Origin of the sequence: Enterococcus sp. AZ035 (assembly GCF_050548325.1) — a bacterium.
Taxonomy (GTDB): domain Bacteria; phylum Bacillota; class Bacilli; order Lactobacillales; family Enterococcaceae; genus Enterococcus; species Enterococcus faecalis.
Map to the genome: position 1 here is coordinate 220,001 of NZ_CP172958.1, position 57,127 is coordinate 277,127.

The following is a 57,127-nucleotide window of genomic DNA, read 5'->3' on the forward strand; positions in this document are numbered from 1 at the left end:
AAAGTATGGTTTGGTAGTTCAGCTGGTTAGAATGCCTGCCTGTCACGCAGGAGGTCGCGGGTTCGAGTCCCGTCCAGACCGCCATGCGGGTGTAGTTTAGTGGTAAAACCACAGCCTTCCAAGCTGTTGTCGCGAGTTCGATTCTCGTCACCCGCTTTTCTTTTTGGGCCTATAGCTCAGCTGGTTAGAGCGCACGCCTGATAAGCGTGAGGTCGATGGTTCGAGTCCATTTAGGCCCATAATTTTATAAAATGGCCCGTTGGTCAAGCGGTTAAGACACCGCCCTTTCACGGCGGTAACACGGGTTCGAGTCCCGTACGGGTCATAGTTTTGTTACGGAGGATTACCCAAGTCCGGCTGAAGGGAACGGTCTTGAAAACCGTCAGGCGGGTAAAACCGTGCAAGGGTTCGAATCCCTTATCCTCCTTTCTTAGGAATTAAGTTTCCTTGGTCTAATTATCGCGGGGTGGAGCAGTCAGGTAGCTCGTCGGGCTCATAACCCGAAGGTCGTAGGTTCAAATCCTGCCCCCGCAATTGCTTTTATTTTTTAAAGCATACATTTGCATAAAGCAAAAACGAATTGGTTTGGTAGTTCAGCTGGTTAGAATGCCTGCCTGTCACGCAGGAGGTCGCGGGTTCGAGTCCCGTCCAGACCGTTTTTGGCTCGGTAGCTCAGTTGGTAGAGCAATGGATTGAAGCTCCATGTGTCGGCAGTTCGATTCTGTCCCGCGCCATCCAAGAAAAATTTGCGGGTGTAGTTTAGTGGTAAAACCACAGCCTTCCAAGCTGTTGTCGCGAGTTCGATTCTCGTCACCCGCTTTTTTCTTATTTGGGGCCTATAGCTCAGCTGGTTAGAGCGCACGCCTGATAAGCGTGAGGTCGATGGTTCGAGTCCATTTAGGCCCATTTATTTCTTGGGGAAGTACTCAAGTGGCTGAAGAGGCGCCCCTGCTAAGGGTGTAGGTCGGGAAACCGGCGCGAGGGTTCAAATCCCTCCTTCTCCGTTTTTTCTTTTTAATGGCCCGTTGGTCAAGCGGTTAAGACACCGCCCTTTCACGGCGGTAACACGGGTTCGAGTCCCGTACGGGTCATAGTGAAGCATACAAACAATGTTTGTATGCTTTTTTTATTTTTATTACAAAAAAATGTCGTTGAAAGCGTTGACATTTGTTGTAAATATGTTATTCTTTGGATGTAGGGATAAGTAAATAGATGGATAGTGATTGTTTAAAGACAAGCTAAACCTAATTTTTTCATGAAGCGACAGGTGTGTCGTTCTTTTTGAAGAAATTGGGTTTTTCTTTTTTCAACGAAACACAAAGGAGGTGGGGCATTGATTATTCACAAAATTTTAAACAATAATGTGGTTATTACATTAGATGATGATAAACGAGAGCAAATTGTTATGGGCAAAGGAATTGCTTTTAAGAAACGCATTGGGGATTGGGTTCCTGATGAAAGTATCGATCAAGTTTTTTATTTAGCCAATCAAGAAACATCACTTAAGTTTCAAGAATTGTTAGGAAATATTCCTTTAGAGATGATGAAACTCTCGGATGACATTATTGTTTATGCAAAATCAACGTTGAAAAAGAGTTTGAATGATACCATTTATATTTCTCTGACGGATCATTTGTACACAGCTTTAGAAAGAAAAAAACAAGGAATTGCAATTAAGAATTTATTATTATGGGATATTAAACGTTTTTTTCCTGAAGAGTACGAAGTAGGAGTAAATGCTTTAAAAATGGTACAAAAGCGCGTAGGAATGGAATTGTCAACGGATGAGGCAGGTTTTATCGCATTGCACTTGGTAAATGCGGAGATGGAGGAAGAAGTCGGTAATATTTACGAATTGACAAAGTTGATGCAAGAGATTACAAATATCGTCAAATACTATTTTAAGGTAAGTTTTGATGAAGACTCTGTCTACTTTTATCGATTTAGCACACATTTAAAATTTTTCTGTTATCGCTTATTACACCAACGTGAAGTTGTCGAAAATGATGATGAAGAACTGTATGCGGTAATCAAAAAGAAATATCTCAACGCCTATCGTTGCGTGGAAAAGATCAGCTTGTATTTAAATGAGAACTATGACTATCAAGTTTCAAATGAAGAACGCTTGTACCTAACGATTCACATTGCACGAATTGTACAAACAACGGAACAATAAACGCACCACTTTGGATAGTGACATTCAGTTGGCTAAACCTTCAAATGAAAATAAATTTTTGGAGGAAAAAAAGATGGGAAAATATCATGAACTAGCAGAAAAAATTGTAAAAAATGTCGGTGGGCAAGAGAATATTAATAGTTTGACACATTGTATCACACGTCTTCGCTTCAAATTAAAAGATGAGAGTCAAGCGAATGATGATGTCTTAAAAAATATGGACGGTGTGGTAACTGTTATGAAAAGCGGTGGACAATACCAAGTCGTTATTGGGAACCATGTTCCAGCCGTTTACGAAGAAGTAGTTAGTATTGCAGGCTTGTCAGGAGAACGTGAAGAAGAAGCTTCCAGTGGGAATTTATTTGATCGCTTAATAGATATTTTAAGTGGTTGTTTCCAACCCTTTTTAGGGGCGTTAGCAGCGGCTGGGATGGTCAAAGGGTTAAATGCCTTATTGGTTTTCTTAAAGCTCTATACGGCTACGTCAGGGACTTATACCATGTTAAATGGGATTGGCGATGCAATTTTCTACTTTATGCCAGTTATTTTAGGTTATACAGCAGCTAAAAAATTCCGGTTGCATCCAATGGTAGGGATCGTGATTGGCGCAGCTTTATGTTACCCAACGATTCAAGGAAGTGCATTACAAACGGCCTTTGAAACAACAGCGGGTGCCGGAGCCGCAGCACCGTATAATTTATTCGGTTTACCTGCCTATAATACATTTATGGGGATTCCTTGGGTCGGTGCGAACTATACAAGTAGTGTCGTACCAATCATCTTCATTATTGCTTTTGCGGCACAAGTTCAAAAAGTGTTTAAACGTATTATTCCAGAAGTTGTTCAAACGTTCTTAGTACCGTTTTTCGTCTTGTTGATTGCCTTACCAATTGGTTTCTTAGTAATTGGGCCAATCGTTAGCATGCTAACAGATTTATTAAGCGCTGGCTTTACAGCATTAATGAGTTTCTCACCAGCTTTGTATGGTTTGATTCTTGGTTTCTTCTGGCAAGTCTTAGTTATTTTTGGTTTACATTGGAGCGTTGTGCCATTAGCTATTATGCAAGTGACACAAGAAGGTTCAAGCCAAGTATTAACGGGATCATTTGCAGCTAGTTTTGCGCAAACAGCGGTTGTTTTAGCGATGTTCTTCAAATTGAAAGATAAAAAGTTAAAAGCTTTGTGTCCGCCAGCAATTATCTCTGGTATTTTTGGTGTAACAGAGCCAGCAATTTATGGAATCACTTTACCAAAAAAATGGCCATTTATTTATTCAATGATTGGTGGCGCTGTCGGTGGTTTATATTTGATGATCAACAATGTGACAGCTTATACAATGGGTGGTTTAGGAATTTTTGGTGTGCTAAACTTTATCAATGGTGATGATGCAAGTGGGATGATCCAGTCCTTTATTGCAATTGCCATTGCAGCGGTCGTTGGTTTTGGTCTAACATTCTTCTTCTGGAAAGACAATACAGTTGAGGAAGAAGAAGTGATTATTGATAAAACAACGATTAAAAAAGAAAATATTACAAGTCCAGTCAAAGGACGAGTGTTATCTTTAAAAAATGCAGAGGATCCTGCTTTTGCAAATGGAGCATTAGGAAATGGGGTCGTGATTGAACCAACGGAAGGTAAAGTGGTTGCACCCTTTGATGGAACGATTGTCACACTATTCCCAACAAAACATGCATTAGGTTTGATTTCAGATAACGGCACAGAATTATTGATTCATATTGGGATTGATACAGTTCAATTAGAAGGCGAAGGCTTTGAAGCTTTTGTAAAACAAGGTGACCGCGTGAAAAAAGGTCAAACATTAGTAACCTTTGATTTAGAAGGAATTAAAAAAGCTGGGTTTAGTACACAAATTCCAATCGTTGTGACGAATACAGCGGATTATTTAGATATTTTGGAAGTCGGCAGTAATGAAGTTTCAACAAGTGATGATTTGCTGACCGCTTTAATATAAAAAGATGTGGAGGAAGAGAATTTATGGCATTTAGAAAAGACTTTTTATGGGGTGGCGCAACAGCAGCCAATCAATGTGAAGGTGGCTATAACGAAGGCGGACGTGGTTTGGCAAACGTCGATTTAGCGCCAACTGGTCCAGATCGTTTTCCAGTAATCACTGGTGAAAAGAAAATGTTTAACTTTGATGAGGAACATTTCTATCCTGCACAAGAGGCGATTGATATGTATCATCGCTATAAAGAAGATATCGCCTTGTTTGGTGAAATGGGTTTTAAAACATACCGTTTATCCATTGCTTGGAGTCGAATTTTTCCAATGGGAGATGAAACAGAGCCGAATGAAGAAGGCTTGAAGTTCTATGAAGACTTATTCAAAGAATGTCATAAATATGGGATTGAGCCACTAGTAACGATTACACACTTTGACTGCCCAATGCACTTAGTGGAAGAATATGGCGCTTGGCGTAGTCGTAAGTTAGTAGGTTTCTATGAAAATCTTTGCCGTGTAATTTTCAACCGATATAAAGGATTAGTCAAATATTGGTTAACATTTAACGAAATTAATATGATTTTACATGCACCATTTATGGGAGCAGGTCTATACTTTGAAGAAGGCGAAAACAAAGAACAAGTGAAATACCAAGCGGCCCATCATGAACTACTAGCAAGTGCAATTGCGACAAAAATTGCTCATGAGGTAGATCCTGAAAACCAAGTAGGTTGTATGTTAGCGGCTGGTTCCAACTACGCTTATACTTGTAAACCAGAAGATGTTTTCGCTGCTCGACAAGCAGATCGTGAAAATTATTTCTTTATTGATGTCCAATCACGTGGGGAATACCCTGCGTATGCTTTAAAAGAAATGGCCCGTAAAGGTATTCAAATTGAAATGGAAGAAGGCGACGAAGAACTTTTAAAAGAACATACGGTGGACTTCATTTCGTTCTCTTATTATTCTTCTCGGGTCACATCAACAGATCCAGAAATTAATGAACAAACAGCTGGTAACATCTTTGCCTCTGTGAAAAATCCTTATTTAAAAGCCAGTGAATGGGGTTGGCAAATTGATCCGCTTGGTTTGAGAATTACGATGAATGACTTATATGATCGTTATCAAAAACCACTATTCATTGTTGAAAATGGCTTAGGAGCGGTAGACACACCAGACGAAAATGGTGATGTAGTCGATGATTATCGTATCGATTATTTGGCGGCGCATATTCAAGCGATGAAAGATGCTGTTGAACAAGATGGTGTCGACTTGTTAGGCTATACGACTTGGGGCTGTATTGATTTAGTATCAGCTGGAACAGGTGAAATGAAAAAACGCTATGGCTTTATCTATGTGGATCGCGATAACGAAGGAAATGGTACGTTAAAACGAAGCAAGAAGAAATCGTTTGATTGGTACAAAAAAGTAATCGCAACAAATGGTGAAGATTTAAGTAATTAATAAAATTAGCAACTATTAAAGGGCGTTTGACGTTGGTAGAAAAAACAAGGACTCTTCTGCCAGCGTCAATTCCCTTGATGGTTTCTTTGTGATGCCTAAAAACAGAGGGAAAGAGGGATTTTATGGGATTTCCAGAAAATTTTTTATGGGGCGGCGCAACAGCTGCTAACCAATATGAAGGTGGCTACCTTTCAGGAGGCAAAGGTCTGAGTACATTAGATGCAATTACTGGTGGTAGTCAAACAGAACCGCGACGGATTACGTATTTAACTAAAGAAGGCCAAAAAGCTTCGTGTACGCGCGATCAAGCATTACCCGAAGGAGCGATTGGCTATATCGATGAAGAATTATACTACCCTAGTCATGTAGCGACGGACTTTTACCATCATTACGAAGAAGATATCGCCTTATTTGCAGAAATGGGTTTCAAATGTTTTCGGCTGTCTATCGCCTGGAGCCGGATTTGCCCAAATGGAACAAAAGAGATTAATGAAGAAGGCTTAGCCTTTTATGATAAAGTTTTTGATGCTTTGCTGCGCCATGGAATTGAGCCCGTTGTGACGATTAACCATTTTGATATTCCGATGTATTTGGCCGATGAATATGATGGTTGGAAAAATCGTGAAGTGATTGATTTCTTTGTTTTCTTTTGCGAAACCATTTTTACGCGTTATCAGGATAAAGTGAAGTATTGGATGACTTTTAATGAAATTAATTTTTTAAGAAGTTGGACGCAAATTGGGATTCACAATAATGATAAACAAAGTAAATATCAAGCAGCGCATCATCTATTTGTAGCAAGTGCGAAAGCAGTTGAATTAGGACATTCCATCAATCCAGATTTCCAAATTGGTATGATGGTGGCTTATATTCCAAGTTATCCTTTGTCCTGCAAACCTGAGGACGTGATGGCAGCTGTTCAATTTAACCGAGAGCAAGAATTTTATATGGATGTCCAGGCTAAGGGCTATTATCCAGCGCATAAGCTCAAAGAATTTGAGCGTGAAGGAATGACAATTCAAATGGAGTCAGAGGATTTAGCGATTATTCAAAAAGGAACAGTTGATTATATCGGGTTTAGTTATTATATGTCGACCGTTTCGACTGCTTATCCCGAAGAAGTAAAATATGTCGGAGGCAACCAAATGCCTGCGGTTAAAAATCCTTATTTGCAAGAATCTGAATGGGGCTGGGCTGTCGATCCTTTAGGGTTAAGAATTTCATTGTGTCAGTTGTCAGATCGTTACAATATGCCATTGTTTGTGGTTGAAAACGGGTTTGGTGCGGTGGATACATTGCAAGAGGATGGCTCGATTGTCGACGATTACCGCATTGATTATTTTAAACAACATATTGAAGCCATGAGAACCGCAGTAGAAGAAGACGGGGTTAACTTAATTGGTTATACGCCATGGGGTTGTATTGACTTAGTTTCAGCAGGGACTGGCGAAATGAAAAAACGTTACGGCTTTATCTATGTAGACATGGATGACCAAGGTCAGGGAACCTTGAAACGAACTAAGAAAAAATCATTTAATTGGTACAAACAAGTTATCGCTAGTAATGGTGAAAACTTAACAACTGAGTAGAAAATGAGGGGAAATAAAAAATGAAAAAACGATTGACGATTGTGGGGATGCTTTTTCTGGCCATTTTAGTAATGGTTGGTTGTGGTAAAAATCAGCAAGCAACGACAAAAGAAAAAGAGACAAAACCTGAAGAACTAACTCTTTACATTGTGCGCCATGGAAAAACCATGTTAAATACGACGGACCGCGTACAAGGATGGTCAGATGCGGTCTTAACACCAGAAGGTGAAAAAGTTGTGACAGCAACTGGGATTGGCCTGAAAGATGTTGCCTTTCAAAATGCATATAGTAGTGATAGTGGCCGCGCCTTGCAAACTGCTCAACTTATTTTAGATCAAAATAAAGCAGGCAAAGACCTTGAAGTCGTGCGTGACCCAGATTTACGTGAATTTAATTTTGGTAGCTATGAAGGGGATTTAAACAAGACAATGTGGCAGGATATTGCTGATGATCAAGGTGTTTCCTTAGAAGAATTTATGAAAAACATGACTCCTGAATCCTTTGCCAACAGCGTAGCTAAACTGGATCAACAGCGCGAGGAAAGCAAGAATAACTGGCCTGCAGAAGACTATGCTACAATTACTAAACGTTTGAAAAAAGGCTTAGATAAAATTGTTGCTACAGAATCAGCCAATCCCGGGAATGGCAATGTTTTAGTGGTCTCTCATGGCTTGAGTATTTCAGCGTTGTTAGCAACTTTATTTGATGATTTTAAAGTCCCAGAAGGCGGTTTGAAGAATGCTAGTGTTACAACGATTCATTACAAAAATGGCGAGTATACTTTGGATAAAGTCAATGATGTCAGCTACTTAGAAGCAGGCGAAAAAGAATCAAAATAATCTAAGGCATCGAGAAACGGTCTAGTTAGGAGTTGGTGGAGCAACAGAAGGGTTGCTTCACCAACTCCTATTGTTGTGTTCTTTTTTTATTAAAGGTAGAATCAGAAAGAAGAATTTTTTCATTGGGAGGAAATGAGATGAAAAATAGAACAAAATCACGCTGGAAAAAAATTGTCCTAGGAATCGGGCTTTTTTTAGCGGTATTAGTCATCGGTCTGACTATTTTTATTAAAAATAGTACGTATCAAGCAACCGATTCAGCCTTAAAAATAAGTCAAAGTGCCACGCAAGAAAAAAACTATGATTATTATACAAACGGGCAAAAAAATGATACAGCACTGATTTTTTATCCAGGTGCATTGGTTGCGCCCGCTAGTTATAGTGAATGGGCGCAAGAAGTTGCTACGAAAGGTTATGATGTCTATGTTGTTCATTTTCCTTTGAATTTAGCGGTTCTTGCACCAAATGCTGCAGAACAAATTATAAAGGATCATCCACAACAAAACTTCGTTTTGGCTGGACATTCTCTGGGTGGTGTGATGGCTAGCCGTTTTGTAGCGGAAAATGAGCAACGAATCAAAGGCATGATTTATTTAGCCAGCTATCCTGACGAAAAAGGTGCACTAAACAAGCAAAATCTGCCGGTTCTGTCAATAACAGCCACAAACGATGGTGTTTTAAATTGGACTAGCTATCAAAAAGCCAAACAGTTTTTGCCAAAAGATACGCAGTATGTATCTATCGAAGGTGGGAATCATGCAGGGTTTGGTAATTACGGTGTCCAAAAAGGAGACAACAAAGCGACAATTTCTAATGAGCAACAGCAAACAGAAATCAGTCAATTGATTGTAGCATGGCTACAATCACGCCCCAATAAATAATCCGATGAGCCGAAATGTTATTTTTTCGGCTCATTTTTACTGCGATAAACAGAGGGGGTTACGCCTGTTTCTTTTTTAAAAGTGGTGGCAAAATATGCTGCGGTTTGGAAGCCAACTTTTTTCGCGATTTGTTGAATCGTAAGGGGTGAATGGAGAAGCAATTCTTGGGCTTGCCTAATTCGGATACTTGTTAAATAAGCTAATGGGGTTTGTTTTGTCTGTTCCTTAAAGGTTCGCTGCAAATGAAAGGGACTACCGTGGCAGGCTTGCGCTAAATAGTCTAAACTTAATGGTTCCGCTGAATGCCGATCAATAAATTGCTTAATTTGAGCAACCCATTCCTCGTTAGGAACGACTTGCCCGGTTGGTTGACATCTTTTACATGGACGAAAACCAAGTGTTAAAGCTTCCTGAGCCGTTTTGAAGATCAGAACGTGGTTCTTGTTGGGCACACGGGAAGGGCACGAAGGACGACAAAAAATTTTAGTTGTGGTCACACCATAAAAAAAATCACCATCAAATTGCGTATTATTATTTTGAATGGCTTCCCAACGTTTCTGAGTAAGTCGATACGTTGTTTTCATTGTAAGCACACCTCCCGTTTTCTTCATTGTAAAAGAATCCCTAATAAAAACAAGTAAAAAGTGATAGGAGCGCAAGATTTTGAAAGCCAAAAGAATTATAATGAAGATAAGAAAAACACGAGAAAGAAGTGTAGAAATATGGCAAAAAAAATTTATTATGCGCAACAAGAATGGCAGAACGATCACTATTATCTTGGTGTGACAGACGCTGGACTAGCTTTTGTAGGTTCAGCCAATCAATCGATAGAAGAGCTGAAAAACTGGTACCCTCAAGCACAATTAGAAGCTTCTGAAAAGAAAACTGCGCCTTATAAAGAAGCATTAATAAGTTATCTTAACCAACATTCGACAACGTTTGCTTGCCCCATAGACATAGAAGGAACGCCCTTTCAAAAAGAAGTTTGGCAGGCGTTGCAAGAAATCCCTTATGGTGAGACAATGACCTATCAAGAAATTTCAGAAAAAATTGGGCGTCCACGTGCGGTTCGAGCAGTTGGCACAGCGATTGGGAAAAATCCTTTATTAATGGTCATTCCTTGCCATCGAGTCATCGGCAGCAAGGGACAATTAACCGGTTACCGTGGTGGTTTAGCAATGAAACAAGCATTATTAACATTTGAACAGTCTTAAAAGGAGGCGGCGATGAACAACTATCAATGGTATACAGAACAATGGGGAAAACCTACAAGAGAGGATGATTTGCTGTTTTTATTGTTGACGGTGGGTGTTTTTCAAGTTGGTTTAAGTTGGAAAGCAGCCGCAGGGAAAAAAGTAGCATTCATGAAAAATTTTTGCCAAATGAAGCCGGAAAAAGTTGCCGCGCTGTTGCCTGACGAAGTCGATCGAATAGTAGCTGATCCAGATATGATTCGCAATCGGCGCAAAATTGAAGCAACCATTAAAAATGCGCAAGCAATTTTAAAAGTACAAGAAGAATTTGGCAGTTTTGCCAATTATCTATGGCAATTTGTAAAAAACGTCCCCGTTTTATCTATTTATGAAGAAGCATACCAAGTCCCGCGCACACAGCTTTTGTCAGATAACGTAGCAAAAGACTTAAAAAAAAGAGGATTTTCTTTTGTAGGTCCGATTGTCACCAATATGTTTCTGAAAGCTAGCGGGATTATCCAGGTGGAAATTTTAAATCCAGAATAAAGGAGTGTTAGGATGTTTGAAAATGAATCTCTTAGTTTTGAAGAACAAACAATTATTCAAGCAGCAGAGCGTTATGTTCAACAAGAATTAGCCAACGAAGCAAGTGGCCATGACTGGTGGCATATTTATCGGGTGACACAATTAGCAAAAACAATTGCAGAGAAAGAACAAGCAAATTTATTTTTATGTATATTAACAGCATTGTTACATGATATTGGCGATGAAAAATTTAACGAAAGTGAAGAGGCTGGCTTGCTAAAGGTGCAACAATGGTTGGAAGCAAATAACGTATCAACAGAGCAAACGAATCACATCCTTTCCATTATTGCTAATATGTCCTTTAAAGGAGGAAATACTGGGAAAACAGTCACTACATTAGAAGGAAAAGTGGTCCAGGATGCGGATCGATTAGATGCCATCGGTGCGATTGGAATTGCACGGGTGATGGCTTATTCGGGAAATAAAGGCCGTTTAATTCACGATCCTCACAAACAACCTCGTGAACAGTTAACCCAAGAAGAATACCGGAATGGGGAAGATACTGCTATTATGCATTTTTATGAGAAACTTTTAAAGTTAAAGGAACAAATGAATACAAATTATGGTCGCTTATTGGCGGAAAAGCGTCATCAATTTATGGAACTTTATCTGGAGGAATTTTATCAAGAGTGGGATGGACACCGATAAATGAGGGCCAACTAAAACAGTCAGTACATTTCTTTTTGAATTTTAAGAGAACTCTTTTTTACAAATACCTCAGAAGTGGTAAAATGATGGATGAATAAACGGGTAGTTTATCTTAGTTTTACGTTACATATAGGAGGTAATTATGGAGACAAAAAAATCGAGTGGCATGTTTGCAGTTATTGCCGCACTGATTGCGAATATTTTAGTAGCGATTAGTAAATTTGTTGGTTTTGCTTTAAGTGGTAGTACCGCTATGATGAATGAAAGTATCCACAGTGTCGTGGACTGTAGTAATCAGGTGTTATTACTTTTTGGGAATAAGCGCGCTTCTCGTGGACAAAGTGCGTTACATCAATTTGGAGAAGGCCGTGCAAAATACTTTTTTAGTACAATTGTTGCAACGATGCTCTTTTTTGGTGGGGGCGCGTTAGGCGTAATGGAGGCTATTCAGAAGTTACTGCATCCCTCTCATGAAGTAGAAAATGTGGCTATTGTCATTGGTATTTTAATTTTTGGTTTGCTTGTGGAAGGTAGCTCGTTGCGTGTAGCGATGAAAGAAATCAAAGAATTGAATACAGAGAAGTTATCGCTCTTAAAATTTTTGCGAGAAAGTCGTCACAGTGAAATTTTAATTATTTTTACGGAAGACTTTTGTGCGGTTATTGGTTTGTGTTTAGCTTTGGTGGGAACCCTTTTAACAATGGTAACTGGGATTGCTGCATTTGATGCTATCAGTGGTTTACTGATTGGTTTACTATTAATGTGTGCAGCCATTTTCTTAGCGAAAGAATTTTATAGTTTGATTATAGGAGAAAGTGTGACCGCTACAGATTTAGCAAAAATTAAAACTGCATTTGATCGGGCGGATGTTGAAAAACTAATTGATGTAAAGACCGTTCATTTAGGTCCAACTGAAATTTTAGTAGCGGCAAAAATTGATGTGGTAGAACCAATGGAAGAAGATGCACCTGATGTTGTGAATGCGATTGAACGAGACATTCGCAGTAAAATGCCTGATAAAAAAATCTATATCTATATTGAAGTTGACGATTATGATGTGAATTACGTTCGTAAATAACAAATGAAAGAATAACTTTAAAAAACAATATGGGGGAAGAAACGATGCAAGAGGCAATTATAACAAGTACAGTAGATTTAACCAGTGGTGGTTGCAACGCCTGTGGTTTAGTGGAAGATACCGTCTACACATTAGCAATGAATGGAGTGGACATTCCGTTAGATGGCTTGACAGTTGCTCATCTAGTTTCTGCTGTTGTTGCCAGAAATGGATTTAAACAGGAGCTACAAATGGATATGCTAGATGACGAATATATCCTTTATCGAAAAGAAGACACAGCAGTAACCTTTAAAGAAGCGTACAATCATTTAAGCTACGATAACGGTTCTGAAAAAATCCAATCTAAAAATAAACTGGAAGATTTACCAGAACTTTTTGAACAAGTCAATCAAATTCTAACAACTGTTTTTGGAATTGAAACTGTCAATTTTATTATAGAATAAAGTAAAAAATAGAACAGAAATTGGACAATCAATGAGTGAAAGAGATTGTCCAATCTCTGTTTTTTAATGTATAAATAGAAAATAAAGACAAAAAATGATTAAGTTAAGTGAACGCCTTTATCGACATAAATGATGTCACCGACCACACCACTAGCTAGTTCACTGACTAAAAAGGCACAAGTGTTTCCGACTTCTTCAATGGTTACACCTGTTTTATCTGGTGTCCGCTCATTAGAAATACTAATCAATTGATCGTAGTCTTTTACACCAGTCACAGCCAATGTTTTAATCGCTCCTGCGGAGATTCCGTTGACACGAATTTTATCTGCAGCTAATTCAAAAGCTAAATATTTCACGGCAGTTTCTAAAGAAGCTTTAGCAATCCCCATCATATTGTAGTTAGGAATCGCACGTTCGGAACCTAAATACGTCAATGTGACAATTCCTGAACCAGGATTTAACAAAGGTTTCGCATAATGAGTGACTGCTAAAAGAGAGTAGCTACTAATATCTTGTGCTAATAGGAAACCATCACGAGTGATGTCACTAACGTTTCCAGACAATTCTTCTTTTTTGGCAAAAGCAATCGCATGGACTAGTCCATCGATCGTGCCCACTTCATTTTTAATTGTTTCAAAGGCTGCTTGAATGGACGCATCAGAAGCAACATCGCACTCCACCAACAAATCATTTTCATCTGCTAATTTAACCACTTGCTTTTTCATGCGTTCGTTTTGATACGTATAAATAACATTGGCCCCTTGATCTTTTAATGCTTTTGCACAGCCCCAAGCAATACTTTTTTTGTTGGCAACACCCATTACGACGACATTCTTATTTTGTAAAAACATATAAAATCTCCTTTAATAAAAAATTTTTGTTGATAGAATAGGCTTTTCTTCATCAAAATGTAAAAGTTACATTTATTGAGTTGACGAATAAAATTTCAACTGGTATTATCTGTGTGAGAATGATAACAAAATCTTCTCAATTTTCTAATCTTGAAAAAAACAGACATTTTTCCTGATGTCTGAATTATTAACCAAAATACTTTGAAAGTCAAACTATTTTTCTTATTTTTTGAGAAAAAGTGCTGGAAACCGCATGAAATAATAGTTTGATAATCAAAATAAACTCGGAGGTACAGTATGAAAAGAGTGGTCATAACCGGCATGGGTGCCGTAACACCATTAGGCAATACCGTAAAAGAATTTTGGCATAATCTAGTGGATGGCAAGCTAGGAATTGGCAAAATTACTAAATTTGATTCTGAAGATAGTGGGGTGGCTTTGGCTGGTGAAGTGAAAGAGTTTGACCCAAGTGCTGTTTTAGAACGCAAAGAGCAAAAAAGAATGGACTTATTTTCTCAATATGGCTTGGTCGCTGCTTTAGAAGCGTGGGAAATGAGTGGTTTAACAGAAGCAACGATTGACCCGACTCGTTTAGGTGTGATTGTCGGTAGTGGGATTGGCGGGATGACTACCTTACAAGACCAAGTACGGGTAATGGATAAAAAAGGCGCAAAACGCGTAACACCATTTTTCGTGCCCATGGTAATTGCTAATATGGCAGCGGGAAATATTTCGATTCGTTTAGGTGCAAAAGGACCTTCTCAAACTATCGTGACTGCTTGTGCTTCTGCGACGAATGCGATTGGTGAAGCTTTTCGCACGATTAAATATGGTTTAGCGGACATGATGGTAACTGGGGGGACAGAAGCCACAGTATGTGAAATTGGGATTGCAGGCTTTGCAGCATTGAATGCTTTAAATACAACAGAAGATGCGACTCGGGCTTCGATTCCTTTTGATAAAGAACGAAAAGGTTTTGTGATGGGTGAAGGCGCAGGAATGCTGGTTTTAGAAGAACTCGAGCATGCACAGAAACGTGGCGCAACTATCTACGGCGAAATTGTTGGATATGGCAGCAACTGTGATGCTAGCCACATGACCGCTCCTTTAAAAGACGGTAGTGGCGCGGCGGCTGCGATGGAAATGGCGATTGCAGAAGCAGGGATTACGCCGGAACAAATTGGGTATATCAATGCTCATGGTACGTCAACCCCAGCGAATGACGCTGCGGAAACAACGGCCATCAAACGTGTCTTTGGTGAGCGAGCATCGCAAATTCCAATTTCAAGTACAAAGAGTATGACTGGACATTTATTGGGCGCGGCTGGCGGTATCGAAGCGATTGCTTGTGTACAAACATTGCAAGAAGGAAAAGCTCATCCGACAGTAGGCTACCAAGTTGCTGATCCAGATTGTGATTTAGATTATGTCACAGAAGGTGCACGTGACATTACAGCGGACTATACAATTAGTAATTCGTTTGGCTTTGGTGGCCATAATGGTGTAATTTGCTTGAAGAAATGGGAGGAAAACTAGTATGAAAAAAGTAATGACTGCAACAGAAATTATGGAAATGATTCCTAATCGCTATCCGATTTGTTATATTGATTATGTGGATGAAATTATTCCAAATGAAAAGATTATTGCAACAAAAAATGTGACAATTAACGAAGAATTTTTCCAAGGACATTTCCCTGGAAATCCAACAATGCCAGGCGTTTTGATTATTGAAGCATTGGCACAAGTAGGTTCGATTTTAATCTTAAAAATGGATCAATTTGAAGGTGAAACGGCCTATATTGGCGGTATCAACAAGGCCAAATTCCGTCAAAAAGTGGTCCCTGGTGATGTCTTGAAATTACATTTTGAAATCGTCAAATTACGTGACTTTGTCGGCATCGGCAAAGCGACTGCTTACGTGGAAGATAAAAAGGTCTGCGAATGTGAATTGACGTTTATTGTGGGACGATAAGAATCAATCAATTTTGGATACGTTAGTTTCCCTAAGAAAAGGAATAAGTCACAATGGCTTATTCCTTTTTAAATTTATATAAATAACACTAACGCAAAAAAACATGCTATAATCATAAAAAGCTTACGTGAAGGTGGTAAGCTTATGAGTAAAACAATTTACAGGAGGGTTTTTCTTTTGGATATTTCAGTAGAGTTTTCGGGACATAAATTGGCGAATGTGTTAATGAACGCATCAGGCATTCATTGTATGACAATTAAGGAAATGGACGAGTTAGCGGCTTCTCAAGCAGGTGCTTTTGTCGCTAAGACGGCAACACCTAATCCTCGTCAGGGCAATGAGGAACCACGGTATTTTGATACACCATTAGGAAGTATTAACTCAATGGGCTTGCCTAATTTAGGGATTGATTATTATTTAGATTATCAGATTGCACGTCAAAAGGAATTTCCTGAGGAGTTACGCTTTTTATCTGTATCTGGTATGAATTATGAGGAAAATATTGCTATTTTAAAAAAAGTGCAAGAAAGTGAATACACAGGAGTGACAGAATTTAATTTGTCTTGTCCCAATTTGCCTGGTAAACCGCAAATTGCTTATGATTTTGAATTAACAGAAAAGCTTTTAACAGAAGTTTTCCAATTTTTTACTAAACCATTAGGTGTAAAATTACCCCCATTTTTTGATATTGCACATTTTGACGCAATGGCTGAAATTTTAAATAAATTCCCTTTAGTATACGTGAATAGTATTAATAGCATCGGTAATGGTTTATATATTGACAGTGACAAGGAAGAAGTGGTCATTAAACCAAAAGGAGGTTTCGGTGGACTGGGCGGCGAATATGTCAAACCAACAGCGTTAGCCAATGTTCGTGCGTTTGCGCAACGTTTGAAACCAGAAATTAAAATTATTGGAACGGGCGGTATTACATGTGGAAAAGATGTTTTTGAGCATCTTTTATGTGGTGCGACATTAGTACAAGTCGGCACACAATTGCATCAAGAAGGTCCACAAGTTTTTGAGCGTCTAGCCAAAGAATTACAAGAAATCATGGCAGCAAAAGGTTATGAAAGTATTGAAGAATTTCGTGGGAAATTGAAAGAGATGTAACAAAAAAACCGTCAAGAAATTTTCTTGACGGTTTTTTGTTATTTCACAGCCTTAACATTTTCCATAAAGGCTTCCAAATATTCAGGTTGTGTTAATTGTTGGTTACAGGTGTCGCTATCATGGCAAATGTAATTGCCTTTTTTCGTGTAGGTTCCGTCACCGCCTGATTTGGTGGTAGCTAGGAACATAGACACATTCGTGATTGTTTGACAGATGGAGCAAACACCTTTAACAATGGTGGGTGAAAGGGTGCCGTGGACGCCGATTAATTTATTTTCTCGATAAGCTAAGATAAATTTTTTCTGAGTCCCAGCGTCGTTCCAACCGACATAGGTATTGTTCCGTAAATCCATGTTTTCCCACTCAGGAATCTTTAACTTTTTCACTTTGCGAAAGACTTTCGTGACTTGTGGTGTTGAAGGTTCTTTAAAGGGCAACACGGTTTCTTTTAATTCATCTAAATATTTTTCAGCACGTGCGCGTGTTAAACGACGATCCATCACTTTGTCCAACAAAATCGTAACAGCAGGGTGTTCTTCTGAAAATAACCCATTGATTTTTTCGGCACATAGGGCCTGGACAGTTTTGACAGTCGTAGCATCGTTAACAGACGTATAGGTGTTTAGTAACACAGCGACTTGTTCTTTAATTATGTTAAATTGGTAAGGTTGAATAGTTGGGTTCATGATTTTAAATTCCTTTCAAATAGACCGAGTACATACGCTGAAAGGCAATTTGTCTCACCAACGTATGTTTAGTGACAGACAACCTCATGTGTTTTTGATAAAGATAGCGTTTGACGTATCATATCATCACCCCCTTTAATGATTGATTTTTTCTATGTAAAAAGTGAAAATAATTGATGAAAGCTTGGTAATTCTAACGCAATTCAAGAAAAAAGGCAAGTTAAACTCGTTTTATTTCCCAATTCAATGTCTGGGGAGTGATAAACTTCTAAAAAAGATACGTGATTTCCTAGATTAATCCTAGGTTATTTGCTACAATAATGAAGAATTAACCAGAGAAAAGGAGAAATTACAATGATTGCAGCAAGCGATTTAAAAGCCGGTATGACTTTTGAGCAAGACGGCAAATTAATTAAAGTAATGGAAGCTAGCCACCACAAACCAGGTAAAGGTAACACGGTTATGCGTATGAAATTAAAAGATGTTCGTACGGGTTCAACAACAGATACAACAATGCGCCCAGATGAAAAAGTGAAAAAAGCGCACATCGATACAAAACCGGTTCAATATTTATACAGCCAAGATGATATGGCTATTTTCATGGATTTAGAAACATATGAACAATATGAAGTACCAACTGCTTTAATTGAAGAAGAACTAAAATATTTATTAGAAAATATGGAAGTAAAAATTCAATTTTATGGTGAAGAAGTCATTGGTTTAACTTTACCAACAACGGTAATCTTACGTGTTGCTGAAACACAACCTTCAATCAAAGGCGCAACAGTAACTGGTTCTGGTAAACCCGCTACAATGGAAACAGGATTAGTTGTTAACGTTCCAGATTTTGTTGAAGCAGACGAATTATTAGAAATCAATACTGCGGAAGGTACGTATTTAAAACGTGCTAAATAAGTAGCAGAAAAACAGAAGGCTAGCCTTCTGTTTTTTTTTGGTCTATTAATTCTTTTACCTATAAGAAAACCATTGGTGTGATAGGAAATAGCAATCGTTAGAATCGTTGACACTAGAAAATGGGAAATGGTATAGTTTGGTCAACACATGACGAAGGAGGAAATCAACCATGACGAAAAAACAAGCTAGCCTTTTTTTAGAAACGGAAAGCTGTTGTTGTATGGTGCAAAATAGTGCAGCATACTCTTTTGTGATGGGGAAAACCTCCGTTATTTCTGAAAAATTGCCTAACACGATTCCTCTCTGAATCTAGACAACCAGAAATAAACAAAAAAGGTGCTGATGCGATCAGCACCTTTTTGTTTTATGTACATGTATTAGAAGGAGGAATTCGCTATGATTGTTCAGTCAATTTTAGACACAATCGGAGCAACACCATTATTTGAATTTACAAGTGAACAATATCCTATGCCAGAAGGCACTAAAATTTATGCGAAACTAGAATATTTGAATCCAGGTGGCAGCGTCAAAGATCGGCTTGGTGTGCATCTTCTCAAAGAAGCAATGAAAACGGGAAAGATAAATCAAGCCACAACAATTATTGAACCGACAGCGGGGAATACAGGGATTGGACTTGGATTAGCTGCCAGTCAACTGGGCCTCAAGACAATCTTTGTTGTGCCAGAAAAATTTAGTCAGGAAAAACAACAGCTGATGCAAGCGTTAGGTGCTAAAATTGTCCCTTCGCCAACAGAGCAAGGGATTGTCGGAGCGATAACTAGTGCCCAAGACTTAGCCAAGGAAATTCCTAATAGTTACGTGCCGTTACAATTTGAAAATCCGGATAACCCTGCTGCTTACTACGAAGGATTAGGACCTGAAATTGTTCAAGACTTAGGCGGAAAGATTACTAGCTTTGTCGCAGGTTTAGGCAGTGGTGGAACGTTTGCAGGTGTTGGCAGATATCTCAAAGAACAAAATAGTAAGACGCAATTATGGGGCGTGGAGCCAGAAGGTTCAATTTTAAATGGCGGACCTGCACACGGACATGAAATCGAAGGCATTGGCGTGGAGTTCGTGCCGCCTTTTCTTAAACAGATTCCTGTGGACGGCTTTTATACCATTTCAGACGAGGATGGTTTTTTCTGGGTCAAACAATTAGCCAAGAAAAGCGCTTTGCTGGTGGGAAGCTCCAGCGGCGCAGCATTTGCGGCGGCATTAAGAGAGGCGCGCCGCTTACCAGCAGGCAGCACAATTGTAACTATTTTTCCTGACGGTAGTGATCGTTATTTATCAAAAAATATTTATTCTTAGGAGGAAACCTTTTATGAAATTCAATACCAAATTAATTCATGGCGGCATTAGTAAAGACACAACAACAGGTGCAGTGAGTGTTCCTATTTATCAAACGTCAACCTTTGAACAAAATGGCGTGGGCCAGCCAAAAGAATATGAATATTCTCGTTCAGGTAATCCCACACGTCACGCGTTAGAAACCTTAATCGCTGAGTTAGAAGGTGGGAGCCATGGCTTTGCGTTTAGCTCAGGCTTAGCGGGTATTCATGCAATCATTTCTATGTTTGGACCCGAAGATCATATTTTATTGGGTGACGATGTCTATGGGGGCAGTTTCCGTTTATTGGACAAAGTATTTGTAGCAAATGGGTTAAGCTACACGATTGTAAACGCCAGTGACTTATCAACAATTGAAGCCGCAATTCAGCCAAATACAAAAGCCTTGTTTTTGGAAACACCAAGTAATCCACTGTTAAAAATTACAGATATTGAAGCGGCGGCTAAGCTTGCTAAAAAACATCAGTTGTTAACTATTGTCGATAATACTTTTGCGACGCCTTATTTTCAACGGCCGTTAGCGTTAGGTGCTGATATTGTGGTTCACAGCGGGACAAAATATTTAGGGGGCCATAGTGATGTAGTCTCTGGTTTAGTCGTAACGAATCACCCAGAAAGCGCAGAAAAGATTGCCTTTTTACAAAATGCGATTGGTGCTGTTTTAGGACCACATGATAGTTGGCTGGTCCAACGTAGTTTAAAAACATTAGGCGTCCGGATGGCAGCGCATGCCCAAAATGCTCAAAAAATTGCAGAATTTTTAGAAGCGCATCCAGCTGTAGCAACGGTGTATTATCCAGGACTAGCGAGTCATCCTGGTCACGAAATTGCGCAAAAACAGATGTCGGGATTTAGTGGCATGATTTCTTTTGAATTAGCCAAGGATGAGCAAGTCGTTCCTTTCGTAGAAGCGTTGGAAATTTTTACTTTAGCGGAAAGTTTAGGTGGCGTAGAAAGTTTAATTGAAGTACCTGCCATTATGACTCACGCATCTATTCCCAAAGAAAATCGTGAAGCTGTGGGAATTAAAGATGGACTCATTCGTTTATCTGTAGGAATTGAAGCAGTCGAAGATTTATTGGCTGATTTAGAAAAGGGATTACAAGCATAAACAAAAGGCCCTCGTCTTTAGACGAAGGCCTTTTGTTTATAATTCTTCACCATTCGTAGCAATCACTTGTTGATACCAAGCAAACGATTTTTTCTTTCGCCGCTCCAACGTTCCGTGACCATCGTTGTCTTTATCTACATAAATGAAGCCATACCGTTTCTTCATTTCGCCTGTACTAGCGCTCACTAAATCGATGAATCCCCAAGGTGTGTAGCCCATCAAATCAATGCCGTCATACGCAACGGCTTCTTTCATCATCTCAATATGTTCACGTAAATAAGCGATTCGGTAAGTGTCGTTAATCGTTCCGTCTGGTTCTAACTCATCAATAGCACCAAAGCCATTTTCGACAATAAAAAGTGGTAATTCATACCGATCATTGAACCAATTCATTGCATAGCGTAAGCCCATAGGATCGATTTGCCAGCCCCAATCAGATGTTGCTACATAAGGATTTCGCACCAAGTCTTTTGCTTCATTGTAGTCAAAAGTAGGGGCCTTTTCTGCACCTTTTACAGCAAACGACATGTAATAGCTAAAGCCAATATAATCAACACAGCCATTAGCTAAATCAGTTAAATCTTCTTCTGTGACATCTAATGAAATGTTTTTTCGTTTCAAATAGCATTGAATTGCACTTGGATAATGACCGCGGACATGAACATCGGTAAACCAATAACGTTTTTGCATTGCGCTAACACTCATCATCATATCCTCAGGATTACAAGAATAAGGATAAATAGGCACCATCGCAATCATACAGCCAATTTGGAAGTCGGGATTGATAGCGTGGCCAATTTTCACTGCACGTGCGCTAGCGACTAGTTCATAATGAGCAGCCTGATACATAATTGCTTCGCGGTCTTCTCCTTCCTGGTAAGCAATACCAGAGTTAGTAAAAGGTGCAAAATCTTCTTCATAATTGGCTTGGTTGTTAATTTCGTTAAAGGTCATCCAATATTTGACTTTTTTCTGGTAACGAGTGAAACAGACTTCAGCAAATTTGACAAAAAAATCAATGACTTGGCGATTGCGAAAGCCGCCATATTTTGTGACTAAATGATAAGGCATTTCAAAGTGAGACAGTGTCACGACTGGCTCAATGCCATTTTTCAAACACTCGTCAAAAAGTGCATCATAAAAACGAAGGCCTTCTTCATTGGGCGTTTCTTCATCTCCGTTAGGAAAAATTCGTGTCCAAGCAATAGAGGTTCGGAAACAATTTAAACCAAGTTCTTTGAATAGTTGAATATCTTCTTGATAGCGATGGTAAAAATCAATCGCTTCATGGTTAGGATAGTGTTCATCTGGTAAAACGCCTGCGGTAATTTTACGAGGGACGCCATGTGCACCGGCAGTCATTACATCCGCCACGCTCACCCCTTTACCGCCTTGGTCCCAGCCTCCTTCTAATTGATGAGCAGCGACAGCGCCGCCCCAAAGAAAATCATTTTTCAAAATTGACATATCGTTTCAGTCCTTTGTTCAAATTTTTATACGTTTTGTGCTTCGACTTTTTCAAGGGTTTCTTCAGTAATCGGTTGATTGGTTTCTTCTGCGTAGTTAAGTGCATCCATTTTTTTAGCAAACGGTAAATAGATAAAGAAACTCATCGTCAGTACCACTACTTGAAGCAACGCTGCTTGCCAACCACCAACTAAAAGTCCAGAAATGATTGGAGGAGTAGTCCAGGGAACTTGTACCGCAGTAAAGAGAGGAACCAGTCCTGTGTACAAGGCAAAATATGTCACAACAGAAGAAACAATCGGTGTGATAATGAACGGCACAGCCATGATTGGGTTCATCACGATAGGTGTAGCAAAGACAATTGGCTCGTTAATATTGAAAACAGCTGGCCCAATTGAAAGCCGACCTAATTGCTTAAACTGAGCTGATTTGGCAAAGAAAACCATGAACACGACTAACCCGATTGTCATGCCCGCACCAGTGACCGTTAAAAATTGATCTAAAAATTGTTGTGTAACAATATGGCCACCATTAGCCAGTGTTAAGTCTTTTCCTGATTTCAAAATTTCGGTATTTTCTAAAGAGTTTGCTTGTAAAATAGGGCCCATGATACCGCCAACGATTGTTGACCCGTGAACACCGAAAAACCAAAAGAGGGGAATGACAAAACCTAATAGTAATGCGCCACCTAGTGAATCTGTGACTCCTTGAAGTGGTGATTGTAGCACTTCGTAAATAAAGTCAAAGAATGTCGTATTGAAGACTTTATCTAGAAGAATGAAAATTAGCATTGCACCAGTTACAATGACGCTGGCAGGAATTAACGCAGTAAAGGAATTGGCCACATTTTCTGGTACAGCTTCTGGTAATTTGATACGAATATCATGACGTAAAAACCAACTATATACAACGCCGACTAACAAACCAACAATAATAGCTGTAATCATCCCTTTGCCAGCTGTCCAATCTTTGTTGATGACATTGCCAACTACTGCGCCAGAAACCGCATCTTTGACTTCAGATGACATAAACAAAATGAAAACCACCATGGCAATCATGCCCGCTGGGAGGCCTTCAAATCCCTCGCTTTTTACATATGAGTAGGCAATACCGATGACCGCAAATAACGACATAATCGCAAAAGATGCACCATATGCTTGATTGAAATAAACAGCCAGACCGCTTGCGTTAACCCATTCAGAAATAGCTGTAACTGGGAAATTCGCTAATAGAAGAAACACGGAACCAACAATGGTAAAAGGCATCGTGTAAAGCATCCCGTTCCGTAAGGCAGTAATTGCTTTGGTATTGACGAATTTTAGTACTGGAGGTAATAATTTCTCGTTAATCCATTCGTTCATAAAAATCTCTCCTTTGAAGAATAATATAAATGCAAATGTATCCGTTTACATATTTACTATATAAGCTTATTTGAAGAAAAAATAGACTTTTGCTTGAATGAGAAACATGTACCAAGAAAAAAAACAAAAAAGCTCATGCTGTTTTAGACAGCATGAGCTTTTGTGAAAAACAACTAGGAAGGTGTTTCATCTAGTTCCTTTAAAAGTTGACTTGCTTGATGAGCTAGGAGTTCAATTAAAGCAATGACAGGGATTTGAGTGGTTGTATTGACTGACTTATCTGCAAATGGAGAACGTTCGTCGGGCATATAATAGGAGATGTTGTAGTCAGCCAAGCGGGCAATAGTTGAATGTTGATTGTTGGTAATGCTTAGCACTTTGGCGCCAGCTGTTTTAAAATCGGTCATTTGTTTAATCATTTCATTGGTTTCCCCAGATACAGACAGAATCAAGGCTAATGTATTTTCAAATCCGCGCTTGGGGATAGGCGTAAAGGGATCAGCAATACTGTAAGAATTGATATTTAAGTTGGCAAAATAACGACTGCCATAACTACCTAAAATTCCGCTAGTACCAATGCCAGTAAAGGCAACGTGACGTGCTTGAACAATCATTTGGATTGCTGGACGAAGCATTTCGTAATAGGTTTCTTGGTTTAATTTTTTTAAAAAAGCATCGACGTGAACCGTGGCATCATAAAAATTTTCAAACGTTTGTGTTTGTTTGGCTTCTTCTTTCACTGCATATTTTAATTCGGAAAAACCAGCATAGCCCATTTTGTTACAAAATCGTAGAATCGTTGAGGTGGAGACATGACAGGAAGTAGCCAGTTGGCGAATGGTCTGTTGAGGGATTTGGTGCAGGTGTTCCAATACATAATGGTAAACGAGCATTTCTAATTCATTCAAGGTCTGAACCTTCTCTAAATCAAACAAAGTAATCCTCCTTTATATAAAAACTGAATATGTTATTTTTTTGTGTAAATCAAATAAACCAATTCTTATTTTTCTTGAAAAAAATGTAAAATAACTCAATAAAAAGTTTCTTATTTCCTATTTTACAAAAAGTAGCCCAATTATCCTAGTTTTTCTCTTTTTTCTTTTAAAAATAACAATGCGCACCCCTAGAGTTTTTTGAGAAAACAAGCTAAAATAGATAAGAAGAGAAAAGGAGGCGTTGATGTGGCACGGGAAGTAATTTTATTTATTGCAGCGAGTATTGATGGTTTCATTGCGGACAAAGCGGGCGGTGTTGCTTGGTTAGAAGAGAATATTCGTGGCGATGAAGAAGATCGTAGTTACGATGAAATGTATGAAAAAATAGACACTGTGGTAATGGGGCGGACTACTTATGATCAAGTGACACAAGAATTGTCCCCAGATGTGTATTTTTATGAAGACAAGCATTCTTATATCATTACCTCTCATCCAGAACCATCAACTGCTTCAAGAACTTTTACCAAGGAAGATCCAGTCACATTAATTCGTCGTCTCAAAGAAGAAGACGGCGCGGGAATTTGGATTGTTGGAGGCCCAAAAGTGGTTCAACCGCTTTTGGCAGCTGATTTAATTGATACCTTCATTTTGACGACAATACCACTGTTTCTGGGTGAGGGCATTGCTCTATACGAGACAATGGCTCAATCAATCCCAGTTCGTTTAAAACAGGTTTATCAAAAAAATGAGTTGGTTTATTCGATTTATCAACGTGAAAACAAAAATTAAAAAATAATTATTCGGTTGGGCAAGTTGCTTTCAAGGTTTTGAGTTTCTCATAGGGCGAGAGGAACAAAGCAACAGTTGTCTAGCCGTTTGTGTTGTTTTTGATTGACAAAGAAATGGTAGAGGAGAAAAAAATGAAACATCAGATCAAAAGAAGGTTGTATATTTCACCTGTTCAAACAATTGTCTTAGGCTTTTTTCTATTAATTGTTGTAGGCACAATCTTATTAATGATGCCTTTTTCTGCACAAGCTGGACAAAAAACGCAATGGATTGATGCTTTTTTCGTGGCAACTTCCGCCGTCTGTGTTACAGGGCTTTCGCCTTTGAATACGGCGGAACATTGGAGTCCTACCGGGCAAGTTATTATTATGATTTTGATTGAATTAGGCGGCTTAGGCTTTTTAACCGTTGCCACGATTTTCTTTAGTTTGCTACGGAAAAAAGCGTCACTAAGTGTACGGATGTTGTATCAAGAAGCTTTAAATGTTAGTGAAGTTTCCGGAGTTTTTCGTTTAATGAAATATATTATGAAGTTTGCGGCCATTATTCAATTACTTGGAGCCTTCTTGTTGTCCTTTCAATTTGTGCCAACAGTTGGGTGGAAAAAAGGGATGTTTTTTAGTCTCTTCCATGCCGTTTCGGCATTTTGTAATGCTGGCTTTGATTTGCTAGGGGATAGTATGGTTCCTTATCAAAATTCGCCTTATCTTTTACTAGTCATTAGCTTTTTAATTATAGCTGGTGGCTTAGGATTTATTGTGTGGCGCGATATTTTTGCAATGATTAAAGGCTATAAAAATAAAATTAAGCACCGTGTTAGTATTCATACACGCCTTGCTTTAACGGTGACCGCCACCTTTTTAGTCTTAGGGACCGTTATTTTTTACATTTCAGAATATCGCCATTTTCCAGCTGACATGTCTTTTTGGCAGCGTCTTGTCAACAGTTGGTTCTTGTCGGTTACACCAAGAACGGCTGGCTTTTATTCAGTTGATTATTTGAAAATGAGTAATCCAGGCCTGATTGTCACGATTTTGTGGATGTTTATTGGTGGCACTTCAGGATCAACCGCTGGCGGCTTGAAAACCACTACGTTTGGTGTGTTATTTTTACAATTTCGTGCAATTTTTAAAGGGAAACAGCGAGTGGAATTCCATGAACGCACAATTCCTGAGCGAGTAGTGCTCCAAGCGTTTACTTTGTTCTTCTTGGCAACTTTTTTATGTGTAACTGCTTCGGTTATTCTCTCGTTTACAGAAACATTACCTTTAAAAAACGGGATTGAGTATATCGTTTTTGAAGTGATTTCTGCATTTGGAACGGTCGGTTTAACAATGGGGTTAACACCAGATTTAACTGTTTTTGGTAAACTGGTGATTATTTTTCTAATGTTCGTCGGTCGTGTGGGTGTGTACACGGTGTTATTGTCATTAATTAAGAAAGGCTTGGAAAGTCAGTCGAAAGTTCAATATCCAAAAGAATCAGTGATGATTGGTTAATAGAGAAAGAGGGAAATAGAATGGAATTTTTAGGTATTTTATGTTTGATTTTAATTACAACGACTTTAGCAGGTGTTGCTTGTAAAAGAGTAGGAATTCCTGCAGTAATTGGGCAATTGCTAGTAGGGATTGTGTTAGGTCCAGCGATGTTAAATATTGTGCATCAAGATGTGTTTGTGCATGACTTTTCAGAAATTGGTGTCATTATGCTGATGTTTATTGCTGGAATGGAATGTGAATTGGAATTATTGAAAAAATATGCGAAACCTAGTGTCATGGTCGCTATTTTGGGGATCGTTTTACCGGTTGGTTTTACTATGTTGATTGGTCAGCTGTTTGCTTTTTCTTGGAAAGAAGCTTTTTTCCTTGGGTTAGTTTTAGCAGCAACGTCGGTCAGCATTTCAGTAGAAGTATTAAGAGAGTTGAATGTTTTAAGTAGTAAAGAAGGTGCAACGATTCTTGGGGCTTCCGTCGTTGACGATATCGTGGTCGTGATTATTTTAAGTGTCGCTGTCGGCATGATTGGTGCAAGTACAGGCGGCAATACAGAAGTCAGCTTTATTGTTAAGTTAATTGAACAAGGCTTATTCTTTATTGGGATTTTCTTTTTGGTCCGCTTTATCGCTCCCTATTTACTACGTTTAAGTCAAAAAATGAACATTGGGTCGTCTGTGATTATCATGTCATTGATTATCTGTTTGGGCATGGCTTATTTGGCTGATTTAGTTGGTTTAAGTTCTGTCGTAGGTGCCTTTTTTGCAGGGATTGCTGTGGGACAAACGGATGCAAAAACAGAAATTGATTTCAATATTGAAGCTATTGGCTATGCCGTGTTTATTCCCGTCTTCTTTGCCAGCATTGGCTTATCAGTGACATTTAACACGTTAGGAAAAGATTTACCTTTTATTTTGGTAATGACGATTATGGCGATTTTAACGAAATTACTGGGCGGCGCCTGGGGAGCGAAAATGGTTGGTTTCTCCAATACAAGTTCTTTAATGGTCGGTGCTGGGATGGTTTCGCGTGGGGAAATGGCATTAATCATTGCGCAAATTGGCTACCAATCTAAATTACTTTCAGAAGCGTATTATACGAGCATGATTGTGGTAATTATCTTAACGACCTTAGTTGCACCGTTCTTATTGAAATACTTTGTTAAAAAACAAGAATCTGCGTTGCAATAAAAAAAGATGAGCAGAAGTTGTTGACAAAAAAATAAAATAGCTATATGATGAGTTCAAGATAAACGACTACATTTGTAGTCGACAACCTTGAACTCTTTTTTTATTGATGAAGGAGGAATTTAACGAGTATGGCAAAAGATAAATTAGCGACAATTACTGATGCAGAGTGGGAAGTCATGCGGGTTATTTGGACCCAAGGCAAGACTACGAGTCGTGAAGTGCATACACTTTTAAATGAGAAGAAAGAATGGAAATCAACGACCGTCAAGACGTTACTAAGTCGTTTAACAGATAAAGGGTTAGTTGGAACGGAGAAAGTAGGCAATAAATATATTTATTATCCGCTAGTAGAAGAACGTCAGAGCGTTGAAACGGTGGCAGATGAACTTTTAGCCAAAGTGTGCAGCCGTAAAGTTGGTTCCGTGGTGGAAACAATTTTAACAGAGAGTCAGTTGAGTTATGACGATTTGGATCGATTAGAGGAACTATTAAAAGAGAAGCGCAAGACGGCGGTTGAATCCGTCCCTTGCAACTGTATTCCTGGTCAATGCCAATGTCATTTAATTTAAAAAGGAGTGAAAAAAATGGAAAGTAAAACGTTTGATATTGAAGGGATGAGCTGTGCTTCCTGTGCCCAAACGATTGAAAAGGCTACGGCGAAGTTACCTGGGATGGCAAAGGCAAGTGTCAATTTAGCTACGGAAAAATTAAGTGTCACGTATGATCAGACGGAAGTCACAGAAGAAGAAATTAAGGAAGCTGTGTCAGATGCTGGCTACAAGGCGATTAGCCCAGCCCAGCAACGAACGTTTGCGATTGAAGGAATGAGTTGTGCTTCCTGTGCCCAAACGATTGAAAAAGCTGTGAACCAATTATCTGGTGTTCAACAAGCGATTGTTAATTTAGCCACGGAAAAACTGGTGGTTAGTTATGACGACCATCAAGTAACGAGTGCTGAAATTATCAAAGCAGTTACGGATGCAGGTTATCAAGCGACAGAAGAAGTCGCTGCAGGTGCAACAGCGGACCAAGATCGTGAAAAGAAACAAAAACATATTGCTGAGATGTGGCAACGTTTTTGGATCTCAGCGGTGTTTACAGTGCCCCTTCTTTATATTGCGATGGGACATATGGTAGGCTTACCATTGCCGGATTTTTTGAATCCAATGACACATGCGATGACCTTTGCAATGGTTCAATTGATTTTGACTTTACCCGTTCTATATGTCGGCAGAGAATTTTTCACAGTTGGTTTTAAAGCATTGTTTAAAGGGCATCCGAATATGTTTTCTTTGGTGGCTTTAGGAACCAGCGCTGCTTTTGTGTATAGTTTATATGGCACAGTCATGATATTTTTAGGAGACACAAGTTTTACAATGGCTCTTTATTATGAATCAGCGGGTGTTATTTTAACCTTAATTACATTAGGAAAATATTTCGAAGCTGTTTCAAAAGGGAAAACCTCAGATGCGATAAAAAAATTAATGGGTTTAGCGCCGAAAACTGCTCATATTTTACGTGATGGCGCAGAAATTGAAGTGCCAGTTGATGCTGTTCAGTTGGATGACATTGTGATTGTTCGCCCAGGAGATAAAATCCCTGTTGATGGAGTGATTGTTTCAGGCAGTAGTTCTGTGGATGAAGCCATGTTAACGGGCGAAAGTTTGCCTGTTGAAAAGAAAGTCGGTGATGCAGTAATTGGTGCTAGCATCAATAAAAATGGCAGCTTTCAATTCAAGGCGACAAAAGTGGGAAAAGAGACGGCCCTTGCCCAAATCATTCAATTAGTGGAAGATGCGCAAGGCTCAAAAGCGCCGATTGCACAATTAGCTGATAAAATTTCGGGTGTTTTTGTCCCAATCGTCATTGGTTTGGCTGTTCTTTCTGGCTTGGCTTGGTTCTTTTTAGGACAAGAGTCATGGATTTTCGCTTTGACAATTACTATTTCTGTGTTAGTGATTGCTTGTCCTTGTGCGCTCGGCTTGGCAACGCCGACTGCGATTATGGTGGGGACAGGTAAGGGCGCTGAAAATGGCGTTTTAATTAAAAGTGGGGATGCTTTAGAAACCACTCACAAAATTCAAACAATCGTGTTTGATAAAACAGGGACTATTACAGAAGGCAAACCGGTGGTTACAGATATTTTAGTTGCTGATTCAGCACTTTCAGAAGCTGAGTTACTAACATTAGCAGCTTCTGCAGAACAAGGATCAGAACATCCTCTAGGTGAAGCAATTGTGGGAGCGGCTAAAGAACGTCAATTGCCATTAGCAGAAGGAAGCGATTTTTCAGCGATTCCAGGTCACGGCATCCGTGTGACAGTCAACGAACGAGTCCTACTTTTGGGCAATATAAAATTAATGAAAGAAGAAGCAATCGAGCTATCAACGTTTGTTCAACAAGCGGATCGTTTGGCAGAAGAAGGGAAAACCCCAATGTTTGTGGCAAAAGATGGTTCGTTTGCGGGTATCATTGCGGTAGCAGATACTGTGAAGGATAGCAGTCAAACAGCCATTGCACGTTTGCATAAAATGGGGATCGAAGCCGTAATGATTACGGGAGACAACAAGCGTACTGCAGAGGCGATTGCGAAACAAGTAGGTATCGATCGTGTCTTAAGTGAAGTTTTACCAGAAGATAAAGCGTTAGAAGTGAAAAAACTACAAGCAGAAGGCAAAAAAGTTGCGATGGTGGGTGACGGGATTAATGATGCACCAGCACTTGCCCAAGCAGATGTGGGGATTGCTATTGGTTCAGGCACAGATGTTGCAATGGAATCGGCCGACATTGTGCTAATGCGTAGTGATTTAATGGATGTGCCTACAGCAGTTGAATTAAGTAAAGCGACCATCAAAAACATCAAAGAAAATCTTTTCTGGGCATTTGCCTATAATACATTAGGTATTCCAGTGGCTATGGGTGTGTTACACTTATTTGGTGGACCTTTGTTAAGTCCGATGATTGCAGCAGCAGCTATGAGTTTTAGTTCAGTCTCTGTCTTACTAAACGCCTTACGATTGAAAGGATTTAAACCTTCGACGGTGAAAAGAACTAGTGGAAGTCAAAAATAAAATTGAAAAGGATGAAGTGAAATGGAAAAAACAGTAAAAATTGATGGGATGAAATGTGATGGCTGTGTTCAAGCGGTCACTGAAAAATTTAGTGGAATTGACGGCGTAACGAATGTTGCGGTTCACTTGGCAGATCAAACAGCCGTTGTGACAGCAGATCGTGAAGTAAGCCAAGATGAACTGAATACCACGTTGGCAGATACAAAATTCAAGGTTGTCAGCGAATAACAAAAAACAGGGCCTACCATCATGAGTAGGCCCTGTTTTTTTGTTATGGAAGTTTGGCTTTGATTTCCTGATAAATCTTAGTCGTTTCTTGACCATCACGCGCAGTATAATAATAAACTTTCTTCCGCGTTTCTATTTTCAGAATCGGATGACTTTTTGTATAAATTAGTAAATAAGCAGGTTTTCCAGCGACTTTAAATTCTCCTGTTAAGTAACTATCTGTCGCAGCACCCATTGTGCGGATGCGTTCTTGAGGTAAGTCATCAATCAAAGAAACAGCAGTGATTTGGTTAAAAGGAATTGACCTTGTTTTTGCTAATGGGGCAGATAACTCAATTTGTTTATTTTCAATAGTTGCTTGAAAGGCATGACTAGAAAAATCATTTATAAACATCGGCACTGTGGCAAAGAACAGCACCGCAATCGTTAAAATACCAGTAGCGGCTAGAATAATTTTCCCAGCAGGCCGTCCTAGGTTAATAGATAAATTCATACCAATGCGATCAGGAACCATGATTTTGGGGTCCTTTGGATTGATATAAATCCCATACCGCCAATATTGATCATCATCCCCATAGCGATAATCGCCAGCCTGTAAAACGAATTGATCTTGTTTTTTGCGCATTGAAAATAGGTAGTAGAAGAGAAAGCCTACATAAACAAACAAAAGAATAAAATAACAAAAAGTAAGGGCCATCGCAACCGTATAATCAATTACAATTGTGAAAGTTGGTAAAATGGTTAGCGGTGCAAAAACTAAGGCGGATAAAACCATTAAAACAGACCAATGATGCCGAAATAAATCATTAATTTGCTGATTAATTTTTGAGTCACTAGTTAGCGGTTTGACAGGTAAGCGCGCGATAAAATAATAGCCGCCAATGAACAAACTTAACATCAAAACAGTAATTAAGAAAAGAATCCAGGAACCAATCGCCGTTTGCAAGGAATAAAAGCCCCCAGCAAAAGTAAGAATAATCGCAGGTAAAAACCACCAAAATGAAATAAGTTTCTGGTTTTTATTTAAAACTAATTGCGTATCGATTAAGAGAGGACGCTTAGGTAGCAACCAGCCGTTTTGCATTTTTAAAGCGGCCATTTTGCGAATATAAACGATTTGCAGATAGTAGCCACTGCCAATAAAACTAAATAAAAGTAACAGAAAAAGAAACAACAAAATCGAATCATAAGGAATAAATAACAAAGGTAAACTAAGAACACTAAAAACGGCTGCTAGTTGAACCAAGCGTTTTTTATAACGTTTTCGGATTGCTTGAACGCTGGGATCTTGTAGTTTATCTTCTGGTAAAGTGTTTTCCAAAATAATATTTTTGTGAGGATTTGCATAAATCCCCATAGTAAATGCCATAAAAAAAGCGACAGAAACTAGGATGAAATAAAAGAATACCGCCATTATAATGCACGCCCTTTCGAATCAAAATTTTGATAAATTTTCTGAATAAGTGCTTGGATTTCTGCTTCGGATTGCTGATGTAAAAAACTTTCAGCCAACAGAAGTTCTAAACGCTCATGCAATTGCTGTTGCCAAACAGCGGTAGCAGGTAACTTTGCGGCAATTTTGGTGCCGTTACGACGGTCAGTCACAATATAACCTGATTGCTTTAACTTATTATAAGCTTTTGAAACAGTCATCATATTGACCCCGATTTCGTCCGCCAATTGTCGGATAGAAGGCAAACTTTCATTGGGAACCAGTTCACCTTTGGCAATGCCTACAATGATTTGATCAATGAGTTGCTGATAGATGGGCTGTTCGCTTTGTTCATCTATTTCTAAAAGCATCGAATCACTCCTGTCTTATTTGTGTTATCTGTATTATATATCCTAATACAAAAAGAGTTGGAAAGCAAGGAATTTAGAGTAAATGGTTGTTTCTGTTTAAAGAGAAGCATATAATGAAGAAGAACGTAAAATGAAAGGACGATGAAAATATGACAGCAATTGAACCAAAATTAACAGAGAAATTCCATCAAGATTTCTTGAACAATAATAAACAAAATGCCTTACAACGTAGTGTAGTAAAAAATGGTATCAGCGCTTCAGGTGAATCTGTACAAGGAGCCGTGAATAACGTACCCGTCTTTTCAGTCGACTTAGCTACTGGAAAAGTGGCCAATCAAAAACAAAGCGGTCGCTGCTGGATGTTTGCGGCATTAAATACATTTAGACATAGAATGTTAAATGCGTTTCAATTAAAAGATTTTGAATTATCACAAAACTATACATTTTTCTGGGATAAATATGAAAAATCAAACTATTTCTATGAAAATATTATTGCAACAGCCGATCAACCGTTGACTAGTCGTAAAGTGGCCTTTTTATTAGCGACACCACAACAAGATGGTGGGCAATGGGATATGATCGTTTCAATTTTTGATAAATATGGCGTAGTGCCTAAAACGGCAATGCCTGAAAGCAGCAACAGTTCCAATTCACGTGATTTAAACAACTATTTAAATAAAAAATTACGCAAAGATGCAACAATTTTACGTAGTTTAATTGAAAAAGGCGCTTCTGCTGAAGAAGTCCAAAAAAACAAAGAAGCAATGTTACAAGAAATTTATAATTTCTTAGCAATCTCTTTAGGAACACCGCCAGAAACCTTTGATTTTGAATACCGTGACGAAGAAAAAAATTATCATTTGGATCAAAATCTAACACCGCAAACATTCTTTGAAAAATACGTTGGCGTTAATTTACATGATTATGTAAGTATTATTAATGCTCCTACAGAAGATAAACCATTCAACAAAACATACACTGTTGAAATGTTAGGGAATGTTGTCGGCGGCAAAGAAGTTAAATATTTAAATGTAGAAATGGCTGCTTTCAAAAAATTAGCTGCTGCACAATTGGAACAAGGCGAATCTGTTTGGTTTGGTTGTGATGTCGGACAATCTTCAACACGTGACACAGGAATTATGGCATTAGACGTTTACGATATGAACGATCTTTTTGATATTGATTTTACGATGACTAAAGCAGAACGTTTAGACTTTGGTGAAAGCTTAATGACACACGCCATGGTTTTAACAGGTGTTGATATCGTTGATGGTCAAACAACAAAATGGAAAGTGGAAAATAGCTGGGGCGAAAAAGTCGGTGAAAATGGCTTCTTCGTTATGAGCGATGCGTGGATGGACGAATACACTTATCAAATCGTTGTGCACAAAGATTTATTAACTGATGAACAGAAAAAAGCTTGGGAACAAGCGCCAACTGTTTTGGCACCTTGGGATCCAATGGGCGCATTAGCATAAAACAGAAAAAGAAGGCCCCCGCCGTCAGGGCGGGGGCCTTCTTTTTACGTTGGGCGGCGAACTTCACGGATTTCGCCCAATGTTGTATAATCATTGCCTGCTAAACGAGCAATCGGTTGGAGTTTTTCAGGTAAAATGTACTGATGTTCTTCATCGAAAACGGCTGAATCAAAATAGAAATCGGTAATTTCTACAATGAATAAATCCGTAATAATTTGACCTTCATGGTTAGCAATAGGTACATATTGATGTAAGCGAGCTTCCATCCGAATCGGCGCGGCTTTGATTGCTGGAACAGCAACAGTCTGGCTGGCAATGGTTTCAATACCAAATGTGTCAATTTCACTGATCTCTGCTGCTAAAGACGCCGAAGTCTGATTCATTTGAGTAAGAACGTCTTCGTTAACGAAATGGATGACAAGTTCTTTAGTAGCCAAGATGTTTCGTGCCGTATCTTTAGGCTCTTCGTCTGGTCGTAAAATGGACAACGTTGCTAAAGGAATTTCAGCTGCCGCCGCATTAAAGAAACTAAAGGGAGCAGCGTTGACGACACCTGTAGCTGTATCTTGTGTTGTAACCCAAGCGATTGGCCGAGGAATAATACTTCCTGATAAAAATTTATACGCTGTTTTTGCAGATAACTCGTTACTATTGTAATGAATCATAGGAGCCTCCTAGAAAAAATACTAATTTCTTTGAACATTCGCATCTGAAGTATCGAAAGGACGCACAAATTCTTCAATCCCTGCCCGTTTTGGTTCTAAAAATGGCGGTAATGATAATTTTTCGCCAGCGTGTTCATAGGTTTCATCCTCTAAAAATCCAGGACCATCGGTTGCCAGTTCAAATAAAACATGTGTTGCTGCCAAGAAATATTCAGATTTAAAGTAAAAACGTTCCACAAAGCCAGAATTAGGAAATTCCAAACGATTAATTTTTTCAATCCAGAAACGTAGTGCTTCCTCATCGGCAACGCGCAAGGCTAAGTGATGGACATTGCCGTAGCCTTCTTGAGCCGCTGGCAAATCTTCCCGATGCTCTACGATGATGCTGGCACCATTCCCACCTTCGCCAACTTCAAATAAATGAAAACTACCTTCAGCATCAATCAATTTGAACCCTAAAACTTCAGTTAAAACTAGTTGCAGATGTTCGTAATTTTCGACAGTTACAAAGGCTGGTCCTAAGCCGATTAAAGCATGTTCACTAGGGACGTTAGATTTTTTCCAAGGCGTGCCGGCTGCAACACCTTGGTTCTTTTCATCAGAAATAAGTTGGTAACGTTGATTGTCAAAGTCTTCAAATTCTAAATACTTTTTACCAAAACGTTCTTGAATTTCTCCATGATCAATTGCATATTCATTAAAGCGTGATACCCAGTAATCCAAAGCAGCATCATCTTTTACACGGAAGGAAGTACGAGAAATTGTATTGGTTCCTTTGGTTCCTTTAGGTAAGCCTGGGAAGTCAAAGAAAGTCATATCTGTTCCGGGAGAGCCGGCATCATCAGCAAAAAATAAATGATATGTTTCAATATCGTCTTGGTTGACAGTCTTCTTAATTAAACGTAGACCTAAAATATCGGTGAAAAAGTGATAAATTTTTTCGGCACTTGAAGTCATGGCAGTGACGTGGTGTAAACCTAAAATTTGTGTATTCATAATAAAAATCCTCCTAAAAGAAAAATAATTTTTTGATTAATTAACTTACTAAAAGTAAGTTTAAATGATTAGTCCTAAAAATGCAAAAGAAATGTCTCGAATTCGAACTATTATTTTTTAGTTGATTTTTTAAAAAAATAAGAATATAATAGCCTGAGATATTTTAATACATAAACTTTCGTAAACATCGCCGGATGCTTGCGACTAAAGTGTTAATGAACAGTTCTTAGGCCATAGCTGAACTGTTTGTTGGCACTTTTTTTGTTTGGAAGGGAAGGGAAACAAGATGAGTAAAGCTTGGTTAAAAGTTATTTTTGGCGCTTTTTGTGAAGTGATTTGGGTCATTGGCATGAAGCATAGCACAACATGGTGGGAGATTTTAGGGACAGTAATCGCAATCTTTATCAGTTTCTATGCGCTGATTAAAGCAGGAGAAGAATTGCCAGTCGGTACAGCCTATGCTGTATTTGTTGGCTTAGGTAGTGCTGGAACTATTGTGACAGATCATTTTTTATTCCACACACCATTGGGCATAGGAAAAGTTCTTTTTCTGTTGCTGTTATTAATAGGTGTAATTGGCTTAAAAATGGTAACTGGAAATAAAGAGGAGGAAACAAGATGAGTTGGTTATACTTAGTTATTGCAGGCTGTTTTGAAATTTTTGGCGTAGGTTCAATTAAACTATTTACAACAAAAAAAGACTTACGTTCATTGTTAATTTTAATTCTAGCGTTTAGTGGTAGTTTCTTATTCTTATATTTAGGGATGAGACAATTACCGATGGGCGTTTCTTATGCGGTTTGGACAGGAATTGGTACAGCAGGAGGCGCTATTTTAGGAATGCTCTTAGGTGAATCAAAAGACCTACGACGGATATTTTTTATTTTTTTAATCATTGTTTCTGTGATTGGTTTAAAATTAATTGGTTAGAAGGCGAGAGAACATTGTTTGGATTATTGAAAGACAGGTGAGTAAAATTTAAAAAGAGACAGAACCAAGTGCGGTGTTCTGTCTCAAAATAGCTTTTATTTTACAAGGTTACTATAACGTGTCGCAAATTCATTGTTGTAGGACTTGCCGTTGACATCTTGACCAACGTCCCAATTTGCAGACCAAGTCATTAAGCCACGGATAGGATTACCGTCTTTTGCTAACTGATCAAAAGTTTTGGCTACAGGGGTAGCCTCAACGACATAGCCGCTACCAGCAGCATCCCGATTTGCTGGTAAACCAAGGACTAATTTATCGTTTGGTATCTGTAGATAGCCGCGCGTGCCATGGATTAATGAATCAGACATATAATAGAGGAACTCGTATTTTAGAGCATCGTTGCTTTGAGCAACCCAAGTCATAATTTCATCAACCCAGACACCGTCGCCGCCTTGGTTATATAATTGTGGGGCAATGTAATCATAATAACCATTTAGGGAAGTAATGTATGTTTCATAAGCGGCACCAGGTTTTAAATAAGGGAATTCTGGTGCCATCGTAATGATGAAATTTTTTCCTTGTGCTCGATAATGGTCTTTGACTATTTTCAACGTAGCAGGGATGACGGTTTGGTTGTCGTCAGCAGTAATCGCCAATTGCTCTAAGTCGATGTCTAAACCATCAAAGCCGTATGTTTCCACTTGACGAATGATTTCATTCGCAAAGGCTTGTTCATCGCCTTTGACTAATTGAATATGTGCATCTGCTCCACCAAGTGCCAATAAAACTGCGCGACCTTGACTATTTAATTGTGCGACTTCTTGTCGGAAGGCAGTGTCCGTTTGGTTATAAGGCTTGAACGTAGGAATCCGTGTCGTGCCATCGCTTTTCATGAAGGAAACCGGTACGACATTGTAGGCTTGATTTACTTCTGAAAGGTTTAGTGATGCTGATGTTCCTTGTTTGTAACCATCGCGTCCTTTTGAGGCCCAGTTATGCCAATATCCAACCAACACTTTTTTGCCAGAGATATCTACCATCGTATCCGCAGCATCTGCAGAAGCTTGAGTAGGCGTTAACCACAAGCCAACTGCAACGGTTGAAAGAAGGAGAAAAGCAGGAATTATTTTTTTTAGCTTCATTTTTTGAGAACTCCTTTAATTTAGTTTAAGATGTGAGTATTTTTACTGAATGTTCACATCAATCGCTTGGTAAAAGGCGTTCACCGTATCACCAATGCCCCAGACAGCGTAAATGACATGATAACCTTTGCGGTCTGTCGGAATATTAATTGTTTGTTTAACAACTTTATTAGGAACTTCTTGTTTGCCGTCGATTGAAGCAATTTTGTCGAAGTTTTTAATGTCTAATGGTTGATTGGGATTCCAGCCATTTTTAGTAATATAGTAATCCCAAGAAGCAGTTCTATGTTGGGCAGTTAAGTTCCAAGTGATGTCAAGGGGACCTGTTGTAATGTTTGTTTTGTGCCAACGAGTAGCTGTTTGTTCATCCAAAGGTTCAAAACCTGAGACACCTGCACTGGCTAATTTACCAGTAATAAACGTATTTTTGGGCGCTTCGATACTTTGAGGTTCCCATTGTGCACGACCAACATTTGTATTTAAGTTACCACCAGCAGAACTACCAAAGAAAGCACGACTTCCAGGACTTGCTACGTAACCATGAGCCTCCGAAACAGTAGGGGCCAATGCAGCGCCACCTAAAACAAAACTAAAAGCCAGGACGATTGTTAATAAACTCTTTTTCACGAAAAAAACCTCCTAAAAAATTATTTTGTATGCGCTTACAGATAGGAATATAACATAATAATCTTTCGGATACAAATAATAAGAAATGTTATTTTTAAAAATAAAACAATATTTTTTAAGTAATATTAAGAATGTTTTTAAATAATATAAATAATAGTGTTTTTCAAAGTTTTGTTAATTTTTCATTCGGAATCGCAATTGAAGAAATCACGTGGTATACTTTTAAGAAGAAACAATGACACGAAAGTAGCCATTGGAAAAAGGAGATTATTTCGTGGGAAAAAAACATACATCCTCTTATGAAGTTGCCTACTATGACGGCGATTTTACTGGTGCAATGAAGATACCGGCTTTGTTAGCGGTTGTCATTAAAGTATCAGAAGAACAAACAGAATTACTAGGAAGAGATGCGGCTTATGTCGCTCAATTTGGTCTAGGCTGGGTCATCACCAATTATGAAATAGAGATTCACCGCTTACCAAAAGTTGGTGAAAAAGTAGCAATTACAACGCAAGCTATGAGTTATAACAAATATTTTTGTTATCGTAACTTTTGGGTTCATGATGAAGAAGGCAATGAATGTGTCTTTGTGAAATCAACCTTTGTCTTAATGGATCAAAAAAATCGGAAAATCAGTAGTGTGTTACCAGAAATTATTGCACCTTTTGATTCTGAAAAAATCACTAAAATTTATCGCCATGAAAAAATTGAAAAGGTCACAGAGGGGAACTTTTTACCTTATCGTGTGCGTTTTTTTGATATTGATGGCAATCAACATGTTAATAATGCGATTTACTTTAATTGGTTATTGGATGTGTTAGGTTATGACTTTTTAACAACGCATCAACCGAAAAAAATTCTTGTGAAATTTGACAAAGAAGTAGAATATGGCCAAGAAGTCGAAAGTCATTACGAAATTGTCGAACAAGAAAATCAGTTGAAAACGCGCCATGAGATTCGGATTGATGGTCAAACCTATTGTGAAGCGAATATCGATTGGACCAATTAAGTTAAGATGACGGTTTAGAAAATAAAAAGTTACGCAGAGGAGGAAGGACATGATTCGCTTAGGATTAACATCTTTTAGTGAACACGACTATTTAACTGGAAAAAAACGGGCCACGCTTTATGAATATGCCAGTCATTTACCGCTAGTTGAAATGGACACGGCGTATTACGGGATTCCTCCCAAAGAACGGGTAGCTGAATGGGTCAAAGCAGTTCCCGAAAACTTTCGCTTTGTCATGAAAGTTTATAGTGGAATCAGTTGTCAAGGTGAGTGGCAGACCTATTATGCAAGTGAAGAAGAAATGATTACCGCCTTTTTAGAAAGTATGGCCCCATTAATTGAAAGTAAAAAATTATTTGCCTTTCTGGTACAATTTTCAGGAACATTTGGTTGTACGAAAGAAAATGTCGCTTACTTGCAAAAAATTCGTCACTGGTTTAAAGACCTACCCATCGCCATTGAATTACGAAATAATTCATGGTATCAACCAAACTTTGTAAAACAAATGTTGCAATTTATGAAAGAAAATCAATTTTCACTTGTGATTGTAGATGAACCGCAGATTCCTACGAATCCAGTGCCCTTTTATCCTTATGTAACTAATCCTAATCTCGTGCTCTTCCGGTTTCACGGACGTAATGCGGCTGGCTGGTTAGCCAATGATGCAGAGTGGCGAAAAAAAAGAACCCTTTATCATTATAATACGCAGGAAATCGCTGATTTAAGCGAAGCTGTTTTAAAAATGTCGCAAGAAGCTAAAGAAGTGGGCGTAATTTTTAATAATAATTCTGGCGGCGATGCCGCAGAAAACGCTCTACAGATGCAAAAAGTCTTGAATTTGAGTTACGATGATTTGAATCCAAAACAATTAGATTTATTTTGAGAAAGAAGGTAGCTGAATGTCTGAAAAGCAATCCCCTTATGAAATGGCTTGTGCATTCCACGAGGTTTTTAATCCACAACAACCAGAGCAACCAACTGCTTTTTCGCCAGAGCTAGCCAGTCGACGAGCAGAGTTTAAAGTCGAAGAACTTGTAGAATTTTTATATAGTGCTGCTGATAATGACCAAGTGCTTTTTCAACAATTGGTCAACGGATTAAAAAAATCTGTCGATAAAGCAGAGCAGAAAGTCTTGGCGAAAGGCAAACCAGTATCTGATCCTTTAGTGGAGGAAGTGGATGCACTAGTTGATTTATTGTATTTTACTTATGGTTCGTTTTGCTTAATGGGCGTCAATCCAACAAAAATTATTGAAATCGTTCATCAAGCCAATATGGGGAAATTATTTCCAGATGGGCAGCCACATTATGATCCAGAAACAAATAAAGTATTGAAACCTGAAAATTGGGAACAAGATTTTGCGCCAGAAGCTAAAATTAAAGCGGAAATTCAACGCCAATTGAAAATTACTGAAACCAATGAAAAAGACGAATGAGAAAACTCATTCGTCTTTTTCATTAATCATGGAAGAACGTCCGATATAAGGCTTTGATGGCTTTTTCCTCTTGTTCTTTTTTGATACCAAACATAATACTTACTTCCGAAGATCCTTGGTTAATCATTTCTAAGTTGATTTTTTCTTTGGCTAACGCCATTGTACTTTCAGCAGTAACCCCAATTCGTTGGCGCATGCCTTCCCCGACAATCATAATCATAGAAAGATGATGCGTGATGCGTAACTCATCAGGCGCTAAAACTTCTTGGAGTTGAGCCATCAGTCGATTTTCAATTTCAGTTGTTAACTGGTCTTCTCTTAAAACAATCGTGATGTCATCAATTCCTGAGGGCATATGCTCATAGCTCAAGGCTAATTTTTCTAGTACTTCTAAGAGCCGTCGCCCAAAACCTAATTCTCTATTCATTAAATACTTACTAATGTAAATACTTGCGAACCCTTGATCACTAGCAATTCCTACAACAGGAGCATGCTTCACTTTGCGAGAGGTGGTAATTAGGGTGCCAGGATGATGTGGGTTGTTGGTATTTTTGATAACGACTGGAATATTTGCGCGATAGGCAGGCATTAAGGCTTCGTCGTGGAGGACGGCAAAGCCTGCATAAGCTAACTCCCGCATTTCTCTGTAGGTCAATTCTTGAATCGTTTGAGGCTGTTCAATAATTCCAGGATGGGCGACATAAATTCCGTCCACATCGGTAAAGTTTTCATACAAATCTGCTTGAACACCTGCGGCAACAATGGACCCTGTGATATCGGAACCGCCACGAGAAAAAGTACAAATTTCGCCGGCTTCTGTATAACCAAAGAAACCTGGAATAACCAAGATTTGTTGAGTCTCACGATAGACACTAATTTTCTCTAAAGCTTTTGGTAAAATGCGGGCATTGCCTGGCTCAGGTGTCACTAGGAGACCTAATTCTTTTGGACTAATGTAGCGAGCATCTAAGCCATTTTGCTTGAAAAAACTGGCAACAACTTTGGCATTATTGTCCTCGCCGCTAGCTAAAAAATAGTCAAATAAAAAAGCATTGTTTTCTTTTGGTAAAGTGGCTAATTGGCGAATCGAAATAGCAATATCAGCTAAAACTGCTTTATCCAAGTGTAATTCATCAAAAAGATCTTCATAACGACGAATGATGGCAGAGATTGTCGATTCAATTTCCTCATTATTTAAGTAGCGCTGATAGTATTGAATCAATAAATCAGTCACTTTAATATCTTGCGGGGTTCGCTTTCCAGGAGCGGATACAACGACAAACGTTCGGCGCGGCTCTTCCTTGACGATTTGTAAGACTTTCTGTAACTGTGGTGCTGATGCTAGCGAGCTACCGCCGAATTTAACTACGTTCACGTTTATCACTCCTGTTTTTAATTATTTTCTCATTTGTAGATTAGTAAAAGGATACCGAAAAACATTTAGAAAAGCAACCACTTATTTTCAGAAAGTTAGGAAATCATGAAAATATTTGTTCTTCATTTTTCCTTAAAATTTTGTTAAACTGTAAAGATATGAGTCGTAACGAAGGAGTTAAATAGTATGACAGAATCCAAAACTGCCATTATTTTTGATATGGACGGTGTCCTAGTAGATAGCGAAGCTTATTATTATGAGCGACGTAAAGCATTTTTAGCGGAATTTGATTTGACCATTGAGGGCCTAACCTTGCCAGAATTAGTCGGTGCGGATATGCGTTCATTATGGCAAAAGATTGAACAAGTCAACAAAAAAGAGCTAGATATTGCTTTTTTAAATGAACAATACATAGCCTATAAAAAAGCGCATCCGATAGATTATTTAGCTGTGCTTGATGAAAATGCGAAACGTGTTTTACAATTTTTAAAAAGACAAGGCTATAAAATCGGATTAGCTTCTTCTTCCACAAAAGACGCAATTGAAGAGGTTTTGACAGTGGGGCAATTAAGTAGTTATTTTGATGCGGTCGTGAGTGGGGAAGATTTCGAAGAAAGTAAACCGGCGCCGGATATTTATCTGCACACGTTACAAGAATTAGCTGTTGCGCCACAGGAATGTATAGCCATTGAAGATTCAGAAAAAGGCATTGCCTCTGCCAAAGAAGCTGGGCTAGAAGTTTGGGCTATGCGCGATGAACACTTTGGGATGGATCAAAGTCAAGCGGATGCCTTCTTAACACAACTAAGTGATATTTGTAAAAAAATTAGTGAAAATCGGATCGATGAAAGCAGTGAATCAACCCCTTCGTAAGAAGATCGCGGGTTTTCTTAAAAAAGTTTGTTATAACTAGTGAATGAATATACAGTTTGTGCTATAATTTTCTATAGGTATTTCTGCAAGAATGCCCTTTTTCAAGGGTCAGGAACAATAGATAACCGTGTGAAGAGAACAAACAACCTTTCTTTTATTATAGAAAAATTATCGGAGGAGCCAAAATGAAGAATAATTGGATTATCATTTTAGTACTAGTAATCGTTATTATTGCTGCGGTGCTATACTTAATTGGTTATTTTATGCGCAAAAAAAATCAAGAACAATTAGATGAATTAGAAGTTCGTAAAGAAGCCCTGTTTGACTTGCCAGTCTTTGAAGAAATCGATGACATTAAAAAAATGCATCTAGTTGGACAGAGTCAAAATAGTTTCCGTGAATGGAATCAACGTTGGGTAGAACTATCGACGCGTTCTTTCGCCGAACTAGAGAGTCAAATTTATGAAGTCGAAAATCAAAATGAAATTTTCCGTTTCATGAAAGCGAAGAAAGCAGTCGTGGAAGCGAATGAAACGATGACCGAAATGGAAGCCGAAGTGGAAGTCATTCGTAATGGCTTGAAAGAATTACGTGAAAGTGAAGAGCGAAATTCATTAGAAGTTCAAAAAGCTTTGGATGTCTATGAAGAATTAAGTAAATCACTAAAAGATGATAAAGCTAGCTTTGGTCCAGCTTACTCCGAAATCCAAAAACAATTAAGAAACGTCGAAATTGAATTCACACAATTTGTCACACTAAATACATCGGGGGACCCAATCGAGGCTCGAGAAGTCCTAGAAGATGCGGAACGTCATACGTATGAATTGGAAGACTTAATGAAACGGATTCCACCAATGTATGAAGAATTAAATGAAACTTTCCCAGATCAATTAAAAGAAATCGAAGAAGGCTACAACCAATTATTAGCTGACGATTATGTGTTCCCTGAACAAAACTTTGCTGAAGAAATTCAACATGCGAAAAAACGTGTCGAGAATTCAATGGCTGATTTAGAAAAAACAGAGATTGCCGCAGTAGAGGTTGCGAACCGCGACACAGCAACGGCGATTGATGCATTATATGAAGTGATGGAACGTGAAATTGAAGCGAAGAAATATGTCGTGACCAATCAAAAAATTATTGATGATTATATTTCTCATTCCTTAAAAAATAACCGTCAATTAATGATTGAATTGGACCATGTATCACAAAGCTATACCTTAAACAACAACGAGCTAGGACGTAGTCGTGGCTTCCAAACGGAAATTGAAGAAATTATTCGCCGTCAAAAAGACTTGGAACCTCGAATGAAAGAACATACCGTTCCTTATTCTGAAATTCAAGCGTTCTATAAAGAATGCTATAAGATTTTAGATGATATTGAAAATCAACAATTAGAAATCGATGCTTCATTGAAAGAACTAAGAAAAGGCGAAAAAGTCGCCCAAGAAAAAGTCGACGAATACGAATTCCGTTTACGGAGTATCAAACGGTATGTTGAAAAGCAACGATTACCAGGTTTGTCTGCTGATTACTTAGAATTTTTCTATGTGGCAACGGATCGAATTGAAGATTTAAGCCGAGCCTTAAATAAAATGCGCATTAACATGGATGAAATCAATCGTTTGTGTGACTTATGCGAAGATGATTTAGAGTTATTAGATAAGAAAACAAAAGATTTAGTCAATGCAGCAGCTCTGACAGAACAAATGATGCAATATGCAAACCGTTATCGTCATACTCACGAGAACATCCGAACGGCTTTAGATAAAAGCATGTATTTATTCTCGACAGAATTCCGTTATCAAGATGCATTAGATGAAATTGGAACGGCATTGGAAGCTGTTGAGCCAGGGGCGTTCAAACGAATCGAAGATTTTTATTTTAAAAATATCAATAACCCTAATTTAACAGCAATTTAATTAAACAATCACTAAACAGAGGTTTGTCGACAGACAAGCCTCTGTTTTTTATGGCGTGGGGGTGACTTGAAGTGATACTTTAGAAAGTATATAATGGGAAAGAATTTTAAAAAAGAAGGGTGACAAATGATTTATTTTGATAATAGTGCAACTACACCGATTTACCCCCAGGCTTTAGATACATATGTAAAAACCAGTCAGCGGATTATTGGCAATCCGTCTAGCCTACATGACTTAGGCAGCCAAGCAAATCGGCTCTTACAACAAGCACGGAAGCAGATTGCAGAGCTAATCAATGTTTCAGCAAATGAAATCTATTTTACAAGTGGCGGAACTGAAGGAGATAATTGGGTTTTAAAAGGAACGGCAATCGAAAAACGAGAATTTGGTAATCATATTATTATTTCTGCAGTGGAACATCCAGCAGTTACAGAAACAGCGGAACAATTAGTCGAACTAGGTTTTGAACTTTCTTATGCGCCAGTGGATAAAGAAGGTCGTGTGAAAGTCGAGGAACTACAGAAATTAATTAGAAAAGAAACGATTTTGGTTTCTGTTATGGCAGTGAACAATGAAGTGGGAACGATTCAACCAATTAAAGAAATCAGCGAGGTTTTAGCAGAGTTTCCTAAAATTCATTTTCATGTAGACGCGGTTCAAGCAATTGGGAAAGTTAATTACTCAGAGTGGTTAACGGATCGGGTGGATTTTGCAACGTTTTCTGCACATAAATTTCATGGACCACGAGGCATTGGTTTTATGTATTGGAAACAAGGAAAACGTTTAGCGCCGCTTTTAACAGGAGGCGGGCAAGAAAACAACCAACGCAGTGGGACAGAAAACGTACCAGCAATTGTGGCAATGGCCAAAGCGTTGCGTTTGCATTTAGAGAACGAACAACAACGGCCGCAACATGTGGCGACATTACGGAGTTATTTATTAAAGGCGCTAGAAGAATTTCAAAATGTGACTGTTTTTTCACAAGATAATGAACATTTTGCGCCACACATTTTATGTTTTGCTTTGAAAGGGATTCGTGGCGAAGTGCTGGTCCATGCATTGGAAGAAAAACAGATTTATATTTCGACCACGAGTGCTTGTTCTAGCCGAAAAAAAATGGCTAGCAGCACCTTGTATGCCATGCATGTGCCAGGGGAATTAGCGACTTCCGCTGTGCGCATTAGTTTAGATGAAAGCAATACAATGGCAGAAATTGAACAGTTTATGATTGTTTTCAACCAACTTTATCAAAAATTTTCTCGTGTAAATTAATAAAAAAATAAGTCGGAGCCTAGAAATAGGCTCCGACTTATTTTTGCTCTCTTTATCGATTGAAGCGGTAGCCACTTCCCCAGAGTGTTTCAATTGGAGAGTCAGAAAGATTGGCTTTTTTTAATTTTTCCCGAATCCGTTTAATGTGAACAACGACAGTCGAAACCTCAGTATCTAAGGCATCAAACCCCCAGACACTTTCAAAAAGTTCTTCTTTATTCCACACACGGTTAGGATGTTCCATCAAGAAAACCAGCAATTTGTATTCTTTGCTTGTAAAAATAACTTCATTTTCTAAAACAAACACTTTGTGGGCGGCAGTGTCGACAGCGATTTCATTGATTTTTAGTAATTGTGGTGGTTGTTCTGCTTTGCTTAACAATTGATAACGGTTCATATGGGCTTTTGCTCGAGCGACTAATTCATTGGGACTAAACGGCTTGATTATATAATCATCCGCACCTAAGCCAAGCCCACGAATTTTATCAATATCTTCTTTTTTAGCCGAAACAATCATGATCGGCGTTTGCTTTTTTTTTCGAATTGCACGACAGATTTCAAAACCATCCATAGTTGGCAGCATCACATCTAAAATAATTAAATCAAAGGGCTCATTTAAAGCTGCTTCCAATCCTTTTTTTCCATCATGTTCAATTGTGACAGTCATATCGTTAATTTCTAAATAATCTTTTTGCAAATCAGCAATGCTTGGATCATCTTCAATAATTAATACATGTGGTTTCATTTTTCATCCTCCAACAACGGCAGCGTAATTATCACGTTGGTGCCGTCTCCTTTTTTACTTGTGACAGTGATTGTTCCCTGATGATAGTCAATAATTTGTTTGACAATACTTAATCCCAAGCCGCTTCCTTTAACTGTTGGGGTTCGAGATTTGTCTACACGATAGAAGCGTTCGAATAAATAAGGTAATTCTTTTTTATCGATACCAATGCCGTTATCTGTAATGGTTAAAACTAAGTCTGTTTGATTATGCGTTAAAGAAATCGTAAAGGCTAGTTGTTCTTTAGTGGGATCCGCAAATTTAATGCTATTTTGAATTAGATTGGTAATCACGCGATTCATCTGCGTGGGATCCATTTGAACGTATAAAGCTTCGGTGGGAAGTACAGAAGTGATTACGAGTTCTTGTTCCAAACGGTATTCTTCAAGAATATGTGCAATAAAACGAGTGAAATTGGTCTTTTCCATTGTAAAGACAGCACGGTCTAGGTCTAATTTAGAATACAAAAATAATTCTTCAATTAAATCATTGAGGCCTAAACTTTTTTCATGAATGACCGTTAAATAGCGCTGTTTTTTTTCTTCAGTATTGGCAACGCCATCCATCAAACCTTCAACGTAACCAATAATAGAAGTAATTGGTGTTTTTAAGTCATGAGAAATATTTGCAATTAATTCTTTCCGATTAGCTTCATATTTTTCGCGTTCCGCATTGGCTTCTTCTAAATCTTGCCACATTTGTTCAAAACTAAGTTGGAGCTGTTTGACTTCTGTTGAGACGGTTTGGTGGCTAGTTGGCGTAAATGGATTTTCTTTTTGGGCATCCTTACCCAATGTTTTAGTCGCTTTTTCTAATGCTTCTAATGGCTCGATAGTGGTTTTGGTTAAGCGCTTATTAATGAGCCAAGCTGCCGCAATTGCTACAAGGATAATTAACAAAATCATCCAGATAATCCAGCGTGTGAAGAATTCAAAAAGGCTGCTTTCGCGTTTCAAGACAATAAAGCTCCCGTTAGAACCATCTAAATAATGAAAATCGGATTTGACATAATGATATAGACGCCCTGCATTATCCAGTGTGCCAGTTGGCATAATATTATTCATTTCGTAGTTTGGAATATGTACAGACAAAGATTTTTCTACTAAATTATCCGAATAATAAGGAAACCGTGCATTCTTTCGAATAATCACACTTAATCCTTTTGCTTCAATTGTTTGAATCGTTTCCTTTAATTCTTTACTCAAAGGTGTATCTAGTAATTTCGGTGATTTTTTTAGCAGTTGATCTAAGGCCAAATAACTTTCTTCTTCGTTAGCGGTCAATGGTCGTTGCTTATTCATCATTCGGTAAGCTTGGGGCAAACTGGGGACAGTTCCTAATGTGATGTAAGAAGCTAAGGATAAAACAGCTAAAACAGAGGCTAAAGTAATAATGATGGCACTAATATAAGAAATAAAAAAGCGGCGTTTAATGGTCAAAAGCGTCCCTCCTAGTGGTTTTAATCTATTTCTTACTTATAGTGTATTACAAGTGAACAAAAAAAAGCTAGTATTGTTATTAACTTTTTTTCATTTGTTTATAATTTGTTCATTTTTCGGCAAGTAGGAGTTTATAAGGCTTTGCTATTCTAAATATATCAAAAAGAAAAAAGGGGATTACCAACCATGAAAAAGAAAAAAGTTTTTAGTGCGCTTACCTTATTAACCTTTAGTACGTTGTTGATTGCAGGCTGTGCTGGCGGAGCCAACTCTGCAACAGATAAATCAAGTGCAGCTAGCTCAAGCACTGCAGTCTCTAGTTCAGCAGAAGCAGCTAAAGAGCAATCAAAAGGACAAGAATTAACAGAAATTTTATCCAGTACTGATTGGCAAGGCACAAAAGTTTACGACAAAAATAATAATAATTTAACAGCAGAAAATGCTAATTTTATTGGTTTAGCAAAATATGATGGTGAAACAGGTTTTTATGAATTTTTCGACAAAGAAACAGGTGAAACCCGTGGCGATGAAGGCACATTCTTTGTGACAGACGATGGCGAAAAGCGTATCTTAATTTCGGATACACAAAACTATCAAGCGGTGGTCGATTTAACGGAAGTGACGAAAGATAAATTTACCTATAAGCGAATGGGTAAAGATAAAGACGGGAAAGATGTAGAAGTCTTTGTAGAACATATCCCTTATTCTGACGAGAAATTAACCTTTACGAACGGCCGTAAAGATTTAGAAACAGAAACTGGCAAGATTGTTACCAATGAACCTGGGGATGACATTTTAGGGGCCACATTATGGAATGGCACGAAAGTTTTAGATGAAGACGGTAACGATGTTACTGAAGCAAATAAAATGTTTATTAGTTTAGCGAAATTTGATAATAAAACAAGTAAATATGAATTCTTTGATTTAGAAACGGGTAAAACACGTGGAGATTTTGGTTACTTCCAAGTAATTGATAATAACAAAATCCGTGCTCACGTTTCAATTGGTGACAATAAATATGGAGCTGCATTAGAATTAACAGAATTAAATGATAAACGTTTTACGTATACACGAATGGGTAAAGACAACAATGGCAAAGAAATTAAAGTCTTTGTAGAACATGAACCATATGAAGGAGACTTTACGCCAGACTTCACGTTCTAATTAGTCAATCACGAGTGGATGAAGCGGTCAAAAGGAAGTAAAGGATTCTTTTGACCGCTTCATTTTTAACAAAAAAATAGTTTATAGTTGTTTTTAATCGTTTATAAATTGTTCATTTTTCTGACAGTGGTAGTTTAGAATCGTTTGTTAAGATAGGTTTATCAAAGAAAAGGAGCGATGCTTTATGAAAAAGAAAGTATTAAGTTCGATTACTTTAGTAACATTAAGTACGTTACTTATAGCAGGTTATGCAAGTCCAGCATTTGCAGATCATGCAGCCAATCCAAATAGTGCTACAGCAAATTTAGGCAAACATCAAAACAATGGCCAAACAAGAGGCGACAAGGCGACTAAGATTTTATCTGGCACGGACTGGCAAGGAACCCGTGTTTATGATGCTGCTGGTAATGATTTAACGGCAGAAAATGCTAATTTTATTGGTTTAGCAAAATATGATGGTGAAACCGGTTTTTACGAGTTTTTCGACAAAAATACTGGGGAAACCCGTGGTGACGAAGGAACATTTTTTGTGACAGGTGATGGCACAAAACGAATTTTAATTTCGCGGACACAAAATTATCAAGCCGTAGTGGATTTAACCGAAGTGAGTAAAGACAAATTTACTTACAAGCGTTTAGGGAAAGATAAACTGGGGAATGATGTTGAAGTTTACGTGGAACACATCCCTTATCATGGGAAAAAATTAGCTTTTACAAATGGACGTGAAGCATTAACCAATCAAACTGGCAAAATTGTGACAAATAAATCAGGGGATAAAATTTTAGGAACAACCTTGTGGAATGGCACAAAAGTCGTAGATAAAAACGGTAATGATGTGACAGCGGCCAATCAAAATTTCATTAGTTTAGCGAAATTTGATCCAAACACAAGTAAATATGAATTTTTCAATTTACAAACAGGTGAAACCCGCGGCGACTTTGGGTACTTCCAAGTGGTGGACAATAACAAGATTCGGGCCCATGTATCTATTGGTACGAATCGTTACGGCGCGGCGCTAGAATTAACGGAACTAAACAATGATCGATTTACGTATACTCGAATGGGTAAAGATAATGCTGGTAATGATATTCAAGTGTTCGTGGAACATGAACCTTACCAAGGCACATATCATCCAGCCTTTACTTTCTAAAAGTCTCTTGTCTTCTCTCTTATTTAACAAAAGAACGTCCCCCAACGTTCTTTTGTTTTCTCTTCCTCTATAAATAAATTGTTATTAGTTATAATTAAATATTATTATAATGATTATTATTTAATAATTTGTTCATATTATGGACAGGTGGAGTTAATAACTACTTGCTATCCTTAAATTATCAAAAGGAAAGGGAGTAGTCGTTTATGAAGAAAAAAATCGTTGGTACAATTACGTTGTTGGCTTTAAGTGCGTTATTAGTTGGTGGAGCAGGAGGGGCTTTGACGGCAGAAGCATACGTTCCTCAAAGCGTAGACAATCCCAATAATTTAGGGGATTTACCTGAGTATTTACGTTCAGTTGGTATTAGACAAGATGAAGGATTATCAGAAAAAGATTGGGCTGGAACACGCGTTTATGATCGAAATGGGAATGACTTAACAGATGAAAATCAAAACCTATTACATGCAATCAAATTTGATGCAACCACTAGTTTCTATGAATTTTTTGATAAAGAGACTGGAGAATCAACAGGAGATGAAGGAACCTTCTTTATGACCGCTGGTATTACAGATGTTTCCCGTCTTGTAATTATTTCTGAAACCAAAAATTATCAAGGTGTATACCCACTTAGAACTTTATACCAAGATACTTTTACGTATAGACAGATGGGGAAAGATAAAAACGGAAATGATATTGAAGTTTTCGTAGAAAACAAAGCAACCTCAGGACCAGTTTATGGTCGTCCGCAGCCATACCCCAATAATCGTCCCAGAACACTAGAATTCACGAATGGACGCCGTGCCATGACAGAACAAACAGGCCAGATTGATGTAAATCGACAAGGGGATGAAATTATTGGTAAAACTTCCTTTGATGGGACACCGCAACTTCTTTGGAATGGCACAAAAGTAGTGGATAAAGATGGCAATGACGTAACTTCGGCCAACCAAAACTTTATCAGCTTAGCGAAATTTGACCAAGATAGCAGCAAATATGAATTTTTCAATTTACAAACTGGTGAAACTCGTGGCGACTATGGCTACTTTAAAGTAGGAAATCAAAATAAATTCCGTGCCCATGTTTCCATTGGAACCAATCGCTATGGCGCTGTCTTAGAGTTAACAGAATTGAATGATAATCGTTTTACGTACACACGAATGGGTAAAGATAACGAAGGAAACGATATCCAAGTCTATGTGGAACATGAACCATACCAAGGAACTTTTAATCCTGAATTTACCTTTTAAGAACAAAACATACGAATGGAAACCAAAAAAAGTTTCGACTTCTTTTGGTTTCTCTCTTTTTAAAATAGAAAAACAGAGAAAGCGTTTTAATCGACAAATAAAAAAAGATTCGTTAGATTAGAACCACTGGAGAAAAATCTCATATTTCTCTCGAGGAAAGGAAGTTGAGCACAATGAACAAAAAAATTTTAATGGGGCTATTAAGTGTCGTGACCATTCCATTACTTGCTGCGTGTCAAGGAGGAGAAACACCTTCCGCAGCGTCAAAAAATAGTCAAACGGTGACTACTCAAAGTAGTGCAAAAACTGAAAGCACCAGTACAACCCGTTCGGTAGCTCAAACAACATCAAAAGAGGAAGTGAAAGAACCGATGAAGACCTATGAAGTGGGTGCGCTTTTAGAAGCAGCCAATCAACGAGATACGAAGAAGGTCAAGGAAATTTTACAAGATACTACTTATCAAGTGGATGAAGTCGACACAGAAGGCAACACACCGCTCAATATCGCTGTTCACAATAATGACATTGAGATTGCAAAAGCGTTGATTGATCGGGGTGCCGATATTAATCTGCAAAACAGCATTAGTGATAGTCCCTATCTTTATGCGGGAGCGCAAGGACGTACGGAGATTTTAGCGTATATGTTAAAACATGCGACCCCAGATTTAAATAAGCATAACCGTTACGGTGGCAATGCGTTAATTCCGGCAGCTGAAAAAGGACATATTGACAATGTGAAGCTCTTGTTAGAAGATGGACGAGAAGACATAGATTTCCAAAATGACTTTGGCTATACAGCATTGATTGAGGCAGTGGGGTTACGTGAAGGGAACCAACTTTACCAAGATATTGTAAAATTGTTAATGGAAAATGGTGCGGATCAATCCATTAAAGACAATTCTGGTCGAACAGCAATGGACTATGCCAATCAAAAAGGTTATACGGAAATTAGTAAAATTTTAGCACAGTACAACTAAGTATTGTGTCCTTTCGGGAAGGAATAAATACAGGTAGGAGTGAAGGAAAGCATGAATTATTGGTTAAAAAATGTTCGAATTGAAACAGGGTATCAAAAAGAAGGTGACTGGTTATCTGGGACAGTAACCAAAGAAGTGGCAATTGAAATAACAGATGGAGTATTTACGAAAATCATCCCCAATGAAGAATTGGTAGAAGAACCTGGGTTGACAATTATTGATGGTCACCATCAATTGATTTTACCAGGTTTGATTGAAAAACATTGTCACTTTGATAAAAGTAAACTAGGTGTTCCGTGGTATCCGGTGACGCCAGCGAAGTCAATTGTGGAACGTGTCGAAGCAGAAATCCCTTATTTAGATAGTTTAGAACTTTCTTTAACAGAACGCGCCAACCATTTAATTGACTTAGAATTACCACATGGCGCGACAGCCTTCAGAACACATGTCGACGTGGAACCGATGACAGACTTACGTTATTTTGATGAAGTCCAAGCGTTGGCCCAAACGAAACCATTTGCGGTAGAAATTGTCGTCTTTCCACAGCACGGCTTACTGCGTTCAGATTCCGTTGAATTAGTTGATCAAGCATTGGCAAAAGGCGCCGATTTTATTGGTGGCGTGGATCCTTATTCACTAGATGGTGATTACAAAAAATCATTGGCTGAAACATTCCGCTTAGCAGATAAACATGGTGTCGGTGTGGATATTCATTTACATGACCGTCACGAAGCTGGGACAACAACGATTAAAGAAATTATCCGTTTAACGAAAGAATATGGCCTACAAGACAAAGTATTTATCAGCCATGCCTTCGGGTTAAATGATTTCATTGGTGAAGAACGTGCCGAAGTTTATGATGCTTTAGCAGCAGAAAAAATTCATATTAATTCCAGCGTGCCAATCACACCTAATACGATTCCGCCAATTATGGAATTGTTACGTCATGGAGTCAATGTCCATCTTGGTTGTGACAATATCTACGATTGCTGGTCTCCCTATGGTGATGGTTCATTACAAGAAAAATTGGCTCGTTTAGGTGAACTTTTTAACGTGAAAGATCAAGATGCTTTAACCCAATTATTAGGCTTAGTGACAGATGGTGTCACAACTTTAGACGAACAAGGGCAAGTAAATTGGCCGCAAGTTGGTGCTGAAGCAACTTACTTACTCACTGAAGCAGAATGTGCGGCGGCTTTTGTCGCTCGTCAGACACCGGTGGAAATCAGTGTGGTAAAAGGAACCACACTTTATCAAAAATAACAAAAAGAAGCGAGATTTCTCGCTTCTTTTTTTGTTATTAAATTTATTTGGATTAGACGCTTAATTTTACAATTGAAAACGACATCCATCTTATATTTCATTGATGAAATTAGTGAGAAGAAGTATGATTTAATTTAGCTCTGATTACTTTTGATACATCGTTTTTCAACTGATCAAAATCTGATCTATAAGTAGCAATAAAAACCAATAAATCAACGCCTTCTTGCGTATCTAATTGGAAATCATAACCGTTTAATTGTAAAAATAAGTCGGTTGCCATTACAGCTGTCCGTTTATTTGCATTGTAAAAACAATGCTTTGTTGCAATGTTAATCATTAAAATAGCTGCTTTTTCTTCAATTGTTGGGTACAGGTCAACGTCAAAGACGAATTGTGCTGGTTGGTTGCTAGCCATTTCTAATGCATTACGATCTTTGATGCCAATTTGTTCTGCGGGAGAATACGTTTGGATCAAGAAAGTATTCATTTGAAATAGATCATCCGCTGATAAATAATAAATACTTTTCATTTAGTAACCAATTCTTTGTACAGCTCATTATGTTTTTGTTTTGAGTTCTCCATCATTTGTTGTAATTTTTTTTGATGTTCTGACATATTTTTTTTAACAATAATATCTTTTAATTTTTCTTCGTCTACATAAACGGTGTCTGTCGCAGTCGCACCAATGCTTTCTAGAAACTCTTTTGACAATGTCATAACAACAGAATTCCCAACTTTTCTAAGTTTTCTTTCTTTGATTTCCACTAGTAACCCACCTTTCGTATATATTGTATATACAGTATATCATGGATCATAAAAAAGTTTCTATCACAAGTCTAATACTTTAATAAAATTTCTTGATTGCTTATCGTTCCTTCAACCAGCTATCCAATTGCTCAAATAAAGTGATGACCGAAGGATCTTTGGTTTGTTTTAAAAAATCATGTTCTAAATAGTAAACCGCTTTAAAGGTACTCTCAGGAATGGTCCGTCCGATTTTTTTGCTATAGCGGAACGGCACTTCTTCGTCTGAGCTGCTAGCTGTACTGAAACAAGGTGGAAAAGTTTTTAATGTTTCGTCTGACAGTGCGTAAGCAGACCAGTCCCCGTTTTCTGGTAATCCGTAAAAGTGCGGCAATAGCGCTTGCTGAATACTGTAATGATACAGCAGATAGCGAGAAAGAAAAGGATCATCCCAAACAGGCTTCGTTTGGTCGATAGCAGCTATTTCTTTAGCGGAAATGGCTTGCTTTAATAATTTCCGTGGCTCTTTAATAAATTCTAAATCTGTATAGCCGTAAAAATTGACTAAAAATTGTGGCGTCAAATTTAGTGTTTGTAATTGTTTGGTTAACTGTAACATTAAATAACCGCCAGCGGAACGCCCGCACAAACCAAAGGACTGGTTTTGAATAATCTCTTCGTTTAACAATTGGAAGGTTTCCGTTAGCGTCCTTAAGATGTGATCGATTTTTGTATTTGGAGCCAACAAATAGTCCAGTGCTAAAACGGTATAGCCATTGCTTGTAAACAGCTCCTTCAGTTCTTCTGGTAAATCACTTTTGGTTCCATAAATCATCCCGCCACCGTGTAAATAGACGACATAGTTCGTTGGTTCAGTCGTAGTGGGGTAGATAGTAACTGTTGCGCCATTAGCGAGTGTTTGATTGTTTTTCAAGTGCACGTCTCCTCATCTTTATAATGTATGTGGCAATTTCATAATTTAACAATTGCAAGGGATTGGCTAAGTCAATATCAAGAAGTTGTTCCACTTTGTTTAAACGATAACGAATCGTTTTTGAATGAAGGAACATCGCTTCAGAGGTCTGTTTATAGTTGCGATTATTTTGGAAAAAACTGTACAAGGTTTCAAACAAATCGTAGTTATTTTCGGCTAATTGATAAAGTGCGCGAGGAATTAATTCGTCTAAATTTTCCAATTGGTCTTCGCGGATAAAATTTTTAAATACCCCAATATCGGCTAAGGTGACAATTGGTCCGTTATAAAAAGTTTCATTAAAGCGCAGAATGTCCAGACATTCAATCAGTAGCTCTTTAATCCCTTCTCGTGATTTTAAACTGCTGACGGCAACGGTAAGCGTGTCGTTTTCTTCTAAAAGTTCAGCTAATAAACGACTTAATTGCAGCTTTGTAATTTTTCCATCACTTTCATTGAAGT

General features: G+C 38.3%; 57 protein-coding genes and 12 tRNA genes (1 of these 69 only partly in view). 50 read left to right on the forward strand and 19 right to left on the reverse strand.

Going from position 1 to position 57,127, the window contains the following annotated elements:
* The first annotated feature begins 7 nt into the window (after positions 1-7).
* The 18 genes from IGL32_RS01100 (at position 8) to IGL32_RS01185 (ending at position 8,911) form a co-directional block, all read left to right on the forward strand.
* Positions 8-84: transfer RNA gene (locus tag IGL32_RS01100), tRNA-Asp, on the forward strand.
* A 1-nt stretch (position 85) separates the two neighbouring features.
* Positions 86-156: transfer RNA gene (locus IGL32_RS01105), tRNA-Gly, on the forward strand.
* A gap of 9 nt (positions 157-165) precedes the next feature.
* Positions 166-239, forward strand: a tRNA-Ile gene (locus IGL32_RS01110).
* A 14-nt stretch (positions 240-253) separates the two neighbouring features.
* A tRNA-Glu gene (locus IGL32_RS01115) sits at positions 254-325 on the forward strand.
* A 12-nt stretch (positions 326-337) separates the two neighbouring features.
* Positions 338-427 (forward strand) — tRNA-Ser (locus IGL32_RS01120).
* Positions 428-460: 33 nt separating this feature from the next.
* Positions 461-534, forward strand: a tRNA-Met gene (locus tag IGL32_RS01125).
* A gap of 48 nt (positions 535-582) precedes the next feature.
* Positions 583-656, forward strand: a tRNA-Asp gene (locus IGL32_RS01130).
* A gap of 5 nt (positions 657-661) precedes the next feature.
* Positions 662-734, forward strand: a tRNA-Phe gene (locus IGL32_RS01135).
* Between the two features lie 14 nt (positions 735-748).
* Positions 749-819: transfer RNA gene (locus tag IGL32_RS01140), tRNA-Gly, on the forward strand.
* Between the two features lie 13 nt (positions 820-832).
* Positions 833-906, forward strand: a tRNA-Ile gene (locus IGL32_RS01145).
* A 10-nt stretch (positions 907-916) separates the two neighbouring features.
* Positions 917-1,004, forward strand: a tRNA-Ser gene (locus IGL32_RS01150).
* Between the two features lie 15 nt (positions 1,005-1,019).
* Positions 1,020-1,091: transfer RNA gene (locus IGL32_RS01155), tRNA-Glu, on the forward strand.
* 242 nt (positions 1,092-1,333) lie between these two features.
* Complete coding sequence (licT, locus tag IGL32_RS01160) at positions 1,334-2,176, forward strand: BglG family transcription antiterminator LicT (RefSeq protein WP_002355181.1); 843 nt, start codon at positions 1,334-1,336, stop codon at positions 2,174-2,176.
* Positions 2,177-2,249: 73 nt separating this feature from the next.
* Positions 2,250-4,148: a beta-glucoside-specific PTS transporter subunit IIABC gene (locus tag IGL32_RS01165; protein ID WP_002358327.1), complete on the forward strand. Its 1,899-nt coding sequence runs from the start codon at positions 2,250-2,252 to the stop codon at positions 4,146-4,148.
* Positions 4,149-4,171: 23 nt separating this feature from the next.
* Positions 4,172-5,602 carry a 6-phospho-beta-glucosidase gene (locus IGL32_RS01170; protein ID WP_002375743.1) on the forward strand — a complete coding sequence of 477 codons (1,431 nt, stop codon included), beginning with the start codon at positions 4,172-4,174 and terminating at the stop codon, positions 5,600-5,602.
* Between the two features lie 122 nt (positions 5,603-5,724).
* Positions 5,725-7,191 carry a glycoside hydrolase family 1 protein gene (locus tag IGL32_RS01175; protein WP_002366048.1) on the forward strand — a complete coding sequence of 489 codons (1,467 nt, stop codon included), beginning with the start codon at positions 5,725-5,727 and terminating at the stop codon, positions 7,189-7,191.
* Between the two features lie 20 nt (positions 7,192-7,211).
* The gene (locus IGL32_RS01180; RefSeq protein WP_002358330.1) at positions 7,212-8,030 is read left to right on the forward strand and encodes a histidine phosphatase family protein; all 819 of its coding nucleotides are present in this window, start codon (positions 7,212-7,214) and stop codon (positions 8,028-8,030) included.
* A gap of 137 nt (positions 8,031-8,167) precedes the next feature.
* Positions 8,168-8,911, forward strand: coding sequence for an alpha/beta hydrolase (locus IGL32_RS01185; protein ID WP_002379036.1), 744 nt, complete (start codon positions 8,168-8,170; stop codon positions 8,909-8,911).
* A gap of 17 nt (positions 8,912-8,928) precedes the next feature.
* On the opposite strand, the gene IGL32_RS01190 is transcribed toward IGL32_RS01185, so the two are convergent.
* On the reverse strand, positions 8,929-9,522 hold the full coding sequence (locus IGL32_RS01190) for a bifunctional transcriptional activator/DNA repair enzyme AdaA (RefSeq protein ID WP_002379037.1): 594 nt from the start codon (positions 9,520-9,522) through the stop codon (positions 8,929-8,931).
* Between the two features lie 111 nt (positions 9,523-9,633).
* Between IGL32_RS01190 and IGL32_RS01195 the strand changes: the two genes are divergently transcribed.
* From IGL32_RS01195 to IGL32_RS01215, 5 genes are all read left to right on the forward strand, one after another.
* Complete coding sequence (locus IGL32_RS01195) at positions 9,634-10,125, forward strand: methylated-DNA--[protein]-cysteine S-methyltransferase (protein ID WP_002355188.1); 492 nt, start codon at positions 9,634-9,636, stop codon at positions 10,123-10,125.
* A 12-nt stretch (positions 10,126-10,137) separates the two neighbouring features.
* Positions 10,138-10,650: a DNA-3-methyladenine glycosylase I gene (locus IGL32_RS01200; RefSeq protein ID WP_002355189.1), complete on the forward strand. Its 513-nt coding sequence runs from the start codon at positions 10,138-10,140 to the stop codon at positions 10,648-10,650.
* A gap of 12 nt (positions 10,651-10,662) precedes the next feature.
* Positions 10,663-11,337 (forward strand): HD domain-containing protein, encoded by a 675-nt coding sequence (locus tag IGL32_RS01205; protein ID WP_002355190.1) that lies wholly within the window; start codon positions 10,663-10,665, stop codon positions 11,335-11,337.
* A gap of 142 nt (positions 11,338-11,479) precedes the next feature.
* The gene (locus tag IGL32_RS01210) at positions 11,480-12,415 is read left to right on the forward strand and encodes a cation diffusion facilitator family transporter (RefSeq protein ID WP_002355191.1); all 936 of its coding nucleotides are present in this window, start codon (positions 11,480-11,482) and stop codon (positions 12,413-12,415) included.
* Between the two features lie 29 nt (positions 12,416-12,444).
* Positions 12,445-12,858, forward strand: coding sequence for a DUF4809 family protein (locus IGL32_RS01215; protein WP_002355192.1), 414 nt, complete (start codon positions 12,445-12,447; stop codon positions 12,856-12,858).
* Positions 12,859-12,956: 98 nt separating this feature from the next.
* On the opposite strand, the gene fabI is transcribed toward IGL32_RS01215, so the two are convergent.
* Positions 12,957-13,709: an enoyl-ACP reductase FabI gene (gene fabI / locus IGL32_RS01220; protein ID WP_002358338.1), complete on the reverse strand. Its 753-nt coding sequence runs from the start codon at positions 13,707-13,709 to the stop codon at positions 12,957-12,959.
* Positions 13,710-14,006: 297 nt separating this feature from the next.
* On the opposite strand from fabI, the gene fabF reads away from it, so the two are divergent.
* The 3 genes from fabF to IGL32_RS01235 all read left to right on the forward strand — a co-directional run bounded on the left by fabF (position 14,007) and on the right by IGL32_RS01235 (position 16,794).
* Positions 14,007-15,245 carry a beta-ketoacyl-ACP synthase II gene (fabF, locus tag IGL32_RS01225; protein ID WP_430600071.1) on the forward strand — a complete coding sequence of 413 codons (1,239 nt, stop codon included), beginning with the start codon at positions 14,007-14,009 and terminating at the stop codon, positions 15,243-15,245.
* Position 15,246: 1 nt separating this feature from the next.
* Entirely contained in the window at positions 15,247-15,681 is a 435-nt protein-coding gene (fabZ, locus tag IGL32_RS01230; RefSeq protein ID WP_002355197.1) for a 3-hydroxyacyl-ACP dehydratase FabZ, read from the forward strand.
* Positions 15,682-15,825: 144 nt separating this feature from the next.
* On the forward strand, positions 15,826-16,794 hold the full coding sequence (locus IGL32_RS01235) for a dihydroorotate oxidase (RefSeq protein WP_002386045.1): 969 nt from the start codon (positions 15,826-15,828) through the stop codon (positions 16,792-16,794).
* Between the two features lie 38 nt (positions 16,795-16,832).
* Here IGL32_RS01235 and IGL32_RS01240 read toward each other — a convergent pair whose 3' ends face one another.
* Positions 16,833-17,480 (reverse strand): FusB/FusC family EF-G-binding protein, encoded by a 648-nt coding sequence (locus IGL32_RS01240; RefSeq protein ID WP_002379038.1) that lies wholly within the window; start codon positions 17,478-17,480, stop codon positions 16,833-16,835.
* A gap of 354 nt (positions 17,481-17,834) precedes the next feature.
* Here IGL32_RS01240 and efp point away from each other — a divergent pair, with 354 nt between their 5' ends.
* The 4 genes from efp (at position 17,835) to IGL32_RS01260 (ending at position 20,859) form a co-directional block, all read left to right on the forward strand.
* Complete coding sequence (gene efp, locus IGL32_RS01245; protein ID WP_002355202.1) at positions 17,835-18,395, forward strand: elongation factor P; 561 nt, start codon at positions 17,835-17,837, stop codon at positions 18,393-18,395.
* A 169-nt stretch (positions 18,396-18,564) separates the two neighbouring features.
* Positions 18,565-18,702 (forward strand): hypothetical protein, encoded by a 138-nt coding sequence (locus IGL32_RS01250; RefSeq protein WP_002366057.1) that lies wholly within the window; start codon positions 18,565-18,567, stop codon positions 18,700-18,702.
* Between the two features lie 89 nt (positions 18,703-18,791).
* On the forward strand, positions 18,792-19,709 hold the full coding sequence (locus IGL32_RS01255) for a PLP-dependent cysteine synthase family protein (RefSeq protein WP_002370175.1): 918 nt from the start codon (positions 18,792-18,794) through the stop codon (positions 19,707-19,709).
* A gap of 13 nt (positions 19,710-19,722) precedes the next feature.
* Positions 19,723-20,859, forward strand: coding sequence for a cystathionine gamma-synthase (locus IGL32_RS01260; protein ID WP_002358342.1), 1,137 nt, complete (start codon positions 19,723-19,725; stop codon positions 20,857-20,859).
* 36 nt (positions 20,860-20,895) lie between these two features.
* Here the strand turns inward: IGL32_RS01260 and genA are convergent, their stop codons facing one another.
* From genA to genR, 3 genes are all read right to left on the reverse strand, one after another.
* Positions 20,896-22,326, reverse strand: a complete 1,431-nt coding sequence (genA, locus tag IGL32_RS01265; protein ID WP_002355206.1) for a 6-phospho-beta-glucosidase GenA — start codon at positions 22,324-22,326, stop codon at positions 20,896-20,898.
* A 26-nt stretch (positions 22,327-22,352) separates the two neighbouring features.
* Positions 22,353-23,687: a PTS sugar transporter subunit IIC gene (gene genB / locus IGL32_RS01270; RefSeq protein WP_002355207.1), complete on the reverse strand. Its 1,335-nt coding sequence runs from the start codon at positions 23,685-23,687 to the stop codon at positions 22,353-22,355.
* 173 nt (positions 23,688-23,860) lie between these two features.
* Positions 23,861-24,622 (reverse strand): transcriptional regulator GenR, encoded by a 762-nt coding sequence (gene genR, locus IGL32_RS01275; protein ID WP_002362941.1) that lies wholly within the window; start codon positions 24,620-24,622, stop codon positions 23,861-23,863.
* 198 nt (positions 24,623-24,820) lie between these two features.
* Between genR and IGL32_RS01280 the strand changes: the two genes are divergently transcribed.
* From IGL32_RS01280 to IGL32_RS01305, 6 genes are all read left to right on the forward strand, one after another.
* Positions 24,821-25,411, forward strand: a complete 591-nt coding sequence (locus tag IGL32_RS01280) for a dihydrofolate reductase family protein (RefSeq protein WP_002386047.1) — start codon at positions 24,821-24,823, stop codon at positions 25,409-25,411.
* A 131-nt stretch (positions 25,412-25,542) separates the two neighbouring features.
* Complete coding sequence (locus tag IGL32_RS01285; RefSeq protein ID WP_156210165.1) at positions 25,543-26,910, forward strand: TrkH family potassium uptake protein; 1,368 nt, start codon at positions 25,543-25,545, stop codon at positions 26,908-26,910.
* A 20-nt stretch (positions 26,911-26,930) separates the two neighbouring features.
* Complete coding sequence (locus IGL32_RS01290; protein ID WP_002355211.1) at positions 26,931-28,094, forward strand: cation:proton antiporter; 1,164 nt, start codon at positions 26,931-26,933, stop codon at positions 28,092-28,094.
* Between the two features lie 128 nt (positions 28,095-28,222).
* The gene (locus IGL32_RS01295) at positions 28,223-28,663 is read left to right on the forward strand and encodes a CopY/TcrY family copper transport repressor (RefSeq protein ID WP_156210164.1); all 441 of its coding nucleotides are present in this window, start codon (positions 28,223-28,225) and stop codon (positions 28,661-28,663) included.
* A gap of 15 nt (positions 28,664-28,678) precedes the next feature.
* Positions 28,679-31,165, forward strand: coding sequence for a heavy metal translocating P-type ATPase (locus IGL32_RS01300; RefSeq protein WP_002379042.1), 2,487 nt, complete (start codon positions 28,679-28,681; stop codon positions 31,163-31,165).
* A 21-nt stretch (positions 31,166-31,186) separates the two neighbouring features.
* Positions 31,187-31,393 carry a heavy-metal-associated domain-containing protein gene (locus tag IGL32_RS01305; RefSeq protein WP_002355215.1) on the forward strand — a complete coding sequence of 69 codons (207 nt, stop codon included), beginning with the start codon at positions 31,187-31,189 and terminating at the stop codon, positions 31,391-31,393.
* 43 nt (positions 31,394-31,436) lie between these two features.
* On the opposite strand, the gene IGL32_RS01310 is transcribed toward IGL32_RS01305, so the two are convergent.
* Together IGL32_RS01310 and IGL32_RS01315 are read right to left on the reverse strand one after the other, a co-directional pair.
* Complete coding sequence (locus IGL32_RS01310; protein WP_002379043.1) at positions 31,437-32,807, reverse strand: PH domain-containing protein; 1,371 nt, start codon at positions 32,805-32,807, stop codon at positions 31,437-31,439.
* Positions 32,807-33,196, reverse strand: a complete 390-nt coding sequence (locus IGL32_RS01315; RefSeq protein ID WP_002358356.1) for a GntR family transcriptional regulator — start codon at positions 33,194-33,196, stop codon at positions 32,807-32,809. The genes IGL32_RS01310 and IGL32_RS01315 overlap by 1 nt, the downstream gene beginning before the upstream one ends.
* 149 nt (positions 33,197-33,345) lie before the next feature.
* Between IGL32_RS01315 and IGL32_RS01320 the strand changes: the two genes are divergently transcribed.
* Entirely contained in the window at positions 33,346-34,674 is a 1,329-nt protein-coding gene (locus tag IGL32_RS01320) for an aminopeptidase C (RefSeq protein WP_002358357.1), read from the forward strand.
* Between the two features lie 44 nt (positions 34,675-34,718).
* Here IGL32_RS01320 and IGL32_RS01325 read toward each other — a convergent pair whose 3' ends face one another.
* Together IGL32_RS01325 and IGL32_RS01330 are read right to left on the reverse strand one after the other, a co-directional pair.
* Positions 34,719-35,339 (reverse strand): flavin reductase family protein, encoded by a 621-nt coding sequence (locus tag IGL32_RS01325; protein WP_002379044.1) that lies wholly within the window; start codon positions 35,337-35,339, stop codon positions 34,719-34,721.
* A 21-nt stretch (positions 35,340-35,360) separates the two neighbouring features.
* Positions 35,361-36,335 carry a ring-cleaving dioxygenase gene (locus IGL32_RS01330; RefSeq protein ID WP_002355221.1) on the reverse strand — a complete coding sequence of 325 codons (975 nt, stop codon included), beginning with the start codon at positions 36,333-36,335 and terminating at the stop codon, positions 35,361-35,363.
* A 265-nt stretch (positions 36,336-36,600) separates the two neighbouring features.
* Between IGL32_RS01330 and IGL32_RS01335 the strand changes: the two genes are divergently transcribed.
* Together IGL32_RS01335 and IGL32_RS01340 are read left to right on the forward strand one after the other, a co-directional pair.
* Positions 36,601-36,957, forward strand: coding sequence for a DMT family transporter (locus tag IGL32_RS01335; protein WP_002397559.1), 357 nt, complete (start codon positions 36,601-36,603; stop codon positions 36,955-36,957).
* Positions 36,954-37,265, forward strand: coding sequence for a DMT family transporter (locus IGL32_RS01340; protein ID WP_002355223.1), 312 nt, complete (start codon positions 36,954-36,956; stop codon positions 37,263-37,265). The genes IGL32_RS01335 and IGL32_RS01340 overlap by 4 nt, the downstream gene beginning before the upstream one ends.
* A gap of 95 nt (positions 37,266-37,360) precedes the next feature.
* On the opposite strand, the gene IGL32_RS01345 is transcribed toward IGL32_RS01340, so the two are convergent.
* Positions 37,361-38,407 (reverse strand): glycosyl hydrolase family 18 protein, encoded by a 1,047-nt coding sequence (locus IGL32_RS01345; protein WP_430600072.1) that lies wholly within the window; start codon positions 38,405-38,407, stop codon positions 37,361-37,363.
* Positions 38,408-38,449: 42 nt separating this feature from the next.
* Positions 38,450-39,034, reverse strand: coding sequence for a lytic polysaccharide monooxygenase (locus IGL32_RS01350; RefSeq protein WP_002355225.1), 585 nt, complete (start codon positions 39,032-39,034; stop codon positions 38,450-38,452).
* Between the two features lie 274 nt (positions 39,035-39,308).
* Here IGL32_RS01350 and IGL32_RS01355 point away from each other — a divergent pair, with 274 nt between their 5' ends.
* Genes IGL32_RS01355 through IGL32_RS01365 form a run of 3 tightly spaced genes read left to right on the forward strand, consistent with a single transcriptional unit; the run spans position 39,309 to position 41,479 of the window.
* Entirely contained in the window at positions 39,309-40,043 is a 735-nt protein-coding gene (locus IGL32_RS01355) for an acyl-ACP thioesterase domain-containing protein (RefSeq protein WP_002355227.1), read from the forward strand.
* A gap of 49 nt (positions 40,044-40,092) precedes the next feature.
* On the forward strand, positions 40,093-40,926 hold the full coding sequence (locus IGL32_RS01360) for a DUF72 domain-containing protein (RefSeq protein ID WP_002358361.1): 834 nt from the start codon (positions 40,093-40,095) through the stop codon (positions 40,924-40,926).
* A gap of 16 nt (positions 40,927-40,942) precedes the next feature.
* Entirely contained in the window at positions 40,943-41,479 is a 537-nt protein-coding gene (locus IGL32_RS01365) for a haloacid dehalogenase (protein WP_002355230.1), read from the forward strand.
* A 22-nt stretch (positions 41,480-41,501) separates the two neighbouring features.
* On the opposite strand, the gene IGL32_RS01370 is transcribed toward IGL32_RS01365, so the two are convergent.
* Positions 41,502-42,854, reverse strand: coding sequence for an aspartate kinase (locus IGL32_RS01370; RefSeq protein WP_002391510.1), 1,353 nt, complete (start codon positions 42,852-42,854; stop codon positions 41,502-41,504).
* Between the two features lie 186 nt (positions 42,855-43,040).
* Between IGL32_RS01370 and IGL32_RS01375 the strand changes: the two genes are divergently transcribed.
* From IGL32_RS01375 to IGL32_RS01385, 3 genes are all read left to right on the forward strand, one after another.
* A complete protein-coding gene (locus IGL32_RS01375; protein ID WP_002355232.1) occupies positions 43,041-43,727 on the forward strand; it encodes an HAD family hydrolase in 687 nt (228 codons plus the stop codon).
* Positions 43,728-43,912: 185 nt separating this feature from the next.
* The gene (ezrA, locus tag IGL32_RS01380; RefSeq protein ID WP_002375789.1) at positions 43,913-45,649 is read left to right on the forward strand and encodes a septation ring formation regulator EzrA; all 1,737 of its coding nucleotides are present in this window, start codon (positions 43,913-43,915) and stop codon (positions 45,647-45,649) included.
* Positions 45,650-45,775: 126 nt separating this feature from the next.
* Positions 45,776-46,921, forward strand: coding sequence for a cysteine desulfurase family protein (locus tag IGL32_RS01385; protein ID WP_002358363.1), 1,146 nt, complete (start codon positions 45,776-45,778; stop codon positions 46,919-46,921).
* A 52-nt stretch (positions 46,922-46,973) separates the two neighbouring features.
* On the opposite strand, the gene IGL32_RS01390 is transcribed toward IGL32_RS01385, so the two are convergent.
* Both IGL32_RS01390 and IGL32_RS01395 read right to left on the reverse strand, forming a co-directional pair.
* Positions 46,974-47,666, reverse strand: a complete 693-nt coding sequence (locus tag IGL32_RS01390) for a response regulator transcription factor (RefSeq protein WP_002355236.1) — start codon at positions 47,664-47,666, stop codon at positions 46,974-46,976.
* Positions 47,663-49,006: a sensor histidine kinase gene (locus tag IGL32_RS01395; protein ID WP_002385380.1), complete on the reverse strand. Its 1,344-nt coding sequence runs from the start codon at positions 49,004-49,006 to the stop codon at positions 47,663-47,665. Before IGL32_RS01395 ends, IGL32_RS01390 begins: the two co-directional genes overlap by 4 nt.
* Before the next feature lie 324 nt (positions 49,007-49,330).
* Here IGL32_RS01395 and IGL32_RS01400 point away from each other — a divergent pair, with 324 nt between their 5' ends.
* From IGL32_RS01400 to IGL32_RS01420, 5 genes are all read left to right on the forward strand, one after another.
* Positions 49,331-50,308 (forward strand): DUF4822 domain-containing protein, encoded by a 978-nt coding sequence (locus IGL32_RS01400; RefSeq protein ID WP_002379047.1) that lies wholly within the window; start codon positions 49,331-49,333, stop codon positions 50,306-50,308.
* 184 nt (positions 50,309-50,492) lie between these two features.
* The gene (locus IGL32_RS01405; protein WP_002387659.1) at positions 50,493-51,458 is read left to right on the forward strand and encodes a DUF4822 domain-containing protein; all 966 of its coding nucleotides are present in this window, start codon (positions 50,493-50,495) and stop codon (positions 51,456-51,458) included.
* A gap of 206 nt (positions 51,459-51,664) precedes the next feature.
* A complete protein-coding gene (locus tag IGL32_RS01410) occupies positions 51,665-52,708 on the forward strand; it encodes a DUF4822 domain-containing protein (protein ID WP_002387660.1) in 1,044 nt (347 codons plus the stop codon).
* 173 nt (positions 52,709-52,881) lie between these two features.
* Positions 52,882-53,685 carry an ankyrin repeat domain-containing protein gene (locus IGL32_RS01415; RefSeq protein WP_002379049.1) on the forward strand — a complete coding sequence of 268 codons (804 nt, stop codon included), beginning with the start codon at positions 52,882-52,884 and terminating at the stop codon, positions 53,683-53,685.
* A gap of 51 nt (positions 53,686-53,736) precedes the next feature.
* On the forward strand, positions 53,737-54,948 hold the full coding sequence (locus tag IGL32_RS01420; protein ID WP_002405271.1) for an amidohydrolase family protein: 1,212 nt from the start codon (positions 53,737-53,739) through the stop codon (positions 54,946-54,948).
* 109 nt (positions 54,949-55,057) lie between these two features.
* Here the strand turns inward: IGL32_RS01420 and IGL32_RS01425 are convergent, their stop codons facing one another.
* From IGL32_RS01425 to IGL32_RS01440, 4 genes are all read right to left on the reverse strand, one after another.
* Entirely contained in the window at positions 55,058-55,477 is a 420-nt protein-coding gene (locus IGL32_RS01425; protein WP_002355245.1) for a type II toxin-antitoxin system death-on-curing family toxin, read from the reverse strand.
* Positions 55,474-55,713 (reverse strand): AbrB/MazE/SpoVT family DNA-binding domain-containing protein, encoded by a 240-nt coding sequence (locus IGL32_RS01430; RefSeq protein WP_002358371.1) that lies wholly within the window; start codon positions 55,711-55,713, stop codon positions 55,474-55,476. Before IGL32_RS01430 ends, IGL32_RS01425 begins: the two co-directional genes overlap by 4 nt.
* 100 nt (positions 55,714-55,813) lie before the next feature.
* The gene (locus tag IGL32_RS01435) at positions 55,814-56,626 is read right to left on the reverse strand and encodes an alpha/beta hydrolase (protein ID WP_002387662.1); all 813 of its coding nucleotides are present in this window, start codon (positions 56,624-56,626) and stop codon (positions 55,814-55,816) included.
* A protein-coding gene (locus IGL32_RS01440) for a PucR family transcriptional regulator (protein WP_002355248.1) crosses the window boundary here: on the reverse strand, positions 56,601-57,127 show its end. 1,066 nt of this gene lie beyond the right edge of the window; 527 of the gene's 1,593 nt are visible here — the last part of the coding sequence; its start codon lies off the right edge, out of view — the gene reads right to left on this strand; the stop codon is at positions 56,601-56,603. The genes IGL32_RS01435 and IGL32_RS01440 overlap by 26 nt, the downstream gene beginning before the upstream one ends.

Excerpts from the sequence above, each read along its gene's own strand:
- IGL32_RS01165 (WP_002358327.1), top strand. The coding sequence starts at position 2,250 with ATGGGAAAATATCATGAACTAGCAGAAAAAATTGTAAAAAATGTCGGT.
- IGL32_RS01170 (WP_002375743.1), top strand. The coding sequence starts at position 4,172 with ATGGCATTTAGAAAAGACTTTTTATGGGGTGGCGCAACAGCAGCCAAT.
- IGL32_RS01175 (WP_002366048.1), top strand. The coding sequence starts at position 5,725 with ATGGGATTTCCAGAAAATTTTTTATGGGGCGGCGCAACAGCTGCTAAC.
- IGL32_RS01180 (WP_002358330.1), top strand. The coding sequence starts at position 7,212 with ATGAAAAAACGATTGACGATTGTGGGGATGCTTTTTCTGGCCATTTTA.
- IGL32_RS01185 (WP_002379036.1), top strand. The coding sequence starts at position 8,168 with ATGAAAAATAGAACAAAATCACGCTGGAAAAAAATTGTCCTAGGAATC.
- IGL32_RS01190 (WP_002379037.1), bottom strand. The coding sequence starts at position 9,522 with ATGAAGAAAACGGGAGGTGTGCTTACAATGAAAACAACGTATCGACTT.
- IGL32_RS01195 (WP_002355188.1), top strand. The coding sequence starts at position 9,634 with ATGGCAAAAAAAATTTATTATGCGCAACAAGAATGGCAGAACGATCAC.
- IGL32_RS01200 (WP_002355189.1), top strand. The coding sequence starts at position 10,138 with ATGAACAACTATCAATGGTATACAGAACAATGGGGAAAACCTACAAGA.
- IGL32_RS01205 (WP_002355190.1), top strand. The coding sequence starts at position 10,663 with ATGTTTGAAAATGAATCTCTTAGTTTTGAAGAACAAACAATTATTCAA.
- IGL32_RS01210 (WP_002355191.1), top strand. The coding sequence starts at position 11,480 with ATGGAGACAAAAAAATCGAGTGGCATGTTTGCAGTTATTGCCGCACTG.
- IGL32_RS01215 (WP_002355192.1), top strand. The coding sequence starts at position 12,445 with ATGGGGGAAGAAACGATGCAAGAGGCAATTATAACAAGTACAGTAGAT.
- fabI (WP_002358338.1), bottom strand. The coding sequence starts at position 13,709 with ATGTTTTTACAAAATAAGAATGTCGTCGTAATGGGTGTTGCCAACAAA.
- fabF (WP_430600071.1), top strand. The coding sequence starts at position 14,007 with ATGAAAAGAGTGGTCATAACCGGCATGGGTGCCGTAACACCATTAGGC.
- fabZ (WP_002355197.1), top strand. The coding sequence starts at position 15,247 with ATGAAAAAAGTAATGACTGCAACAGAAATTATGGAAATGATTCCTAAT.
- IGL32_RS01235 (WP_002386045.1), top strand. The coding sequence starts at position 15,826 with ATGAGTAAAACAATTTACAGGAGGGTTTTTCTTTTGGATATTTCAGTA.
- IGL32_RS01240 (WP_002379038.1), bottom strand. The coding sequence starts at position 17,480 with ATGAACCCAACTATTCAACCTTACCAATTTAACATAATTAAAGAACAA.
- efp (WP_002355202.1), top strand. The coding sequence starts at position 17,835 with ATGATTGCAGCAAGCGATTTAAAAGCCGGTATGACTTTTGAGCAAGAC.
- IGL32_RS01250 (WP_002366057.1), top strand. The coding sequence starts at position 18,565 with ATGACGAAAAAACAAGCTAGCCTTTTTTTAGAAACGGAAAGCTGTTGT.
- IGL32_RS01255 (WP_002370175.1), top strand. The coding sequence starts at position 18,792 with ATGATTGTTCAGTCAATTTTAGACACAATCGGAGCAACACCATTATTT.
- IGL32_RS01260 (WP_002358342.1), top strand. The coding sequence starts at position 19,723 with ATGAAATTCAATACCAAATTAATTCATGGCGGCATTAGTAAAGACACA.
- genA (WP_002355206.1), bottom strand. The coding sequence starts at position 22,326 with ATGTCAATTTTGAAAAATGATTTTCTTTGGGGCGGCGCTGTCGCTGCT.
- genB (WP_002355207.1), bottom strand. The coding sequence starts at position 23,687 with ATGAACGAATGGATTAACGAGAAATTATTACCTCCAGTACTAAAATTC.
- IGL32_RS01285 (WP_156210165.1), top strand. The coding sequence starts at position 25,543 with ATGAAACATCAGATCAAAAGAAGGTTGTATATTTCACCTGTTCAAACA.
- IGL32_RS01290 (WP_002355211.1), top strand. The coding sequence starts at position 26,931 with ATGGAATTTTTAGGTATTTTATGTTTGATTTTAATTACAACGACTTTA.
- IGL32_RS01295 (WP_156210164.1), top strand. The coding sequence starts at position 28,223 with ATGGCAAAAGATAAATTAGCGACAATTACTGATGCAGAGTGGGAAGTC.
- IGL32_RS01300 (WP_002379042.1), top strand. The coding sequence starts at position 28,679 with ATGGAAAGTAAAACGTTTGATATTGAAGGGATGAGCTGTGCTTCCTGT.
- IGL32_RS01305 (WP_002355215.1), top strand. The coding sequence starts at position 31,187 with ATGGAAAAAACAGTAAAAATTGATGGGATGAAATGTGATGGCTGTGTT.
- IGL32_RS01310 (WP_002379043.1), bottom strand. The coding sequence starts at position 32,807 with ATGGCGGTATTCTTTTATTTCATCCTAGTTTCTGTCGCTTTTTTTATG.
- IGL32_RS01315 (WP_002358356.1), bottom strand. The coding sequence starts at position 33,196 with ATGCTTTTAGAAATAGATGAACAAAGCGAACAGCCCATCTATCAGCAA.
- IGL32_RS01320 (WP_002358357.1), top strand. The coding sequence starts at position 33,346 with ATGACAGCAATTGAACCAAAATTAACAGAGAAATTCCATCAAGATTTC.
- IGL32_RS01325 (WP_002379044.1), bottom strand. The coding sequence starts at position 35,339 with ATGATTCATTACAATAGTAACGAGTTATCTGCAAAAACAGCGTATAAA.
- IGL32_RS01330 (WP_002355221.1), bottom strand. The coding sequence starts at position 36,335 with ATGAATACACAAATTTTAGGTTTACACCACGTCACTGCCATGACTTCA.
- IGL32_RS01340 (WP_002355223.1), top strand. The coding sequence starts at position 36,954 with ATGAGTTGGTTATACTTAGTTATTGCAGGCTGTTTTGAAATTTTTGGC.
- IGL32_RS01345 (WP_430600072.1), bottom strand. The coding sequence starts at position 38,407 with ATGAAGCTAAAAAAAATAATTCCTGCTTTTCTCCTTCTTTCAACCGTT.
- IGL32_RS01360 (WP_002358361.1), top strand. The coding sequence starts at position 40,093 with ATGATTCGCTTAGGATTAACATCTTTTAGTGAACACGACTATTTAACT.
- IGL32_RS01365 (WP_002355230.1), top strand. The coding sequence starts at position 40,943 with ATGTCTGAAAAGCAATCCCCTTATGAAATGGCTTGTGCATTCCACGAG.
- IGL32_RS01375 (WP_002355232.1), top strand. The coding sequence starts at position 43,041 with ATGACAGAATCCAAAACTGCCATTATTTTTGATATGGACGGTGTCCTA.
- ezrA (WP_002375789.1), top strand. The coding sequence starts at position 43,913 with ATGAAGAATAATTGGATTATCATTTTAGTACTAGTAATCGTTATTATT.
- IGL32_RS01385 (WP_002358363.1), top strand. The coding sequence starts at position 45,776 with ATGATTTATTTTGATAATAGTGCAACTACACCGATTTACCCCCAGGCT.
- IGL32_RS01390 (WP_002355236.1), bottom strand. The coding sequence starts at position 47,666 with ATGAAACCACATGTATTAATTATTGAAGATGATCCAAGCATTGCTGAT.
- IGL32_RS01395 (WP_002385380.1), bottom strand. The coding sequence starts at position 49,006 with ATGAATAAGCAACGACCATTGACCGCTAACGAAGAAGAAAGTTATTTG.
- IGL32_RS01400 (WP_002379047.1), top strand. The coding sequence starts at position 49,331 with ATGAAAAAGAAAAAAGTTTTTAGTGCGCTTACCTTATTAACCTTTAGT.
- IGL32_RS01405 (WP_002387659.1), top strand. The coding sequence starts at position 50,493 with ATGAAAAAGAAAGTATTAAGTTCGATTACTTTAGTAACATTAAGTACG.
- IGL32_RS01410 (WP_002387660.1), top strand. The coding sequence starts at position 51,665 with ATGAAGAAAAAAATCGTTGGTACAATTACGTTGTTGGCTTTAAGTGCG.
- IGL32_RS01415 (WP_002379049.1), top strand. The coding sequence starts at position 52,882 with ATGAACAAAAAAATTTTAATGGGGCTATTAAGTGTCGTGACCATTCCA.
- IGL32_RS01420 (WP_002405271.1), top strand. The coding sequence starts at position 53,737 with ATGAATTATTGGTTAAAAAATGTTCGAATTGAAACAGGGTATCAAAAA.
- IGL32_RS01425 (WP_002355245.1), bottom strand. The coding sequence starts at position 55,477 with ATGAAAAGTATTTATTATTTATCAGCGGATGATCTATTTCAAATGAAT.